General features: G+C 72.2%; 50 protein-coding genes (1 of these 50 running past the window's edge). 19 read left to right on the top strand and 31 right to left on the bottom strand.

Annotation, left to right across the window (positions count from 1 at the left end; all coding sequences use genetic code 11):
• Window positions 1-160: 160 nt before the first annotated feature.
• Window positions 161-901 (bottom strand): D-Ala-D-Ala carboxypeptidase family metallohydrolase, encoded by a 741-nt coding sequence (locus ABEB03_RS29505; protein ID WP_345655888.1) that lies wholly within the window; start codon window positions 899-901, stop codon window positions 161-163.
• A gap of 51 nt (window positions 902-952) precedes the next feature.
• Window positions 953-1369: a hypothetical protein gene (locus tag ABEB03_RS29510; protein ID WP_345655890.1), complete on the bottom strand. Its 417-nt coding sequence runs from the start codon at window positions 1367-1369 to the stop codon at window positions 953-955.
• Window positions 1370-1705: 336 nt separating this feature from the next.
• Between ABEB03_RS29510 and ABEB03_RS29515 the strand changes: the two genes are divergently transcribed.
• Window positions 1706-2776, top strand: a complete 1071-nt coding sequence (locus ABEB03_RS29515; protein WP_425589321.1) for a helix-turn-helix domain-containing protein — start codon at window positions 1706-1708, stop codon at window positions 2774-2776.
• A 57-nt stretch (window positions 2777-2833) separates the two neighbouring features.
• On the opposite strand, the gene ABEB03_RS29520 is transcribed toward ABEB03_RS29515, so the two are convergent.
• Window positions 2834-3793, bottom strand: coding sequence for a GlxA family transcriptional regulator (locus tag ABEB03_RS29520; RefSeq protein ID WP_345655894.1), 960 nt, complete (start codon window positions 3791-3793; stop codon window positions 2834-2836).
• Window positions 3794-3980: 187 nt separating this feature from the next.
• Between ABEB03_RS29520 and ABEB03_RS29525 the strand changes: the two genes are divergently transcribed.
• Together ABEB03_RS29525 and ABEB03_RS29530 are read left to right on the top strand one after the other, a co-directional pair.
• A complete protein-coding gene (locus ABEB03_RS29525) occupies window positions 3981-4280 on the top strand; it encodes a putative quinol monooxygenase (RefSeq protein ID WP_345655896.1) in 300 nt (99 codons plus the stop codon).
• 64 nt (window positions 4281-4344) lie between these two features.
• On the top strand, window positions 4345-4902 hold the full coding sequence (locus tag ABEB03_RS29530) for a PaaI family thioesterase (protein WP_345655898.1): 558 nt from the start codon (window positions 4345-4347) through the stop codon (window positions 4900-4902).
• Window positions 4903-5091: 189 nt separating this feature from the next.
• On the opposite strand, the gene ABEB03_RS29535 is transcribed toward ABEB03_RS29530, so the two are convergent.
• Window positions 5092-5673: a TetR/AcrR family transcriptional regulator gene (locus ABEB03_RS29535; protein WP_345655900.1), complete on the bottom strand. Its 582-nt coding sequence runs from the start codon at window positions 5671-5673 to the stop codon at window positions 5092-5094.
• Window positions 5674-5791: 118 nt separating this feature from the next.
• On the opposite strand from ABEB03_RS29535, the gene ABEB03_RS29540 reads away from it, so the two are divergent.
• Window positions 5792-6829, top strand: a complete 1038-nt coding sequence (locus tag ABEB03_RS29540; RefSeq protein WP_345655902.1) for an aldo/keto reductase — start codon at window positions 5792-5794, stop codon at window positions 6827-6829.
• A 122-nt stretch (window positions 6830-6951) separates the two neighbouring features.
• On the opposite strand, the gene ABEB03_RS29545 is transcribed toward ABEB03_RS29540, so the two are convergent.
• A complete protein-coding gene (locus ABEB03_RS29545) occupies window positions 6952-9735 on the bottom strand; it encodes a heavy metal translocating P-type ATPase (RefSeq protein ID WP_345655904.1) in 2784 nt (927 codons plus the stop codon).
• Window positions 9736-9940: 205 nt separating this feature from the next.
• Here ABEB03_RS29545 and ABEB03_RS29550 point away from each other — a divergent pair, with 205 nt between their 5' ends.
• From ABEB03_RS29550 to ABEB03_RS29560, 3 genes are all read left to right on the top strand, one after another.
• Entirely contained in the window at window positions 9941-10198 is a 258-nt protein-coding gene (locus ABEB03_RS29550; protein ID WP_345655906.1) for an SHOCT domain-containing protein, read from the top strand.
• Window positions 10199-10520: 322 nt separating this feature from the next.
• Complete coding sequence (locus ABEB03_RS29555) at window positions 10521-10694, top strand: hypothetical protein (protein WP_345655908.1); 174 nt, start codon at window positions 10521-10523, stop codon at window positions 10692-10694.
• Between the two features lie 480 nt (window positions 10695-11174).
• The gene (locus tag ABEB03_RS29560; protein WP_345655910.1) at window positions 11175-11678 is read left to right on the top strand and encodes a CAP domain-containing protein; all 504 of its coding nucleotides are present in this window, start codon (window positions 11175-11177) and stop codon (window positions 11676-11678) included.
• Window positions 11679-11806: 128 nt separating this feature from the next.
• Here the strand turns inward: ABEB03_RS29560 and ABEB03_RS29565 are convergent, their stop codons facing one another.
• The 5 genes from ABEB03_RS29565 to ABEB03_RS29585 all read right to left on the bottom strand — a co-directional run bounded on the left by ABEB03_RS29565 (window position 11807) and on the right by ABEB03_RS29585 (window position 18496).
• Entirely contained in the window at window positions 11807-12073 is a 267-nt protein-coding gene (locus tag ABEB03_RS29565; RefSeq protein WP_345655912.1) for a hypothetical protein, read from the bottom strand.
• Between the two features lie 449 nt (window positions 12074-12522).
• The gene (locus ABEB03_RS29570; protein ID WP_345655914.1) at window positions 12523-13326 is read right to left on the bottom strand and encodes an NAD-dependent epimerase/dehydratase family protein; all 804 of its coding nucleotides are present in this window, start codon (window positions 13324-13326) and stop codon (window positions 12523-12525) included.
• Window positions 13327-13434: 108 nt separating this feature from the next.
• Window positions 13435-14883: an MFS transporter gene (locus ABEB03_RS29575; RefSeq protein WP_345655916.1), complete on the bottom strand. Its 1449-nt coding sequence runs from the start codon at window positions 14881-14883 to the stop codon at window positions 13435-13437.
• Between the two features lie 132 nt (window positions 14884-15015).
• The gene (locus tag ABEB03_RS29580) at window positions 15016-16611 is read right to left on the bottom strand and encodes an alpha-L-fucosidase (RefSeq protein ID WP_345655918.1); all 1596 of its coding nucleotides are present in this window, start codon (window positions 16609-16611) and stop codon (window positions 15016-15018) included.
• Between the two features lie 19 nt (window positions 16612-16630).
• Window positions 16631-18496: a family 20 glycosylhydrolase gene (locus ABEB03_RS29585; protein WP_345655920.1), complete on the bottom strand. Its 1866-nt coding sequence runs from the start codon at window positions 18494-18496 to the stop codon at window positions 16631-16633.
• Window positions 18497-18777: 281 nt separating this feature from the next.
• Between ABEB03_RS29585 and ABEB03_RS29590 the strand changes: the two genes are divergently transcribed.
• The 3 genes from ABEB03_RS29590 to ABEB03_RS29600 are packed head-to-tail and all read left to right on the top strand — an operon-like array spanning window position 18778 to window position 23343.
• The gene (locus ABEB03_RS29590) at window positions 18778-19155 is read left to right on the top strand and encodes a hypothetical protein (protein WP_345655922.1); all 378 of its coding nucleotides are present in this window, start codon (window positions 18778-18780) and stop codon (window positions 19153-19155) included.
• A 4-nt stretch (window positions 19156-19159) separates the two neighbouring features.
• Window positions 19160-21928, top strand: a complete 2769-nt coding sequence (locus tag ABEB03_RS29595; RefSeq protein WP_345655924.1) for a VWA domain-containing protein — start codon at window positions 19160-19162, stop codon at window positions 21926-21928.
• Between the two features lie 47 nt (window positions 21929-21975).
• Window positions 21976-23343 (top strand): extracellular solute-binding protein, encoded by a 1368-nt coding sequence (locus ABEB03_RS29600; RefSeq protein ID WP_425589322.1) that lies wholly within the window; start codon window positions 21976-21978, stop codon window positions 23341-23343.
• 452 nt (window positions 23344-23795) lie between these two features.
• Here the strand turns inward: ABEB03_RS29600 and ABEB03_RS29605 are convergent, their stop codons facing one another.
• Complete coding sequence (locus tag ABEB03_RS29605; protein ID WP_345655928.1) at window positions 23796-24440, bottom strand: histidine phosphatase family protein; 645 nt, start codon at window positions 24438-24440, stop codon at window positions 23796-23798.
• 59 nt (window positions 24441-24499) lie between these two features.
• Window positions 24500-25723 carry a DUF418 domain-containing protein gene (locus ABEB03_RS29610; protein ID WP_345655930.1) on the bottom strand — a complete coding sequence of 408 codons (1224 nt, stop codon included), beginning with the start codon at window positions 25721-25723 and terminating at the stop codon, window positions 24500-24502.
• A gap of 173 nt (window positions 25724-25896) precedes the next feature.
• Between ABEB03_RS29610 and ABEB03_RS29615 the strand changes: the two genes are divergently transcribed.
• From ABEB03_RS29615 to ABEB03_RS29630, 4 genes are all read left to right on the top strand, one after another.
• Window positions 25897-26550 (top strand): response regulator transcription factor, encoded by a 654-nt coding sequence (locus ABEB03_RS29615; RefSeq protein ID WP_345655932.1) that lies wholly within the window; start codon window positions 25897-25899, stop codon window positions 26548-26550.
• Window positions 26547-27650, top strand: coding sequence for a sensor histidine kinase (locus ABEB03_RS29620; protein WP_345655934.1), 1104 nt, complete (start codon window positions 26547-26549; stop codon window positions 27648-27650). Before ABEB03_RS29615 ends, ABEB03_RS29620 begins: the two co-directional genes overlap by 4 nt.
• 152 nt (window positions 27651-27802) lie before the next feature.
• A complete protein-coding gene (locus ABEB03_RS29625) occupies window positions 27803-28441 on the top strand; it encodes a winged helix-turn-helix domain-containing protein (RefSeq protein ID WP_345655936.1) in 639 nt (212 codons plus the stop codon).
• Between the two features lie 10 nt (window positions 28442-28451).
• Window positions 28452-29741: an MFS transporter gene (locus ABEB03_RS29630; protein WP_345655938.1), complete on the top strand. Its 1290-nt coding sequence runs from the start codon at window positions 28452-28454 to the stop codon at window positions 29739-29741.
• Window positions 29742-29780: 39 nt separating this feature from the next.
• On the opposite strand, the gene ABEB03_RS29635 is transcribed toward ABEB03_RS29630, so the two are convergent.
• Window positions 29781-30623, bottom strand: coding sequence for a hypothetical protein (locus tag ABEB03_RS29635; RefSeq protein ID WP_345655940.1), 843 nt, complete (start codon window positions 30621-30623; stop codon window positions 29781-29783).
• Window positions 30624-30912: 289 nt separating this feature from the next.
• On the opposite strand from ABEB03_RS29635, the gene ABEB03_RS29640 reads away from it, so the two are divergent.
• Window positions 30913-31386: a carboxymuconolactone decarboxylase family protein gene (locus ABEB03_RS29640; RefSeq protein ID WP_345655942.1), complete on the top strand. Its 474-nt coding sequence runs from the start codon at window positions 30913-30915 to the stop codon at window positions 31384-31386.
• A gap of 126 nt (window positions 31387-31512) precedes the next feature.
• On the opposite strand, the gene ABEB03_RS29645 is transcribed toward ABEB03_RS29640, so the two are convergent.
• The 4 genes from ABEB03_RS29645 to ABEB03_RS29660 all read right to left on the bottom strand — a co-directional run bounded on the left by ABEB03_RS29645 (window position 31513) and on the right by ABEB03_RS29660 (window position 35832).
• Entirely contained in the window at window positions 31513-32055 is a 543-nt protein-coding gene (locus tag ABEB03_RS29645; RefSeq protein ID WP_345655944.1) for a hypothetical protein, read from the bottom strand.
• 126 nt (window positions 32056-32181) lie between these two features.
• Complete coding sequence (locus tag ABEB03_RS29650) at window positions 32182-33459, bottom strand: LmeA family phospholipid-binding protein (protein ID WP_425589320.1); 1278 nt, start codon at window positions 33457-33459, stop codon at window positions 32182-32184.
• A gap of 178 nt (window positions 33460-33637) precedes the next feature.
• Window positions 33638-35236 carry a glycerol-3-phosphate dehydrogenase/oxidase gene (locus ABEB03_RS29655; RefSeq protein ID WP_345655948.1) on the bottom strand — a complete coding sequence of 533 codons (1599 nt, stop codon included), beginning with the start codon at window positions 35234-35236 and terminating at the stop codon, window positions 33638-33640.
• Window positions 35233-35832, bottom strand: a complete 600-nt coding sequence (locus ABEB03_RS29660; protein ID WP_345655950.1) for a TetR/AcrR family transcriptional regulator — start codon at window positions 35830-35832, stop codon at window positions 35233-35235. The genes ABEB03_RS29655 and ABEB03_RS29660 overlap by 4 nt, the downstream gene beginning before the upstream one ends.
• 75 nt (window positions 35833-35907) lie before the next feature.
• Here ABEB03_RS29660 and ABEB03_RS29665 point away from each other — a divergent pair, with 75 nt between their 5' ends.
• Both ABEB03_RS29665 and ABEB03_RS29670 read left to right on the top strand, forming a co-directional pair.
• The gene (locus tag ABEB03_RS29665; protein WP_345655952.1) at window positions 35908-37500 is read left to right on the top strand and encodes an FAD-binding oxidoreductase; all 1593 of its coding nucleotides are present in this window, start codon (window positions 35908-35910) and stop codon (window positions 37498-37500) included.
• Between the two features lie 81 nt (window positions 37501-37581).
• Window positions 37582-38463 carry a diacylglycerol kinase family protein gene (locus ABEB03_RS29670; RefSeq protein WP_345655953.1) on the top strand — a complete coding sequence of 294 codons (882 nt, stop codon included), beginning with the start codon at window positions 37582-37584 and terminating at the stop codon, window positions 38461-38463.
• Window positions 38464-38491: 28 nt separating this feature from the next.
• Here the strand turns inward: ABEB03_RS29670 and ABEB03_RS29675 are convergent, their stop codons facing one another.
• The 7 genes from ABEB03_RS29675 to ABEB03_RS29705 form a co-directional block, all read right to left on the bottom strand.
• Window positions 38492-39433, bottom strand: a complete 942-nt coding sequence (locus tag ABEB03_RS29675; protein WP_345656011.1) for a L,D-transpeptidase — start codon at window positions 39431-39433, stop codon at window positions 38492-38494.
• A 261-nt stretch (window positions 39434-39694) separates the two neighbouring features.
• Window positions 39695-40954 (bottom strand): MFS transporter, encoded by a 1260-nt coding sequence (locus tag ABEB03_RS29680; protein WP_345655954.1) that lies wholly within the window; start codon window positions 40952-40954, stop codon window positions 39695-39697.
• Window positions 40951-41550 carry an ArsR/SmtB family transcription factor gene (locus ABEB03_RS29685; RefSeq protein WP_345655956.1) on the bottom strand — a complete coding sequence of 200 codons (600 nt, stop codon included), beginning with the start codon at window positions 41548-41550 and terminating at the stop codon, window positions 40951-40953. Before ABEB03_RS29685 ends, ABEB03_RS29680 begins: the two co-directional genes overlap by 4 nt.
• Before the next feature lie 223 nt (window positions 41551-41773).
• A complete protein-coding gene (locus ABEB03_RS29690; protein WP_345655958.1) occupies window positions 41774-42697 on the bottom strand; it encodes an RNA polymerase sigma-70 factor in 924 nt (307 codons plus the stop codon).
• Window positions 42694-43632 carry an NAD-dependent epimerase/dehydratase family protein gene (locus tag ABEB03_RS29695; protein WP_345656012.1) on the bottom strand — a complete coding sequence of 313 codons (939 nt, stop codon included), beginning with the start codon at window positions 43630-43632 and terminating at the stop codon, window positions 42694-42696. Before ABEB03_RS29695 ends, ABEB03_RS29690 begins: the two co-directional genes overlap by 4 nt.
• Window positions 43633-43774: 142 nt before the next feature.
• Window positions 43775-44455, bottom strand: a complete 681-nt coding sequence (locus ABEB03_RS29700; RefSeq protein WP_345655960.1) for an alpha/beta fold hydrolase — start codon at window positions 44453-44455, stop codon at window positions 43775-43777.
• A gap of 131 nt (window positions 44456-44586) precedes the next feature.
• A complete protein-coding gene (locus ABEB03_RS29705; RefSeq protein ID WP_345655962.1) occupies window positions 44587-45048 on the bottom strand; it encodes an Lrp/AsnC family transcriptional regulator in 462 nt (153 codons plus the stop codon).
• A gap of 76 nt (window positions 45049-45124) precedes the next feature.
• Here ABEB03_RS29705 and ABEB03_RS29710 point away from each other — a divergent pair, with 76 nt between their 5' ends.
• Window positions 45125-46054 (top strand): SMP-30/gluconolactonase/LRE family protein, encoded by a 930-nt coding sequence (locus tag ABEB03_RS29710; protein ID WP_345655964.1) that lies wholly within the window; start codon window positions 45125-45127, stop codon window positions 46052-46054.
• Window positions 46055-46140: 86 nt separating this feature from the next.
• On the opposite strand, the gene ABEB03_RS29715 is transcribed toward ABEB03_RS29710, so the two are convergent.
• The 7 genes from ABEB03_RS29715 to ABEB03_RS29745 form a co-directional block, all read right to left on the bottom strand.
• Window positions 46141-47103 (bottom strand): hypothetical protein, encoded by a 963-nt coding sequence (locus ABEB03_RS29715; RefSeq protein ID WP_345655966.1) that lies wholly within the window; start codon window positions 47101-47103, stop codon window positions 46141-46143.
• Between the two features lies 1 nt (window position 47104).
• Window positions 47105-47713, bottom strand: a complete 609-nt coding sequence (locus tag ABEB03_RS29720; RefSeq protein ID WP_345655968.1) for a TetR family transcriptional regulator — start codon at window positions 47711-47713, stop codon at window positions 47105-47107.
• A 159-nt stretch (window positions 47714-47872) separates the two neighbouring features.
• Entirely contained in the window at window positions 47873-48778 is a 906-nt protein-coding gene (locus ABEB03_RS29725; protein WP_345655970.1) for a glycoside hydrolase family 16 protein, read from the bottom strand.
• A gap of 285 nt (window positions 48779-49063) precedes the next feature.
• Window positions 49064-50455: a type III PLP-dependent enzyme domain-containing protein gene (locus tag ABEB03_RS29730; RefSeq protein ID WP_345655972.1), complete on the bottom strand. Its 1392-nt coding sequence runs from the start codon at window positions 50453-50455 to the stop codon at window positions 49064-49066.
• A 192-nt stretch (window positions 50456-50647) separates the two neighbouring features.
• Window positions 50648-52339 carry a PucR family transcriptional regulator gene (locus ABEB03_RS29735; protein ID WP_345655974.1) on the bottom strand — a complete coding sequence of 564 codons (1692 nt, stop codon included), beginning with the start codon at window positions 52337-52339 and terminating at the stop codon, window positions 50648-50650.
• Window positions 52340-52407: 68 nt separating this feature from the next.
• Complete coding sequence (locus tag ABEB03_RS29740) at window positions 52408-54777, bottom strand: glycoside hydrolase family 65 protein (protein WP_345655976.1); 2370 nt, start codon at window positions 54775-54777, stop codon at window positions 52408-52410.
• 129 nt (window positions 54778-54906) lie between these two features.
• On the bottom strand, window positions 54907-55782 hold the full coding sequence (locus ABEB03_RS29745) for a universal stress protein (RefSeq protein WP_345656013.1): 876 nt from the start codon (window positions 55780-55782) through the stop codon (window positions 54907-54909).
• Window positions 55783-56336: 554 nt separating this feature from the next.
• Here ABEB03_RS29745 and ABEB03_RS29750 point away from each other — a divergent pair.
• Window positions 56337-56528 carry the start of a CBS domain-containing protein gene (locus ABEB03_RS29750; RefSeq protein ID WP_345655978.1) on the top strand. The gene runs 486 nt beyond the window's last position, so only the first 192 of its 678 coding nucleotides appear in the window; it begins with the start codon at window positions 56337-56339; its stop codon lies off the right edge, out of view.

Raw genomic sequence — 56528 nt, forward strand, 5'->3', positions numbered from 1 at the left:
CGCCGGGTTGTCCGGTCCCGGGCGGTCCGCCGGGTTGTCCGGTCCCGGGCGGTCCGCCGGGTTGTCCGGTCCCGGGCGGTCCGGTCCCGGGCGGTCCGGTCCCGGGTGTCCGCCCGGCGAGCCGCCCTGCCGACGGTCGGGCGCTCGTGTCGACGGGCTGTCAGATGGTGCCGCTCTCCCACCACCAGGCGCGGCCGAGGTCCGCGCGGCTGTCGACGTGCTGGTGGTCGACGGTGTACCGCTCCAGACCGGAGAATCCGCAGGTCTCCGCCTTCTGGTACACCGTGCGGTTGCTGACGCCGGGGACGGTGAGGTCGGCCGCGGTGCCGTAGAGGTGCATGCTGTCGCTGGCCCCGCCGATCTCGGCGTTGTGCGCGATGCTGCGGAAGCCCGAGTTGACGGTGATGGCGGTGTTGCCGAGCTTCTTGCGCAGGGCTTCCAGCTTGTACATGGCCCGGCGGGCGTTCTCCTTGACGGCCGCCGCGCTCACCTTGCCGCCGTCGAAGTTGCCGCTCGAACGGTCGGTGAACTCGCTCCAGTTGAAGTGCGCCGTCGAACCGTCCGACTGCTCGAGGGCGTTGAGCTGCGCCTGGGTCGCGGGGCCGGCGCTGCCGTCGACCGACAGGCCGTAGGCCGCCTGGAATCTGCGGACCGCGGCGGCCGTGCCCGGGCCGAAGTCGCCGTCGATACTCACCCGCGACTGGGAGGCCGAGTCCGCGGCCCAGCCGGCGACCCGTATCTGAAGCTCCGTCACATCGGCTCCTGTCGCGCCCTGGTTCATGGTGCGCGTCCAGTTGTAGGCGCGGGCGGTGCCCGAGAGGAGCACGGGGCCGGCGAACGCGCCGACCGTCGCGGCGAGGGTTCCGCGCAGGATCGCGCGGCGGTTCGGGATGAAGGTCATGGTGACTCCCTGTGAGGCGTGGGCGGGTGGGGCGCTCAGGCTGGTCGGTCGTCAGTAGGCGAGCTGGAACGGCACGACCTGGGCGTCGGTGTCGTAGGCGTGCACGCGCAGTCTGAAGTGCGTGCCGTCCTTGACGTCGGTGGCGACGGTCGCCCACTGGGGGCCGAACGTCGAGTACGTGTCGTCGTGGTTGCACAGCGAGGTGTGGTCCACGAAGACGATGCAGGCGTCCAGGAAGCCGGTGGCCGAGCTGCTGAGCTTGATGTTGATGTCGGCGCACCGCGAACTGGTCGTGTAGGTGCCGAACTCCACCGCGGTGGCCGAGTAGTGGTACGTGAGCGACTTGGCGCCGCCGTAGCAGGACGTGGCGGCCGTTTCGGACTGTGCGAGGGCGGGCGCGGTGGCGGCACCGGTGAGGAGCGCGGTCACGGCCGCGAGGACGGCCGTCGTTCGCCGGGTGCGGGTCATCTGAACTCTCCGATCGCTGAAGCGGGCAGAGCGGGAGCCCGCGCACCGGTCCAGCGGTCCCGGTGGGTCTCGGCAGGCGATCCGGACGCGCGCGACGGCGCCTGCCAGGTCCACACCGAGGAGGTCTTCGCCATCGGGTTCCTTCCGCGTTCGCAGGCGTGCGGACGGTGCGGGGATGCGCGGGGAAGGTCGCTGCGCGGTGCCTCGCACGGCGCCTGGGAGCCGGGGTGCTGCGGGGATCGGTGCGGCGGAGCGAGTTCATGCTCCGGTGTACGCCGCCTTCTGTCATGCTCATTCGAACAGGGTGAAATGTCGCAGGTGGAAAGGGTGTTGGCCGTGCTGCGCTTCCACTTTTCGGCCGAGGATCTGGCCAGGACGCGGGTCGCCGCCGCTCCGCACCCGCTGTGGGAGATCGCCTCGAGCCTTCACCGCTTCCAGACCCCGGCAGGCCGCTGGGCGTACGCGCATTGGTACCGCACGGCACGTGCGCGGCTCCGCGAGGCGGGGCTCCAAGGCGTGGTGCGGCAGGTCCTCCTGCCCCTCTTCCCGCGCACGTCGTACTGGCCCGACTTCCTCACACCGCTGGAAGGGGTGGCCGGGCTGGAGGCCGGACTGGAGGCGATCCTGGCCACACCCGCGGACCGGGTGGCGGCGGAACTCGCCACCCTCGCCCGGATCGGGAGGGTGCCGGCCCCGCTCGGCCGGCTGACGGAGAAGGAGGCCCGGGCGGAGCTGGTGGGCATCCTCCGCGCCTACCACCGGACCGTCATCGAACCCTACGACGAGTGGGTGCACGAGAGCGTGCACACCGAACGGGTCCGGCTGGCCCGGCATCTGCTCGACGGAGGTACCGAGGGTCTGCTCGAAGGGCTCGGGCCGGCGGTCCGTTGGCGGCACCCACGCCTGGAGATCGGCACGTACCCGACGGAACACGACATCCGGCTGGAGGGCCGCGGACTGCTGCTCATACCCTCCTACTTCTGCTGGAAGGGGCCGGTCTCCCTCGCCGATCCGCGATTACCCCCCGTTCTCGTCCACTCGCTGCACCACGAGGTGCCCCCCGGGTCGGCCCGCACGGGCGCGGACGCCGCCGGTTCGCCGTCCCTGGAGCTCCTGTTGGGCCGGGCGCGGGCCGCCGTCCTGCGGGCCACGGCAGCCGGTGCCACCACCACGGAGGCCGCCCGGTTGGCCGGAGTCACCCCGGCCACCGCGACGCACCACACCACGGCGCTGCGCGATGCCGGCCTGATCACCAGCCACCGTCACGGCAACACCGTCATCCACACGCTGACACTGCTGGGAGCGACGATGGTGAGCAGGAACGTGCGGCACGCCCCGTCGGGGATCGGACAGGGACTCCTGCCCGGGGCCGACATCTTCACCGACCGGCCCGTCCAGGGCGCATGACCCCTTCGTACGGGGTGAGTTCAAGAGCCTCGGGCCGGTGCCGTGCGCACACGGCATTCAGCGGGTACGCAGGCCCGCGGTGGTGGCGCCCGTGCGGTCGCGCAGCAGCGAGCGCAAGGTGGTGGCGTGCTCGTAGCCGACCTTGCGGGCGATGGTCTCCAGGGACAGGTCCGTGGTCCGCAGCAGATGCGTGGCCTGTTCGACGCGCAGGTCCTGGACGAAGCGCACCGGCGTGGTGTTGAGGACACGGCGGACGGTGCGCTGCAGCGTGCGCTCGCTGACGCCGAGCGCGTGCGCCGCCTGCGAGAGGCTGTCGGGCGCGTCGAGGTGCAGGCGCGCCCAGCGCTCGAACGCCGCGATCAGGGGGTCGCTCTGGGCCAGCGCGCTGGGGATGGTGTACGCGGACTGGGAGGGCCGTTCGTCGACGACGAGGTAGCGGGCGACGAGGTCGGCGAGGGCCGGGCTGGCCATCCGTACGAGGGCGAGGGCGAGGTCGACGTGCCCGAAGGCGGCGCCCGCCGTGGTCACCCCCTGCGACGTGGTCACCATGCTGGTCTCGTCGAGATCGACCGCCGGGTAACGGCCCCGGAAGACGGGCGCCAGCCACCAAGTGGTCGTCGCCCGGCGGCCGTCGAGGACGCCGGACTCGGCGAGCAGGAAGGTGCCGGTGCAGGCCGAGGCGACGGGGGTTCCCCCGTCCCGGCACTCGGCGACCAGTGTCCGCACCCCCGCGAGGTCGGGGCCGGCGACCCGGTCGAGGAGAGCCTCGGGCCGGCGCTCCGCGAGTGCGGGCACGACGAGCAGATCCGTGGTGGCCGCGACGGAAGCGGGCTCGGGGGTGACGAGGTGTCCGGCGCCGGTGCGTACCTGTGCGCTGAAGCCGACCGTCGTGACGTTCCAGGCCGGCGGGGGCTGGGGCAGTTCGCCGCGCATCGCGTTGGCCGCGTCGAGGACGTCCAGCGCCGCGCTGAGTCCCGAGTCGAACACACCGTCGTACACGAGTACCGCGACATCCATGTCGGGAACGCTATCAGACGTGTCGTTTCCGACACTGGGGCCGGGCGGTTCACCGGCCTAGCGTGAACGACGTCCCCGATCACCGGGGCATGCGACCGCGCCGACCGCCTCCCGCAGCGGAGTGCCGGGCGATCGCGCCATGGGTGCCCGAAAGGGGCACCGAACCGAACAGAGGGAGCCCACCGTCATGAACAACATCGGCCTGCTGGCCCGCATCGAGGCCAAGCCCGACTACGCCGACCAGGTCGCCCGGATGCTGACCGACGCCGTGCAGCTCGCCGAGGAGGAGAAGCGGACGGTCACCTGGTTCGCCTTCCGGGAGGACGTCACCACGTTCGGCGTCTTCGACACCTTCGACAACGACGAGGACCGTACGGAGCATCTGCGTGGTCGGATCGCCGCCGCGCTCATGGGGGCCGCGGAGACCATGCTCGCCTCGGCTCCCGACATCCGGCCGGTCGACCTGCTCGCGGTCAAGCTGCCCTGAGCGGCTCCGTCCCGCAGCACACCCTCCACGTACACCGGTCCGAAGCACAGGAGATCCACCAGTCATGACATCGACGACCTCCGCCCCGGCGACGGGCGCCGGCGCCCCGCCCGGGACGGGCCCCGGCGTCCGCTCGCGCACCCACACCTGGGAGCCGCCCACCAGCTACGCCGACGGAGCCGGCCGTTCGGGCCTGGAGGTGCTCCGGCTGTGCGTCGAGGGTCGCTTCCCGCAGGCACCGATCTGCGGGACGCTCGGCTTCCGGCTCGTGGCGGCCGAGCACGGCCGGGCCGTCTTCGAGGGCGAGCCCGCCGAGCACCTGCTCAATCCCATGGGCACCGTGCACGGCGGCTTCCTCGCCACGCTCCTCGACTCGGCCCTCGGCAGCGCGGTGATGTCGACGCTCGCCGCGGGGCGCGCCTACACCACGATCCAGCTCGGCGTGAACATGGTGCGCCCCGTCCTCGCGGACACCCCGACCCTGCGTTGCGAGGGCACCGTGATCCACGCGGGCCGCACCACCGCCACCGCGGAGGCCAGGGTCGTCGGGACCACCGACGGGAAGCTGTACGCCCACGCCACGACCACCTGCGCGGTGTTCGCGCTGCCCGGGACGGACTGAGCCGCAAGGGCGGGCCCGACGGCTTCGTTCCGCAGTGGTCCGCCCCGGGACCGTCCAAGAGCCCGCGTACACGGTCGTGGTGAACGTCGGAGGTGCCGCACACCGGCGCGACCGACCGGTCGGCGCCTCCCCGCCCGCCAGGCGGGGAGGCGCCGCAGTCGCTCCCTGGGCAGGCTCCGCCTTCGCTTCCTAGGCAGGCGCCCCGTCGCCCGCCGGGCGCAGGCCGTCGAGCGCGGCCCGCAGGATCGGCTCGACGTAGTCGGGATCGCCGTGAATCGCGGCGATGGCGATGACCATGTCGCACATCTGCTCGAGGGTGAGGTCCTCGCGGATCTCGCGCGCCTCCTGCGCGGCGGCCAGGAGCGGCCGGCCGGCGGCCAGTACCCGGGCACGGTTCTCGCTGAAGACGGGGTCGTCGCCGTCCGTCTGCGCCAGGAGTTCGGAGGCGATGTCGTGCTTGCTGATGAAGAAGGCGAAGAACCGGTGCAGCCAGGCCGCGAACGTCGCCCCCGGTGTCGCGCCGTCGACGGTCCCCGCGGCCTCGCAGACGGCGTCGACCTCGTCGACGTAGAGGGCTTCCAGAAGCTCTCGGCGGCCGGGGAAATTGCGGTAGAGGGTCGCCATGCCGACCCCGGCGCGCCGCGAGACCTCGGCCATCGACACCTGGGCGCCGGGTTCGGCGAACGCGGCGCGCGCGGCGGCGAGGATCTTGTCGCGGTTGCGCTCGGCGTCGGCACGCCTGGGCGGTGCGGTCGGCTGGTCCGGGGTCATCGCTTCCCTAAGTGGATAGGTTATCCGGTACGCTGAACGGACAGGCTGTCCACTTCTGCGTGGGGCCTGATTCTACCTACCTGCCGCGACCGGTTCGCGGCGACCGGAGGAGCCCTCCATGGACTACCGACCCCTCGGACGCACCGGCGTCTCCGTCAGCCGACTGTGCCTCGGCGCGATGATGTTCGGCGCCTTCGGCAACTCCGATCACGACGACTCCGTCAAGATCATCCACCGTGCCCTGGACGCGGGGATCAACTTCATCGACACCGCCGATGTCTACTCGGGCGGCGAGTCGGAGCAGATCGTGGGCAAGGCGCTCACCGGCTCGCTCCGCGACGACGTCGTACTCGCCACCAAGGCGGGCCTGCCGTCCGGTGACGACCCCAACCGGCGCGGGACGTCACGGCGGTGGATCACCAAGGCGGTGGACGACTCACTGCGCCGCCTCGGGACCGACTGGATCGACCTCTACCAGGTCCACCGCCTCGACCCGGCCGTCGACATCGACGAGACGCTGGGCGTCCTGTCCGATCTGGTGCACGCCGGGAAGATCCGGATGTTCGGCGCGTCGACGGCCGCCGCCTCCGAGATCGTCGAGGCGCACTGGACCGCCGAGCGGCGCGGCCGCGAACGGCTCCGCACCGAGCAGCCGCCGTACTCGCTCCTGACCCGCGCCGTCGAGTACGACGTGCTGCCGACCTGCCGGCGGTATGGAATGGGCGTGCTGACCTACAGCCCGCTGGCCGGCGGCTGGCTGACCGGCCGTTACCGCAAGGGCCGGGACGTCGCGGGTCCGGGCTCGGTCGCCCGGCAGCAGCGATTCCCCGGCGCCTACGACGCCACGTCCCCGGCGAACGCGGCCAAGCTCGACGCCGCCGACGCGCTCGGGGCGCTCGCTGACGAGGCGGGGATGACGCTCGTGCAGATGGCGATCGCGTTCGTCACCCGCCACCCGGCGGTCACCTCCGCGATCGTGGGCCCGCGCACCATGGACCACCTCGACTCCTATCTGACGGCCGACGGCGTCGACCTGTCCGATGACGTGCTCGACCGCATCGACGAGATCGTGCCGCCGGGCCACACGGTCAACATCGCCGACAACATGTGGAACACCAGCACACGCACGCTGGACGCCGCGTTCCGCCGCCGGTAGCGGGTAGCCGGGCGCCGGTCCGCCACCAGTTGCCGCCGGGGAGGCCGGGCGCCGGTCCGCTCGCCGGTCCGCCACCGGCTGCCGCCGGGGGCCGGGCGCCGGTCCGCTCGGCCGAGCGGTGGTCAGCGGGGGCCGCTCTCCTTGCGCGCGTGGCCGGCGGCCGGCGCGGTGTACCGGCCAGGCTCCGCGTCGAAGGCGGCGGCGCAGTGGGCTGAGCAGAAGTAGTAGGTGCCCTGCTCGGTCCGCCGGTGTGCGGCGGCGGTCGCCGCGGCCGTTCGCATGCCGCACACCGGGTCCGCGACCGTGCCGTCGCCGTCGCCCTGGGCTTCGGGGTGGCCGTGTGAACTGTCGTCCGGGGCCCGGTCGGCCGCGGACTCGACCTGGGGCTGTGCACGCGCGGGCCGGGCGGTCGGCAAGGAAGGTGGGTGCCAGCGGCGCAGCCTGGAGGCGTTGGTGACGACCGACAGCGAACTCAGCGCCATGGCCGCGGCGGCGATGATCGGACTGAGGCGGATGCCCCACAACGGATACAGGACGCCCGCGGCGAGCGGGATGCCGACGGCGTTGTAGAGCAGGGCGAAGAACAGGTTCTGCCGGATGTTGCGCATCGTCGCCCGCGACAGCCGGATCGCCGTGACGACCCCACCGAGCGAACCGGAGATCAGGGTGATGTCGGCGGCCTCGATGGCGACGTCGGTTCCGGTGCCGATGGCCAGGCCGACATCGGCGGCGGCCAGGGCGGGGGCGTCGTTGATGCCGTCGCCGACCATGCCGACGGTGCGGCCCTCCGCCTGGAGGCGGCGGATCTCGTCGGCCTTGTGCTCGGGCAGCACCTCGGCCAGCACCCGGGCGACGCCGACCTGCGCGGCGATGGCGGCGGCGGTACGGGCGTTGTCCCCGGTGAGCATCACGACGTCGATGCCGAGATCGCGCAGGGCTGCGACGGCCGCGGCGGAGTCCTCCTTGACGGTGTCGGCGACGGCGAGCACGCCGGCGGGACGTCCGTCGACCGCGACGAGGACGGGGGTCTTGCCCTCGCCGGACAGGGCTTCCGCCACGGGGGTCAGCCCCGTGGTGTCGATGCCGACGTCACCGAGCAGCCGGGCGGTCCCCACCAGGACCGGATGCCCGTCGACGGTGGCCTGCACGCCCTTGCCGGTGACCGAGTCGAAGCCCGTCGCCGCGGGCGGGCGAAGGCCACGGTCGCGGACGCCCGCGACGATCGCCTGCGCCAGCGGGTGTTCACTGTCGGCCTCGGCCCCGGCCACCAGCCGGAGCAGCCGCGTCTCGTCGACACCACCGAGGGGGTGGACGTCGGTCAGGACGGGTGTGCCCGCGGTCACCGTGCCGGTCTTGTCGAGCACGACGGTGTCCAGCTTGTGCGCGGTCTCCAGGGCTTCGGCGGAGCGGATCAGAATGCCCGCCCGGGCTCCCTTGCCGGTCCCGACCATCACCGACAGCGGGGTGGCCAGACCCAGCGCGCACGGGCAGGCGATGATCAGGACGGCGACCGCGGAGACCAGCGCCAGGGTCAGCGCGGGAGACGGGCCCAGCGTGAACCACACGGCGAAGGTGGCGATCGCGACGGCGATGACCGCGGGCACGAAGTACGCCGAGACGGCGTCGGCCAGCCGCTGGATGGGCGCCTTGGACGCCTGTGCCTGCTGCACGAGGCGGACGATCCGGGCGAGCATCGTGTCGGCTCCGACCTTGGCGGCCCGTACTCGCAGGGACCCGGTGCCGTTGACGGTCGCGCCGATGACCGTGTCCCCGGCGCGTTTGGTCGCCGGCATCGGCTCACCGGTGACCATGGACTCGTCGACCCCGGAGGAGCCGGAGAGGACCTCGGCGTCGACGGGGATCTTCTCCCCGGGCCTGATGACCAGTCGGTCTCCGACCACGACGTCCTCGACGGGGATCTCGCTCTCGGTTCCGTCCCGCACGACGCGAGCGGTCCTGGCCTGCAGGCCCAGCAGGGCACGGATGGCCTCTCCGGTGCCCGCCTTCGCCCGCGCCTCCAGGAGCCGTCCCAGCAGGATCAGGGTCAGGATGACGCCGACGGCCTCGTAGTAGACCTCGCGCACCTCTTCGGGCAGCAGGCCCGGGGCGAGGGTGACGATCAAGCTGTAGCCGAAGGCGGCGCTCGTGCCGAGGGTGATGAGCGAGTTCATGTCGGCAGCGCGGTGGCGCAGGGTCAGCCAGCCCGTCACATGGACCGGCCAGCCGGTGTAGAACATCACCGGCGCGATCAGCGCCAGCTGGAACCAGTGGTTCAGCATCCAGCCGGGCACCCAGTCCGCGCCGAACAGTTCGTGCGCCATCACCGCGAACAGCACCGGGGCGGTGAGCACCGCGCCGACCGCCACCCGGCGTGTGAGGTCCTTGATCTCGGCGCGACGCTCGGCGGCGTCGGCGGCCTCCGTCTCGGCCGCCGTCCGTTCGACGCCCTGCGACGGTCCGCCGGACGCGCGGACGTCAGGCGCCGTCGTGGTGGTGCCGTCGCCGTCGGGAGCCGGCCGCACCGGGCCTTCCGCGGGCTCGACCAGCAGCGTGCCCTGGATCATGTTCATGCCGCAGGTGAACCCGAAAGCGCCGGGCCGGTCGGGGTTCAGCCGCACGGTGGTCCGCATATGGGCGGGCAGCCCCGCGCCGATCCTCAGATCCGGGAAGACGACACGGGCGGTGCACTCCCCCGCCTCCTGCCGGTCGAAGACCATCTCGACCGGTGTGCCCTGGCGGACTTTTATCAGGTCGGGGCTGTAGCCGCCCCGCACCGTCACCTCGACCCGCTGCACCCCGTCCTCCAGCCGGGCGGCACCGGCGCGGCGCGGTCCGAAGAAGTACCGGGCCAGCGCGCCGATCAGCACGGCCGAGGCCACGACGACGGCGACATCGAGGGCACCCATGGGCTGCTCGCCTCCCTGGTCCGCTTGTCTTCCAGCCTGCGCCCGGTCGTCCGCGGCCGCCAGGGGCACTGTGGCCCACCCGTCCTGGACCGTCCGGCCCCGGACATCCGCGGCGGACAGCGGGACGATGCAGGTGAAGGCAGAAGTCCGCCGGGCGCCCGTCCGCACGCGGCCACCCGACGACGCCGAAGGCAGGTGAAGGGTGATGTTGTTCTGGTACGACCACGGGGGCTGGGGCTGGTTCGCGATGTCGGTCGGGATGGTCCTCTTCTGGGCGCTGATCATCGCGGTCGCCGTACTGCTCTTCCGGGCCCTCGACCGGCCCCGCGAGCACACCCGCACGCCGGCCGCACCCCCGGCCGAGGACATCCTCCGGGAACGGCTGGCCCGCGGGGAGATCGACGAGGACGAGTACCGGCGCCGCCTGAGCGCCCTGCGCGCCGGGCCGCTCGCCAAACCCTGACGCCCACCGGCCGTACGGTCGCGGGCACACGCTCACGGTTGCAGCCCGCCCGCACGGTCGGGGACGGCGCTCGCCCGGCTTCGCCCGCACGACCGCGGGTGCGGCCCGGTCGCCCGGCCCCGGCGCCTGCCGGGGAAGCCCCGCCGAGCGGGGCTACGCCCTGCGGCATCCGGCCGACGGTCCGCGACTCGCCCTGCGCCTGGATCCGTCGCGGGCCAAGGCCGCGGCGGGCTTCGACCACTTCGCCATCGGCGTCCCGGACAACGCCGCCGACGAGGCACTGGCGGAGGACCTGACCGCCCTCGGCGACACCCACGCCGGTGTGCACTTCGCCGCCATCGGCTGGATCCTGCCGCAGCTGCACGACCCCGACGGGCACGAGATCCGCTTCTGCACCACGCACCATCACAGCCGTCCGGGCGCCGGCCCGCTCAGGGCCGAAGACCCCGTGGAGAGCGCCGCGCGACGCGAACGCGCGAGTGAGGGACGCGCGTGACGTCACGTCGCCTCATCGGCCGACCACCGAAGTCGCCGCCACGGCAGCCGGATCCGCTGTCCGAGCCGACGCCGGGCCCACGATCGTGACCCAGCGGTGAGGCCCAAGTCCCCCAAGACGGGGGCGTCTTGGAGTCGGGCCGCTCGGCACGGCTCGACGACCGGTGCCCGGACGGCGCGCGCGGGACCGGCGCCGCCACGAGACACGTAGAACTCGCCGGAGCAGACTGCCTGTTGGGAGCGACGCCAAGGGCGGAGCCGCCGGTGGCTCCGGTCGCCGTGGCGACACCCTCGTCCTACGCTGGTGGCACGGAGGACCGCCATCCGGCAGACAGGACCGCTTCGTCCCCCGCCGACGGCCCCCTGCCGACACACGCACCGGCGGGGCGGCGCTCCTTCCCCTTCCGTGGTTCTCCTCCGCTCCTTCCCCACCACCAGCAGCCTTTCCTCGCTGCAGTTTCCGTGTGACCAGGGAGTCGCGATGAAGAGCTCCACTCGCATACACCGTCGTGCCACGGCTGTCGTCGCAGCGGCGCTGATGGCAACAGGCACCTTTCTGACGACGAACGCCTCGGCGGCCGTCTCCGACATCAGTGCCTCCGATCAGGAGGCCATCGTCGCCGAGACCAACAGCGTCCGTCAGGCTGCCGGTCAGGCGCCTCTGGCCTGGGACGACTCCCTCGCCAAGGACGCTCAGGCCTGGGCCGACAACCCGGCGTCCACCGCCGGCGGAGGGCTGCACCACGACTCGATCGACAACGCCGCCGAGAACATGTCGAGCGCCGGGCCCGGTCAGGCGACAGGGCAATGGGCGTCCGAGAAGAGCGCCTACGACGCCGATTCCGACCACGACCCCAACAGCCAGGGCTACATGACGAAGTGGGGTCACTACTACAACATGATCCAGAGCGGGTACACGAAGATCGGCTGCGGTACGAAGAGCGACGTTCCGACCGGGTCGGTCACCGTCTGCCGGTACTCGTGAAGCCACTCCTCATGGGCGCGGGTACGGACGCGCGCAGCGCTCCGGGGCCTGGCGACAGCAACAGGCCCCGGTCACTGCGGACTCCGACGCCTGCGCGGGTCACTGCGGAGCCCGGTCGCAGACCCCGGTCATCGCGGAGCCTGGCGGCACGCCTCGGTCGCGACGGCGTTCGACACGCCCGCCTGTGCGAGGTCGCTGACGCAGCGGGTCTGGTCGCCCACCAGGCCCACGTAACACGCCATCCGGACGTCGTCCGTGACCTCGGTCCCCTGGTTCTGGACGTGGTCCTGGCAGGCCGCGATGTCCGCGTGGGCGGCCGGAGCGGCCATGACGACGCCACCCAGGGCGAGGGCCAGGCCGGCGAGGACGCTGGGAATGGTTGCCGAGCGACGCATGAGGATGCACCTGCTCTCCGGTGTCGGGTCGTACGGTCCCGGTTGCACGGAACCGTGTGCGGGGGCGGCGGCGAGCAACAGCCCGAAAGACGCGCTTCCCTCGGGGTGAGCACCGCGCCCGAGCGAGCACCGCTCCGAGGGTGCGTGCCGCGCCGAGGTGAGCACCGCGCTCCCCGGCCGGGCGGCGATGTGCCGTGCCCGGCGAGCGGGTGGTGTGTTTCCTCCGCGACCGATCGGCTCGGTTCCGACCACCCTCGCTCCTACGACGCTAGAACACTCCCGGAGCGCCCGCACTCCCGGAAGGCACCTGGCTCCCGGCGCTCGTTGAGGTGATCACCGTGTGCGGCGGACGGGCGGGCCCGGCGGGCCCTCGGACCCGCCGGGTGGCCGATCGCATGGCTGCGCCCCCGGACGGATCGGAACGTGGTGCCCCGGCGGGCGGCTCGGCGTCAGGGGCGGATGTGTTCGAGGGTGAACTCGGGCGAGGCGTAGGGGCCGGCCTGGGGTGCGGCGGGGTCGGCCGGGAGGTCGGCTCCGGGGATGTCCCCGGCGTGGAGCTCGGCGTCGTCGACGGGGGTGTAGTCGAGCACGGACGGTTCCGGGAGCTCCCAGAAACGGCGGGTGTTGGCGGAGACGGCGTACACCGTGGCGAAGCGCGTGGAACGGGGCGCGGTCAGCGCGGCCCGGACATAGCCCACGGCGTCGCGCGGGCTCAGCCAGGTCGCCAGGTGCCGCGGTTCGACGGGCACCGGCTCGAAGCTCCCGATGCGCAGACAGATCACGGACAGTCCGAACTTGTCGGAGTACAGCCGCCCCAGAGCCTCGACCGCGGCTTTGCTGACCCCGTAGAGACCGTCCGCGCGGATCGGCTCCTGCGGGCCGGTGAGGTGTCCGGCCGGGTAGAAGCCGGTCACGCGGTTGCTGCCGGCCAGGACGACCCGCTCGATGCCGTGCCGTCGCGCCGCCTCCAGCACGTGGTGGGTGCCGAGCACGTTCGCTTCGAGCAGGTCCGCGAGGGGTGCCTCGTCCGGCACACCTCCCAGGTGGAGCACGCTGTCGGCCCCGGCGAGCGCCGCCTCGACGGCCGGCGCGTCCCGCAGGTCCACCGTGTGCACGTCCTCGTTCGCGGTCTGCGGCCGCAGCGGTACGCGGTCGAGCAGGATCAGCCGCGACGCATCGTGCCGCAGTGCTTCCCGGACCGCGGAGCCGATGGTCCCTGCCGCGCCGGTCACCGCTACCGTTCCCAGACCCATTGCTCCCCCGGAGAGTCGACGATCCGTGCATCATCGCTGCTCCGGAACGACGCATCAAAGGGTTTGGGACCGGTGTGGGAGGCCGAGAGCGTTCAACGCCGGGGAAAACTAGCGCACCTGCGGAGTCGTGCCGACGTCGCCGTCCGCGGGTTGTCCGGCACGGGCCTCGCCGTGGGAGCGGACGAGCGGCACGAGCAGCGCGGCACCCATCAGGGCCAGCGCCGCGGCCGCCCGCAGCACCACCTCGATCGCCGGACCGTCGGACGCCGCCCGCGCCGCCGATCCGCTGACCACTTCGAGGACGGTCGCCGCCACCGCCACGGCCACCGCGCCCCACAGGACCAGCGACGTCAGCACCAGCCCCGACGCCGCCGCCAGCCGCCCGGCGGACACGTACGACTGCGTCGCCACGTTGGTCAGCGCCCAGCCGAGCCCGAGGCCGACCCCGACCACCGCGAACACGACCGTGTACAGCGCCAGGGGATCCGCCCAGGTCAGCGCGAACAGTCCGGTCCCGCTCAGCAGCAGCCCTGTGGCCATCAGCGCCTCCGGACGCCAACGGCGTGCCAGGTGCCCCGACCAGTAACTGGCCGACCCCGCGCCCGCCGACAGCGCCAGGAAGACGAGTCCCGAGCCGAACGGCGACAGCCCGCGCGCCTGCTGCAGATACAGGGCCGAAAGCACTGCCACCAGGCAGTACACGACGTTCGACACGGTTCCGGCCATCGTCACCGTCATGAACGGTCCGTTGCGCAGCAGGGAGAGGTCGAGCAGCGGTTCCGCCGTACGGCGCTCCACGACCACGAACAGCCACAGCAGTGCCGCCCCGGCAACGAAGCACGTCACCGTCGCCGCCGATCCCCAGCCCCAGTGCGCTCCCTGGTCGACCGCCAGCATGAAGGCGGTCAGCCCGACGGCCAGCGCGAGCGCTCCGGGCAGATCCAGACCCCGTACGGCTTCCTCGTCGCGCGATTCGGCCACGCAGCGCAGCATGAGCAGCACCGCGGCGGCGCAGATCGGCACGTTCAACAGAAACACCGCACGCCAGCTCACGTGCTCGGCGAACGCCCCGCCGACGAAGGGACCCAGCGCGGTGCCGATGGCGCTGAAGGCGAGCACCATGCCCACGGCCCGGCCCTGCCGGTCGTCACGGAAGTGCGAGGTGACCACCGCCACCGCGACGGGGAAGATCAGCGCCGCCGTCGCTCCCTGCACCACGCGTCCCGCCGTCAGCCACGCCACGTTCTGCGCGGCGCTGCACACCACCGACACCAGGGCGAAGCCCGTCAGTCCCAGGACGATGACCCGTCTTCGGCCGTGCACGTCGGCCGCCCTCCCGCCGACGATCATCAGTGCGCCGAGGGTCAGCATGTAGCCGCTCACCAGCCACTGGAGGTCGGTGGTCGGCGTCCGGAAGTCGCGGGCGATGACCGGCAGCATCAGGTTGAGCGCGAACCAGTCCATCTGCACCAGCAGCATCGACATCGAGGCGGCGGCGATGACCGCACGGTCCCGGCCCGAGAACAGCCCCGGTGTGCGGTCTGCGGATCCGCTCACGACGACCAACCCCTGCCACGAACCCCTCTCTTCTCAGCGTGAGTCCGTTCACGGGACCCTGCAACCGACGCCTCCGGGCCGAGCGCCCGGGCCGACGTTGCCGGTTGCAGGGCCGCCGTCCTCGTGCGTCGGTCAGACGTCGGACCGGTAGAGGCGGAACGCGGCGATGTGCGCGGTCGCGCGGGACGCCGTCACGCGCACGCGCCAGCGTCGCGCGCGCACGGGGGCCGGCAGGAGCAGGATCCGGCTCGCGCCGACCGCACCCGCCTCGGTCACCTGCCTCCATCCGTCGCCGTCGTGGGCCTCGATCACGAAGTGCTCGATCTGCTGGCCGTGCCGGACGTCCTCCGCGAGCCTGATGCGGTCGACCTCCCGCTCCTTGCCGAGGTCCACGGTGAAGACCCCTCGCCCGGTGGTGGTCCGGGCGCCGCGGGCGAGATCCTCGGGCAGCTCGCGGTCGATCCGCTCACGGAACTGCCTCAGCCGCGTCACGTCGGCGGCCGGCAGCAACCCCTGGGTGTCCGGAGGGATGTTGAGCAGGAGCACCGAGTTGCGGCCCACCGACCGGAAGTAGATGTCCGTCAACTGATCCACGCTCTTGGGCTGTTGGTCCGCGTGGTAGAACCAGCCGTCGCGGATGGACACATCGCACTCGGCCGGCCACCACTGGAGGTGATCGGCGACCGGACGGGCGGCGACGAGTGCGTCCCGGCTGCCCATGTCCGCGGCGTCGTAGGACAGGGCGTAGTCCGTGCGTCCGTAGTCCTTCTCCGCGACGGGCACGACACTCCACTCGTCCTCGCGGGCGAGGCCGCCCTCGTTGCCCACCCAGCGGACGTCCGGCCCCGACACGGCGATGGAGGCGTCGGGGGCGAGCGCCCGCACCAGCGCGTACCAGCTGTCCCAGTCGTACTTCTCCACCTTGTCCGGCGGAATGCGTCCCTGGGCTCCGTCGAACCACACCTCGTCGACAGGTCCGTACTCGGTGAGCACCTCGTAGAGCTGGTTGAGCATGTGGGCGCCGTAGTCGGTGGCGTCCAGGGTGTACGTCGTCGTCGGTGTGCGGTCGTCGCCTTCGACGAGTTCCGGGACGGTGCGTCCGGAGCGTGCGCTGCCGTTGGCGTACACGCCGTGCAGGTACTGGTTCTCGTCCGCGGGTGAGATGTACACGCCGACCTTGATGCCGTGCCGTCGCATGGAGTCGGCGAACGCGCGCAGCACGTCGCCCTGTCCGCCGAGCCAGCTGCTGGACGCCACGGTGTGGCGGGAGTAGCGGGAAGGGTAGAGGACGAAGCCGTCGTGGTGCTTGACGGTGAGGATGGCCAGCCGGAAGCCGCCGTCGCGCAGGGAGCGGGCCCACTGGTCGGTGTCGAGGCCGACGGGCTGGAAGACGTCGGGGTCCTCGTCGCCCGTGCCCCATTCGAGGCCGGTGAAGGTGTTCACGCCGAAGTGCAGAAAGGCGGTGCGCTCCAGGTTCTGCCAGGCGATCTGCCGGGCGGTGGGGCGGACCCGGGATGCCTTGCGGACCAGGTCGGCCTCGGTGTCGTCGGGGCTGACGGGGATGCGGTACCCGGGGGATTCCGAGATGCCGGCCGCGGCGGGGTCCGCTCCGCCGGACGCGGCCGGGGTGAGGTCCGTGCCGCCGGGGGCGGCCAGGGCGGGCGCGGCACCGCCGGAGGCGGCCACCGCGGCGGCTGCGGTGACGAAGAGGCGTCGGGAGACGGCCATGCGGGTGGGGCTCCTCACGTCAGGATGCGGTCAATGTCCAGGTGGTGGGCTGCTGTTGGTCGGGCGGGTACTGGAGGAGCCGGCCCTCGCCGGTGACGTGCACCGTCATGCGGGTGATCGCGTTCAGCAGCCGGTAGCCGCCGGGGGCGGGGTCCAGTTCCCAGCGCTGGAGCGTGCTCCTGGGGTCGCAGGCCGATCCGGTCACGGGCGTACCGGGCTCCAGCGGCACGTTCAGCGTGAGCTTTCCGCCCGTCACCTCCAGGCAGGTGCCGTCGGACGCGGACTTCAGGGTCACGTAGCCGTCGGCGGTCCGCCCGATCTCGAGGTCGACGACGGTGGCCCCGGCGCGGAAGGTGTAGGTCCCGTCGGCGACCGGCACCCGGGTCGGGTCACGCCATCCCGGTGCGTGTCCCACGGCCGTCCCGCGTGCGGTGAATTCGGCGTACGTGGGGTCGGGGTGCGCCGCGCCCCAGGTGGCCTGGGCGATGTGCCGCAGCGCGGGGACCATGGCGCCGGCGACCTCGTTCTCGGTCTCCCCGCGGCCGTTGTCGGGCCAGAGGCTGATCTTCGCGCCGGTGACGCCCGCGGCGGACGTGAGCTTTTCGCCCTCGAAGCTGCGGGGGTCCCAACTCTGTTCGTACAGCGCCTTCGTGTTCGTGTGGAAGCCACCGCGCACGAGGTAGAGGGAGTAGGCGGCGTTCATCAGCGGGTGGCCCTCGGCGATGAGCCGGCTCGGCTTGGTGGCCACGTCGAGCCAGTGCTCGACCGTGGTGCCCGCCGCGACCGGTACGGTGTTGGCGCCGGTGAGTCCGTCGTTCCAGATGCGCAGCTTCTTGCCCTTGGCCGCAGCGTAGGCGTGGACGCGGTTGACGAAGTCGATGAAGGCGTCCTGGGGCGTGGCGTCAGCGCCGTACCGCGCCCGCGCGTAGGCGAGGATCTGGGGATACTTGGCGAAGTCGGAGCCGAGCATGTACTCGTCGGCGCCCATGTGCCAGGAGTCGGATGTGAACACCTGCGCGTACTCGTCGATGAGGCTGCGGTAGTACGCGAAGGCCTCGGGCTTCGTGATGTCGAGGCGGGCGGGCTGTCGGTTGCCGTCGGAGTCGGTCAGCTGGAGATCGGGCCGGTCGGCGATCCACGGGTCCATGTGACCGGGCGAGTTGATCTCGGGGATGATGTCGACGTGATACTTCTCGCCGAGGGCGACGAGGTTCCGGATCTCGTCCTTGGTGTAGTAGCCCCAGGTGTTGGCCTCGGGGTGGGCGTCGCTCTTGACCTTGAGTTCGAGCAGGAGCTGGTTGAGCTTGTGGTACGCCATGTCGCGTACGAGGTTCTCCAGCCACCGCGTCGAGATGTGCACGTAGCAGGCGCAGACGCCGACGCCGCGCTCCCGGTAGCGCGGGACATCCACCGTGTGGCCGGCGGGAACGCGGTCGCCCTGGGCCAGGAACTGGAGCACGGTGCGGGTGCCGTAGAAGGCTCCCGTACCGGTGGCGCCGGTCACCGACAGGCGCTGTCCGGCCCGCAGTTCGTATCCTTCGGCGCCGAGCGTGGCCTCGGCCGCCGGGTCGACACCGATCTCGATGTCGCCGGTGCGCGCGCCCGCGCGCACCACGGGGACCGTGCCGTGGCCGGCGGCGCGCAGATCGCCGGCCAGCGTGCGGGCGGCGTCCAGCGCGGCCCGGTCCCTGGCGACGATGCGGGTGGCGTGGCCGAAGGCGTAACTGCCGTGCGCGGGTGTCCAGTCGGCGAGGGCGGGGACCGTCGGCGGGGGCGACGGGGCCGACTCCTGTGCCTGGGCGGCCGGTTGGGGCACCGTGAGCAGCAGCATCGCCGCGGCGGCGGTGCCGAGCAGTCGAGACCAACGTCTTGGAAACGTACGCATGAACAGCTCCCATTCATCGGAGGTCTGATCTTCAAGTCGCCCTCCGCGGGCTGTCAACGGGACCTCTCTGCTGGTGATTTACTGGAGAGGTCGGATGACCAGTGTCTCTGCTCATAGGTCCGGACCACGCGCGGCACGAAAGTCCAAGAAGTGCCCGACGATTGTCCAAGCCCGTCACTCGCGGCGCACCGGCGGCGCATCACCCTCGATCGCCGGGCAGCCGGACGCGGCGGCTCCGTTGTCCTCCCTCGATGTCGAAGTGCGTGCCATGATGATGAGTTATGACTGAGGGGGATGGAGTGGTGACCCGTGCGATCCGCGTCCGGCTGGACGGGACCGCGAGCCAGAGCGACATCGGCGCTCTGAAGAAGTGGCTGGAGCGGGAGAAACCCCTGGAGGAACTGGTCAGAAGCGGGGAACTGCGGATCCAGGAGAGCGCCGGCAGCGACCAGCAGGGTACGGACGAACAGGGCACCCCGATGGGCGCCGCGATCGAGATCCTCATGCTGCTGTCCGGGGCGGCCGCCCAGTCCATGTTCGACACCGTGTTCAAGCAGGTGGGCAGGGGCGTCAAGGCCTGGTACGAGAACCGCCGTTCCGTGGAGAGCGGCGATCCGCCCGACTACGACGTCGATCCGGTGCATCTCGACGAGAGGTAGGCCGGTGCCCCGCTTCGAGCCGCGTGGCGAGGTGAACCGGGCGCTGCTGGTCGGTGTGTCCGCGTACGACTCCACTCGGCCGAACGACCCGCACGGAGTGCCGGGCGATCTCGCCGCCGTGGCGCACAACGTCTCCCTGCTGGAGGAGACGTTGTCGCACGGCGGTGTCTTCCGGAAGGGAGAGGTCGTCGTCTCCCGGTCGCCGTACCTGGACGCCTTCAGCGAGTCGCTGCGCATCGCCGCCGACGAGGCCGAAGGGCTGCTCCTCTTCTATTTCGCCGGTCACGGGGCCGTGCCCAGCGCGGGCGACGAGCTGTGGCTGCAGATGCGCAACGCGCGCGTCGTGCCGGGCAGCCGGGCCGTGTTCCCGGGGGCCGACCCCTTCTCCAGCGTGCTGACCGTGCTCGCCACGAGCCGGGCCCGGCATGTGGTCGTCGTCCTCGACTGCTGCAACGCGGGCAATGCCGCCCAGGTGTGCGAGGCGCTCGCCGACAAGCGCCGCTTCTCGGTGCTGATGAGCGTGCAGGCCAACAACCGGATCGACGCGGGGGACGACGCCACGCCCACCCCGTTCACGGCACGGCTGGTGCGTCTTCTGGAAGAAGGCATCGACGGGCAGGGCAACGACGTCGGGTTCCGGGACCTGTCGCAGGCGCTCACCGCCCAGATGTCCGCCGACCACACGACTCTTCGCAACGAACAGTGGGAGCCGCAGCGGTGGGGCGACACGGACGTCCTGCTGTCGCGCCCGTCCGCCGTGGCTCCGTCCGGGATCCCGGCGACCTTCCCGGGCCGTCCGCCGCCTCCCGAGCACCCGCCGCCGTCCCTGGAGCCACCGGACGACACCGTGAAGGGAACCGCCGAGTCCCTCGGCGAGCAGGAGCAGCCGTCCCACTCGCACGCGCCGGGGCGGCCTTCGACGCCCTCGCAGGCGCGCCCCGGGGATCCGGCGAGGCCCGCCGAACCGCCGTGGTGGCGGCGCCTGTTGCCCCGTCTGCGGTCCTGGGGCCCGGCCGGGCCGTCCGCCGCCGGCCGGACGCTGCGCCTGCTGCGGAGCAGGCCCCGCCGCACGGCGCTGGTCATGACCGTCCTCGTCGGCGCGGGCCTCGGCGGCTATCTCGCCTCCGCCGGTTCCGGCCCCGACCAGTCGTCCTGCGGGCCGCCCCTCGAACTGCGACTGCTCACCGACCCGGACATCGAGTCCACCGTCCGTACGACCGCCGACGCCTATCTGACGTCCCCGGCGAACACCACGTCGGACGGTTGCCGCCGCAGCGGCATCACGGTGTACAGCGCCGGCGCCACGGACGCCGTGACGGGGTTCCGCGACCAGTCCGACCCGTGGCAGCGCCCCGTCAGCGACGACCTCGACCCGCAGCGCGACATCGGGCCGCAGCCCGACATCTGGATCCCCGCGTCGTCGGCGAGCGTGGCCCGGGCGCAGCCGGTCGAGCCGCCGCGCACCTACCTGACGCTGGAGTCGCACGGCCCCTTCGCGTACTCCCCGATGGTGCTGGCCGTGCCGCAGAACATCGCCGAGGACTCGGTGGACGACCGGACCGGGGGTTCGCTCTCCGTGCTCAGGAAGAAGCTCGTCCAACGGCAGGAGGACGCCAACGTGCGGCGCACGGACCCGGAGTTCACGGACTCGGCGTTGCTGGCGACCGTCGGCCTGTACGGTCCGCAGGCGGACGGCGTCAGCCGCGCGGAGGGAAGCGTGGCGCAGCCGGGGCCGCCCTCGCACACGGGCTCCGACCTGCTGTGCACGCTGCCCGACGACCGTGCCGTCGACGACCGCACGGCAGCGCTCGTGCCCGAGTTCCTCATGATCAGCGGGGTCGGCTGCGACCGGCCGACGCGCAGTCGGCGGATGGCCGAGTACCCCACGGACGTACCGGCGTTGGACCCCACGTTCGTCCGCGTCCGCTGGGAGGACGCGGACCGTGACAAGGCGGCCCGTGACGAGGCCGTCGACCGCTTCCGCGGCTGGCTCACGCAGGGCGGCGGTCACGGCGGGAAGCCCGGCGGCGGTCTGGACGTCTTCGGCCACGACGGCTTCCGCGCGGTCTCCGGCGCCCACGACTTCCTCGCCGCCCCCGACACGGAGGCGGGGACGCTCGCGCACCCCGGAGCGCTTCCGGCCCCCGCCGCCGCCGACGCGATGACGACGGCCCTGCAGCGCTACCGGAACGCCAACGGCCCCGGCCGGGTCCTCTTCCTGCTGGACAGCTCGGGTTCCATGGGAGGCCTGTGGGAGGGGCCGGGCGGCGCCCCCGGCATCCTGAAGCAGTCGCTCGGCGGCCTCGGCGACCGGGACGAGTACGGCGTATGGGCGGTGGCCTCGCACGGCGACAGCCCCTCCCGCGTGCTGCTGCCCTTCCACCGCCACCGTCGGTCGGACGCCGAGCGGACCATCGACCGCACGGCGGCCGTCCAGGACACCGAGACCGACCCGTACGCGGCGCTCACGGCCGCCCTCGACCACATGGCCGGGCGGGGCAAGGACGACGACCGGCCCCAGCTGATCGTGTACGTCACCGACGACGAGGACAACAACCACCTCACCGGCGGAAAGCTGGACAGGCTCGTCGAGTCGGCCGGGGACAAGGGAGTTCCGGTGGTCATAGCGGCCCTCGACAGCGGCGGCTGCGACCGGGGCAAGCCGGACGCCCGCGTCTCGGACGCGAGCGGCGGCCGCTGTCTGGACACCAAGACCGACCTCGTGGCGGGCCTGCGCGACGAAGTGGCGCGCACCGGGACGGGGGACGAGTGAGGCCATCACGGACACCGGCGGCGAGGTGGGTGCTCGCCGCTCTGCTCATGGCCTGCACCGCCTGCACCGGCGGAGGCACGGCCGCGCCGTCCGGCACCACGGTCGCTCCCGGCGGCTCCGGCGACATAGTCGTCGCCAGCGGCCGGGACGTGACCGGCAAGGGCGGCATCCGCCAGCAGCTCGTCGACGCGTGGAACGCGCGACAGGACCGGCTGCACACGGGCCGCCACGCCCGCCTGGTGGAACTCCCGGGCTCCGCGGACCAGCAGCGCAGCCAGCTCCTGGGCGCGCTCCAGTCCGACAGCGCTCAGTACGACGTGATCAACCTCGACGTCACATGGGTGCCGGAGTTCGCCGACGCGGGGCTGATCCGCACGCTGCCCGGGACCATGGTCGACGGGGACGTCATCAAGTCCGTGGCCCGGACGGCGCGGTGGGACGGCAAGGTCTACGCGATGCCGTTCAACAGCGACGTCGGGCTGCTCTACTACCGCCGCGACTATCTGGAGAAGGCCGGCGTGCAGAACACCGACCTGAGCGAGGGGCTCGACTGGACACAGCTGAAGGCGCTGATCGGCACGGTCGACGAGAAGCGGGGCAAGGACCGGCCGAGCGCCTACGAGAAGGGCTGGACCTCGCAGTTCGGCGCGTACGAGGGCCGCACGGTCAACGGTGTCGAGGCGTTCGCGTCCGCCCCGGACGACGTCACCCTCACCGACGAGGACGGGCGGTACACCGCCTCCGTGGAGGACCTGGAGAAGGGGCTGGCGGAACTGCGCACCCGCACCCAGGGCCCGTACCTGCTCAAGGACGCCCTCCACTCCGACGAGGCCGAGTCGCTCACCGACTTCGCCGACGGGCGGACCACGTTCCTGCGCCACTGGCCGTACGCCTATCGCACCCTCCACCAGTCGCTGAGCACGAAGCAGCTCGGGGTGGCCCCGCTGCCCGGCACCGCGGTGCTCGGCGGACAGAACCTCGCGGTCACGCACTCGTCCGGGCAGGTGGACGCGGCACGCGATCTGATCGGGTTCCTGACGGGCCCGGAGAGCGAACGCTGTCTGCTCGACGCGGGTTTCGCCGCCACGCGGAAGTCCGCGTACCAGGACGGTGACGTGACGTGCCGCTCCGCGCGGCCCTGGGGAGCCGCGACCGCCGGCCCCTCGCCCTCGTCGTCGGCCGAGAGCACCGACCGGATGCCGCGCGACGCCGACGGACGGCCCGCGTACGCCCGCACCATCCTTCTCCCGGGCCTCGCGCGGGCCGTGTCGCGTCCGCGCACCCCGCTCTACGGCGCCTTCACCCAGACCTTCACGACCGCGCTCGGCAAGCTCCTCAGCGACGACCCGCCGAGCGACGGCGACCTGGCCGCGGAACTGGACAAGGCTCTCCGGGGCGTCCTGCCGGACGGCTGACCGCGCCGGGCCGCGGGCGATGTCGGCCGTACCCTGCGCGGCGGAGGCGTCCGCTCCGGCCGTCGTGGCCCCGGCACGGGAACCGCGGGCCGAGGACCACGAGCGGCCGCGTCCAAGCAGGTGGCGTACGCGGCCACGGCGAACCCCGGCGGGCACGACCGGCGTTGTGCACCGTGCTCAGCCATGCACCTTCAGAGAGGACATCCCATGCGCCGCACCACGCTGTTCGCCGTCTGCGCTCTCATCGCCGCCGCAGCCACCGGGTTCTTCACCACCAGCGCCATCCGCAGCCGCTGACGCCGAGGCGTCCACCGCAGCCGCCCCACCGAGGCACGGAGGCGTCATCCGCAGCCGCCCCCCCTGGGCGCGGAGACGCCGTCCGCGGCAACCCTCGGGTGCCGACGTGCGGAACCCGGTCGGCCGCTCTCCGACCGGGTTCGTGCGGAGGCTCGTCACATGCCGCTGTGTGCGGCCCTGACGAGTTCGGGAACGCGCGGGCCCGGGGGTGCCTCGGGCGGAACGAGCCAGCGGCCGGAGCGTCCGAGGATGACGCAGCCGGGGTGGACGCGCCAGTGACCGTCACGTCTCGTCAGCGTGACCGCGGACAGCGGCGGCAGGTCGAAGTGCCAGAAGGCTCGCATCGGAGCCGACAGGGCGTGGACCAGGGCGGCCCGCACGACGGACGACTCGGTGACGGCCACCGCCTGTCCCGGGTGGGGTGGCAGGCCGCTCAGCCAGTTCCCGGTCCGACGGCAGATCTGCCGTATGGACTCGCCGCCGTGCGGGGCGGCATCCGGGTCCGTGAACCACACGGAGTACCGGTAGGGGTCCTTGGCCGCCACGTCGGCCATGGAGTAGCCGTCCCAGGCGCCGTGGTCGAAGTCGCGCAGCGCGGGCTCCGGGGTCGCCTCCAGGCCCAGTGCGTCGGCGGTGTGCGCGCAGCGGGCCGAGGGCCCCCGGACAGCCAGTGAGTACGCGGGAGACGCCGGTGTGGCGCTGCCCGCCCCGCGCAGGGCGGTCAGGCAGGGGGACTGGCCGCTCAGGGCCCGGGTCGCGTCCCCGTCAGTCGCACACACGAATGTCAGGCTGACCGTCATGGGGCTGTCCTCCTTGATCGGCCCGGCATGGCGCCGGACGGCGTGGACCCGCGCACGGGCTAGTGGATCAGGCGCGCGGGTGTGGTGGCGGCGTAGAGCATGTACTCCAGGGGTCCTCGCCGGAAGCGTCGGGTCCAGGCCACGGCCAGCAGCATGGCGACTGCGATGAAGCCGAGGAGGACCGGCAGGGCAGCGGCGTCCGGCATGTCGTCGGTGCCCAGGGTCTTGATGGCGATGATGTGGCCGACGTAGACGGTCAGGGAGACGGAGCCGACCGCGACGAACGGCGTGGCCACCCGCCGCACACCGGCGTACTCGGCGGCCATGAGGCAGGTGGCGAGCACGCACAGGGCGACGCCCGTGTTGCCGAGGATCGACCAGGTGGTCTGGCTGTGCGGCGCGCCCACCAGAAGCCAGGCGGGAGCACCGGTCGTGGGGTCGCCGACCGCGTCGGACCACCAGGCCGAGGCGGCCGGTCCGCCGTCGGTGGCCGCGCTCACAGCGGCCTGCGCGCCCGGCACGAGGTGCAGGGCCAGCCACGATCCTCCGTAGCCGACGACGGCGAGTGCTGCGCCGAACCGGGCCGTCCTGGCGAGTACGCGGGGCCGGGTGAGGTCGACCTTGGCCAGGGCCATGCCGGCCAGGATGAACGGGAGCCACGTCAGGACCGGGTACTCGCCGGTGACGAAGAGTTCCAGGAACCCGTCCGTGTCGGTGAGGCGGGCCAGCGGATCGGCCGCCACGACCGTGTCGGCCCAGCTGCCGCCGTCGACCGCGATGCGCAGCAGGAACAGAACCTGCGGCATGACCAGCGCCGCCGCCGCGGCCAGCACGGCCAGGGTGGCGGGTCGCAGCCGGTGCAGCGGAAGGACGAGGATGAAGAGGAGCCCGTAACTGGCGAGGATCACGTCGACCGACGTGTCCATGGCGGTGAGTACGTAGCCCACGGCCATCAGCACGGCGGCCCGGATCAGCACCCGTCCCACGGCCTGCCGGCCCGGTCGCCCGGTCCGCGGCTGCGGGCGGCCCGTGATCAGGACCAGGGTGAACCCCGCGAGGAGGGCGAACAGCGCGGACGACCGGCCGTGGGAGACCTCCATCGCCCACCCCAGCGGGCCACCCACCGAAGGGTCCGGTCCCACATGGGCGGCGAACATGCCGAAGATCGCCAGACCGCGAGCCAGGTCCAGGCCGATCAGGCGTCCCGTGGACGGGGTGCCGAAGGGGGAGCCCTCCGTGAGCGGCGCCGTGTACGGGACGGCTTCGGATACGCCATGCCTCATGCGTTCCACAGTTCGTGACCGCGTGGGCGAAAACCATCCGGCAGGTGTCCGCAACCACCCCGCCGAGTGGCTGGCCCGGCCCTGTCCGCCGACCGTCCGGCGCGGGGCGCCGGGCGGAGCGTCCCCGGCCGTGGTACGAATCGGACAGTGGTCCGGCGGCGAGTGGAGCACAGGTGATCCGGGTACTGGTGGTCGACGACGAAGCCCTGATCCGGACGGGCTTCCAGCGGATTCTCGACGCCGCGAGCGGTATCGAGGTCGTCGCGGCGGTACCCGGTGGCGACGCGATCCGCACGGCCGAGGAGGTACGGCCCGACGTCGTACTGCTCGACATCCGGATGCCGGACGTGGACGGCCTGACCGTCCTGGCCGCGCTGCGCCGGCAGCCGGATCCTCCGGTGGTGGCCATGCTCACCACCTTCGACATGGACGAGTACGTGGAAGCGGCCCTCCGCTCGGGCGCCGCCGGATTCCTGCTCAAGGACACCGACCCCGAGGAGCTGCCGTTCCTGGTGCGAACGCTGGCCGACGGCGGCACCGTCCTGTCGTCGAAGGTCACCAGGGCCGTCGTGGACGGCTACCTGGAGGCCGCCTCCCCCGGCGCCGCGACCCACTGCCTCGACCGGCTCACGGACCGCGAGCGCGACGTGCTCGTACTCGTCGCCGAGGGGCTCTCCAACGCCGACATCGCCGGACGCATGCACTTGAGCACGGGCACGGTGAAGGACCATGTGAGCGCGATCCTCACCAAGCTGGAGGTGGGCGGCCGGGTGCAGGCGGCCCTGCTCGCCCAGCAGGCCGGCCTCCTGAAGAAGGAACGGGAATGAACTCCCGCCGCTGGCACGGCCCCCTGGCGGACGCCGCGCTCGTCGCTGTGTCACTGCTCGACGTCTGGGCGCATTTCGACAGCACCGAGCCGCTGCGCATGGCGTGCGCCCTGGTCGCGGCCTTCTCGCTGCTGCTGCGGCGCCGGTGGCCGTTCTTCACGTTCCTGCTCACGATGCCGGCGGTCCTGTTCTCCGACGCGGTCTTCTCCGCGCTGGCCGCGCTGTACACGCTCTCCTCGCACAGCCGGCGCCGTGTCCTGCTGGCCATGTGCGCGGTGGCGTTCACCATCAGCGACCTGACCTCGTGGCCGAACCCGCACCTGGATCTGTCGGAGCCGTCGACGCTGGTCACTTTCGGCTACACCGGCGGCACCGCGGGTGCGGCGGTGTTCCTCGGCCAGCTCGTCCAGACCCGGCGCGACCTCTCGCTGCGGATCGCCGAGATCTCCGAGGCACGCGACCACGAGCGGATGCTCACCGACCAGACCGTGCTGGCCCGGGAACGGGCCCAGCTCGCCCGGGAGATGCATGACGTCGTCTCGCACCAGGTCAGCCTGATCGCGGTACGGGCCGGAGCGCTCCAGGTCGGCGCGCGGGACGCCGAGGCGAGGGAGGCCGCGATCACCATCCGACGGCTGAGCGTCCAGACCCTGGACGAACTGCGCCACATGGTCAGCGTCCTGCGCGCCTCCGGGGGCCGCCCGACGGAGCTGACACCGCAGCCTTCGCTGGCCGATCTGCGGCAGCTGGTCGACAACAGCGGCATCGAGGCCGAGCTGCACATGGACCTGCCCGAGGGCCTTTCGCCGCCCGTGCAGCGCGCCATCTACCGCACGGTCCAGGAGGCGCTGACGAACGTCCGCAAGCACGCCCCGGGCGCCGACGCGACCGTGCGCATGGGTACCGAGGGGGGCGCCGTGCAGGTCACGGTCACCAACTCGGCGCCGACCCGTCCCGCCCTCCCCCTGCCCAGCGCGCACTACGGCCTGATCGGCCTGAACCAGCGCGCCGCGCTCCTCGGCGGCGTGGTCACCTCCGGCCCGACACCCGACGGCGGCTACGAACTCAGCCTGCGGCTTCCGGCGAACAGTGCGGTGTGACGAGGTGCGTGATCGCCCCGACCTCCGTGCGCCACACGCACAGAGCCGTGGCACCGGTGCGGATCCACGGCGTGCGACGGTTCCCTCATCACGCAACAAGTCTTTCGCAATACTTCTTTCGAAAGAGTTGTTTCCCGTCTAGAGTCCCGTGCATGAGCGATGCAGACCGTGAGCAGGCACCGGCGGCGGACCCCGGCGCCTCGTACTCCGCTCCCCCGAAGGTCACGGACGCGCGAGCGCTGCGCGCACTGGCACACCCGACACGTGTCGCCCTGCTGGAGGCGGTGGCGGTCGGCGGCCCCCTCACCGCCACCGAAGCGGCGCGGATCGTCGGCGGCAGCGTCCCGAACGTCTCCTACCACCTGCGGACGCTGGCGAAGTACGGGTACGTCGTCGAGGCGGAGGGCGGGAGCGGCCGGGAGCGGCCGTGGAAACTCGGCAACACCGGCATACGGTTCGACACCGACGCTCCGGACCCGACCGTGAGCCATGCCGCGCACGCCCTCGGCGAGGTGCTGCTCGACCGCTGGCTGAGCCGGATGCGCCACTACGAGAGCCACCGCGAGCAGTACCCCGCCGACGTGCGCGCCGTCAGTGACAGCAGCCAGTTCGTCGTCTTCGGCACGGCGGCCGAAATCCAGGAGGCACAGGCCGGGATCACGGACATCCTGATGCGGTTCGCGGACCGCCTCACCGATCCGGCTCAGCGCCCCGAGGGATCGACCCCCTTCGAAATGCTGGTCTTCACGCATCCCTTCGAGACCCTCGCCCCCGCCGATCCGGAAGCGTGACGGCGACGACATGGGCGAATTGCTGACGACACCGCGCATGCGTCTGTACTTCCTCGGCAACAGCCTCAGCCAGATCGGCGACCACGCGCTCTGGCTGGCCGCCGGAATCTGGGTCAAGGAGCTGACGGGCTCGACCTCGATGGCGGGGCTGTGCCTCTTCTTCCTCAGCGCGGGGACTCTGCTGTCACCGCTGACAGGGCTGCTCGTCGACCGGGTCCGCCGCAAGCCCCTCATCCTGGTCACCAACTCGGTGACCGGCCTGCTGGTGCTGTCGCTCACCCTGGTCCACCGCGCCGACCAGGTCTGGATGATCTACGCCGTCATGTTCCTCTACGGCCTTTCCGGCACGATCTCCGGATCGGCCACGGCCGCGCTGCTGCCGATGATGGTGCCCAAGGAGCTGCTGGGCCGGGCGAACGGGATCTCCCAGGCGCTGTTGCAGGGCCAGCGCCTGATCGCTCCGGCGCTCGGCGTGGGGCTGCTCGCCCTGTACGGCGGCAGCGCCGTGGCGCTCCTGGACGCGGCCTCGTTCGCGGTCGGCGTGGCCTGCTGGGCCCTCATCGATGTCGACGAGGACAGGCCCTCCCCCTCCGGGACGCACTGGCCGCGGGAGACCGCTGCCGGCTTCGCGTTTCTCGTCAGGACACCCGTCCTGCGCCAACTGACCGTCACGTTGACCGCGGGGATCTTCGTCATGGGCTTCTTCGAGACGCTGGGGATCGCGATCGTCACCACGGGGCTGCACCACTCACCGTCCTGGGCCGGCGTCATCGTCACGGCCATGGGAATCACCGGCGTCATCGGGGGACTCTCGGCCGGAGTCCTCGTCGAACGCCTCGGCCCGGGCCGGCTCACCGCCGCGGGACTCGCCGTCACCGGCGTGTGCGCACTGGTCCTGGCCGTACCCGACGACGCCGTGGTCATCGCCGGCTCCGGGCTGCTGGGACTCGGCCTGCCGTTCGTCACCGTCGGCGCCATCACCGCGATGCAGCTCAACACCCCGAACGAACTGATGGGCAGGGTCGCGGGAGTCGACAACTTCCTCGTCAGCGGCGGGCAATCGCTGGGCATCGCCACCGGAGCCGCACTGATGTCCGTGCTCCCTTACCGCGACCTGTGTTACCTCGTCGCCGGCGTGCTCGCCCTCGCCACGCTCTACCTGACCACGCGACCCGAACAGCGCCACGGCGCGGTGACGGCCGCCCGGACCGCGAGCACGGGTGGAGCAACCGTCACCACCGGTGGTACGACCGTCTCACGCCGCCTGGTCCCGCTCCCCCTGCGGAGACGCAGACCGTGACCGCGCGCTCCGCATCCAGCCGCCGATCGCCGTCCCGGCTCACGGGCGTTCGCACAGCTGGAGGAAGCCGCCGACGGAGAAGCACAAGGCTCCGCCGAAGGTGCCCCAGTTGGCGATGTCGGCGTTGATCAGGCTGCCGGTGGCGGGGCGGGTGTAGGCGGCGAGCGCCGAGATCATGAAGAGGACGGAGCCGAGCTGGTTCACGGCGACGATCCACCAGCCGAGACTGCGGCGGCGGAAGCACATCCGGCCGTGGCAGATCTCGGCGAAGGCGAGGTGACCGGAGACCAGGAAGAGGACGCAGCCGATCACGTCCGGGGTCCAGATCAGCCGGTTCACCTGCTGCACGCTCAGCCCCTGGAGGAAGGAGTCCAGCAGGTTGACGCCGAACACCAGCGTGCCGGCGAAGAGGACGAACGTGCTCAGCCAGTCGACCCGGCCCGGTTCGTAACTCCACCAGCGCCAGCCGTGGGTGACGAGTCGTCCTTCGCCGCCGGGCACGTGGCGGGGAGCGTTGATCACCTGGAGCAGGGAGACGTAGCCGCCGGTGTTGAAGAAGAGTCCGCCGGCGAAGTAGATCGAGGCGCAGGTGGTGGCGTCTCCGGAGCCGACCTGGGCGACACCGGCACCGGCCGCGAAGAGGGCGCCGCCGATGACGAAGGCGACAGCGGCGGTGGCGTTGAGCCTGCGCAGACGGCGGAGCCCGATCTCGTCGGCGCTGGTGTGCCGGCTCGTGGGTGCGCCGGGCGGGCGCACGGCCATGACGCCCCGCCGTCGCGCGAGCCGCGACTCCCACACGGCGGTGCCGCCGCCGGGAAGGTGCCAGGTGAGCCGGGTGGTGAACGGTCCCGCGCCCTCGGCGCGTTGCTCGGGTTGTCCCACGGGCCGAGCGTAGATCGCCTCCGATGCCGCCCCGCCTGCGAAACGCCGCCGAGGTCCACCGGGCGGCGTCGCCTTCTCCGGACCCCCGGCAGACCCCCGGCAGCAGAAGACCCGCTTCGCGCGGCCGACGCGTGTACCGCGACGGCCGTTCCCGTCCGCCGCGGTCGTGGAGCGGCCCTGGCAGAACCGGCGTCCGCGTGGGGAGACGGGCGTCACACACACCGATGTCACATCTCGCGGAGTCGGCCCGTCATAGAGGCGTATCGCCCACCACGGCAAGGAGTGCACCATGGAAGCCCGTCTGAACCTCTTCGACAGCCCGCTCGCCGCCAAGGCCCTGAAGCACTTCACCTCGGCAGGCAAGGTGATCGCGGACTCGACGCTGCCTGCCTCGACCCAGGAACTGGTGAAGCTCCGCGCCAGCCAGATCAACGGCTGCAGCTTCTGCACCGACATGCACACCAAGGACGCCGCCCACGCCGGTGAGACCTCGGTGCGCCTCGGCCTGGTCGCGGCCTGGCGGGAGGCCACCGTGTTCACCGATGCGGAGCGTGCGGCCCTGGAGCTGGCGGAGCAGGGCACCCGCATCGCGGACGCGGCCGGCGGGGTCACGGACGATGCCTGGGCGAATGCCGCCAAGTACTACGACGAGGAGCAGCTCGTCGCCCTGGTGTCGATCATCGCCGTCATCAACGCCTTCAACCGCCTGAACGTGATGGTCCAGCAGCCCGCCGGCGACTACCAGCCCGGGATGTTCGGCTGACACCACCGTCGTCACGAGTGGAGTCGGCGAGCCCGGTCCGCGTCATGGGTCGGGCTCGCCGCCCGTCAGGTGACGCATACGGGAGGCGGGCTCCGCAGCCGGACTCCGGGGCAGCACCCGGCCGGGTCAACGGTGCAGGCCACCACGCTTGGAGAGCCGGGACCGGTCGGCGGGACCGGCCGCCTCGGTCCACGGACGCACGGCGCCGACGAGGTCGGCGGCTCCGCGCGCTTCGGGCCGAGCGCGGTAGGCGGCTCGTGTCCGAAGCCGGTGGCCGAGGCCGATCACCGCATACGTGCCGACCGCGGCAGGGACGAGAACGCCGGCGATCCAGGTCGTGCGCCGGAGTGTGTCCGTCCAGGACAGTGCGGACTCCGCACCGTGGGGCAGGCCCATGAGAATCATCGAGGCCAGCAGTGAGAGGGCGGCCGACACCAGCACGGCGGCAGCGAGGCAGGCGGTCCAACCGGGGACGCGACGACGGCCTCTCGCCGGCCACGCGAAGGCGAGAGCGTGTGTGGGGACCACGCCGGCGACGCTCGTGAGGAACGCCAGCGTCAGCACGGACAGTACGTCACCGTCGTATCCGCCTGTCAGCCGCAGCACACCGAGTACCAGTGCGGTGAGAACGACTCCCCACCACCACGCCCGTGTGAGATCCCGGTCCATGCCGCCCCCGCTCCCTCGTGGCTCTGTGGGGGCATTGTCGTTCACGGCGGGCGGCGGACAACAGGGCCGTGTCCCGGCCCTGTTGCACCCGGTCGGAGTTCCTTCGCCTCGGGATCTCCGGACGGCTCAGTGGCCGACCAGCAGTCCCGTCCCCGTGACGTCGGCGCGGATTCCGTCCTTCTCCACCGCCACGTCGAGCAGGCGCACGTCCCCCGATCGCGGCTTCGGCAGCTGGAAGGAGAAGGAGAAGCGGTCGGCGATCTCGGGGCGGGTGAGCCGCGTCAGCGCGGTCAGCAGGGACGGGTCGAGGCCGACCCGCTTGAGGAGTCCGGGGTGGGCCAGTGCCACGTCGACCAGGTTGAGGCTCATCAGGTCGTGGACGAAGCGGGGCGCGCCGGTCAGCCGGTGGAGCTTGTCGTCGTCGCGCAGTGCGGCCTGCACGAGGGAGTCGGGCACCCCGAGGCGGTGCACGATCGCGGGAACGGAGAGGAAGGCCCGGATCTTCTCGCTCTCGCGGGTGAGCCGGCGCGCGGAGGCGGGCGTCAGATGGAGCCCTTCCGAAGCGCGGGTGCCGGGCCGGTAGGTGGCCAGGTGACCGATGTCGAGCCGCATGCCGTCGACGGACAGGGCGATGCCCCGGTCGCCCTCGCGCCGTATGTGTGCGTCGGCCCGTACCCGCAGATCGTGTCCGGCGACGGGGAGCGCGCCGCGGGCCAGGACACGGTCGGCCCCGTTCGAGGAGAACGACACCTGGGAGGCGCCGAGTTCACGGTTCATGTCGGCGAACGACAGCTGTACCCGGCCGCGCAGTTGCCGCACGAGCGCGCCGCGTATCGAGGTGGGGCCGTCGCCGTCGATGCGTACGTCGCGCGCGGTGGCGGTGATCCGGGTCAGCGTGACCCTGCGGGCGGCCACGTCGGGGACGGTGACGCTGACCGAATCGAGTCGCTGAGCGGCGAGTTGGGTGAGGAAGGGGAAGCCGCCGATGCTGACTTCGGGGGCCGCGGCGAGGTCCAGCTGGTCCTTGAGCTTCTGCGAGGCCTTGTGCTCGGCGTAGAGGGCGGCCCAGCGATCGGCGAGTGTGACCAGGCAGGTCGCGGTGAGGAGCCAGACGGCGCACTTGAAGACGGTGGGCAGTCCGGTGGCGCGGTTGCGACGGCGGCTGCCCCGCCGGTGGTTGGGCGGCGACCAGGGTTCCTCGTCGTCGGACGGCTCTCCTTCCGACCGGTCGCGCGCGGTCCGCAGGCCGTCGTGCGGTGGGTCCGCCAGGGCCGCCAGTTCGTCATAGGGATTGCGGACGGGGGGAACCTCGGGGGGCGGCATCCCGTCTGACGGGACGCGGTGTTCACCGGGCGCCGGTGAACGGCCGGAGCGATGCGTGTCTATGTGGTGGGGGGTACGCATCAGCAAATTTGATCATATAGCGGCGCCAGAAGTGCAAGTCCTCGCTGAAATAAGGCCTGAAACAGGTGAGTTGACGGTCACACTCACAGGACCGTGCGGCTCGTCCCCAGGGGCGCGGACGGCCCGGCACCGGTCGGTGCGCATCGCCGCCCGCGTCCGTGGCGTGGCATACGGGGCGTCAGGCCGGCTGGGTGGTGGCCGTGTCGAGCGCTTCCCGGGCCGCGGCCGAGGCCGCCGTGCGGTCCTGCGGCACGAGGCCGATCCGGGTGCGCCGGTCGAGGAGGTCGTCCTCGTCCAGGGCGCCCTCGTGCAGCGCGGCCCACAGCAGGGCGGCGCGCGTGACGGGGTGGCCGGGCAACACGGGATCGTTCAGGTGGGGGTCGCGTGCGGCGAGGGCGTGGACGGCGGGGGCCTCGGTGCCGTAGCGCCGGATCAGGTGGCCGGGTGCGGGCAGCGCGCCGAGCCGGTCGGGGGCGGCGGCTCCGACCAGCGGCAGGGACGCGGTGGTCGAGGCACCGGCGCGGAGGCGGCGGGCCTCGACGGCGGTGTCGACGGCGTCCTGCGCCATGCGCCGGTAGGTGGTGAGCTTGCCGCCGACCACGGTGATCACGCCCTCGCCCGAGGTCAGGACCGCGTGCCGGCGTGAGATGTCGGAGGTGCGGGTCTCCTCCCCCGACCGCGTCGGCTCGGCGTCCAGCAGGGGGCGCAGTCCCGCGAAGGCGCCGACGACGTCGTGGCGCCGCACGGGGACGTCCAGCGCGGAGCCCAGGACGTCCAGCAGGAAACCGATGTCCGACTCGGGCACTTCGGGCACGTCCGGGATGTCCCCGTCGACGGGTTCGTCGGTGAGGCCGACGTAGACGCGTCCGTCGCCCTGGGGCAGGACGAGGACGAACCGGTTGGTCTCTCCGGGGATCGGTATGTGCAGGCCGGCCGGCAGAGGGCCGAACAGGTCGGCGCGCAGGACCAGATGAGTGCCGCGCGAGGGGCGGATCCGGATGCCGTCGACGAGGTCGCCCGCCCATACGCCGGAGGCGTTGATGACGGCTCTGGCCCTGATCTCGCCCTGTTCTCCGGTGAGTTCGTCGCGGACGCGGGCGCCGCTCCCTCCGGCTTCCAGCACCCTGGCCCTGGTGAGGATCTTCGCGCCGTGCGCGGCGGCGGTGCGGGCGAGGGCGGTGACGAGGCGGGCGTCGTCGGTCACCCGGCCGTCCCAGGACAGGAGGCCGCCGCGCAAGCCGTCCGGGCGTACCGAGGGCGCCAGGTGCCGGGCCTCGACCGCGGACAGGCGACGCGGTGCGGGCAGGGTGGCGCGTGAGGTGCGGGCCGCCAGCCGCAGGGTGTCGCCCGCCCGGAAGCCGGCCCAGGCCAGGGATGCCTGACCGCGTGACACGAGCGGCGTCAGGGGCAGTACGAAGGGCTGGGCGCGCACCAGGTGCGGGGCGGTGCGCTCCATCAGGACACCGCGTTCGACCGCGCTCTCGTGGGCGACGTCGAGTTGCGCGGAGGCCAGATAGCGCAGCCCGCCGTGGATGAGCTTGGAGCTCCAGCGCGAGGTGCCGAAGGCGAGGTCGTGCGCGTCGACCGCGACGACGCTGAGGCCGCGCGCGGCGGCGTCCAGGGCGACCCCGGCGCCGGTGGCGCCGAGTCCGACGACCAGTACGTCCACGATGTCGCCGTTCACGGCCTCGGCCAGTTCGCGGCGGCGGCGGGCGGCGTTGAGCGACGAACCGGGGGCCGGGGCGGTCGAGGGGGACGCACTGCTTGTGGGGCTCATGGCGTGAGGGTCCTCTCCAGAAGGGTGCGCAGTTCGTCGAGGAAGGCGGTGCCGGTCAGTTCGGGGTCGTCCTCGTCGGTCATGGTCCGCAGGGACAAGGTGAAGGACTGCACGACGAGCAGCACCGAGCGGGCCTGCCGCGTCACCGGGACGTGCCGCACCGATCCGTCGGCATGGCCTTCGCGCAGGGCTTCGGCGAGGAGGTCCAGGAGAGCGTCCTGGCTGGCTCCGCGGCGGTCCAGTACGTAGGGCAGCAGCAGTTCGGGGTCGACGTCGATGATCTTGCGGAAGAGCGGGTGGTCACGGAAGGCGGCCACTCCGGTCACCAGGCCGTCCACGATCAGCCCGCGCATCTCCCGGTCCGGTCGGCGCTGCGGCATGGCCTCGGTGGCCACGTCGATCCACTCACGGGTCATCAGATCGCCGACGAGCGAGCGTACGTCGGGCCAGCGACGGTAGAGCGTCATGCGCGAGACGCCGGCGCGGCGGGCCACGTCGGTCAGGGTGGTGCGCCGGACTCCGACGGCCAGCACGCAGTCGCGCACGGCGTCGAGAACGGGATCGCTGTCCGAGTGGTTGTGACGAATAGGCGTCATGTGTAACAGTGTAACGCCCTGAGCGGCCGTGCGGGAGACGGCACGTCGCGAACCGACCGATGAGGACAACCGTTCATGGACATGCTGTGGAGTGGCTGGGGCGACCCCGCCAAGGCAGCCCCGCTGCCCGACTCGGTGACCGGACTGCTGCGGGACCTGCTCGGCGTCAAGCCGCGGGACACCGACGCACGCGCTCTCGACGAGATCTCCGTCCCGGAGTCCTCGCTGGACCCCGCCACGTCGAAGGCGCTGGCGGACGCCGTCGGCGGCGAGGCCCACGTGCGCACCGACGCGGAGAGCCGGATCAGGCACACCCGCGGCAAGTCCACGCCCGATCTGCTGCGGATCCGCGCCGGAGACGTCGAGGACGCCCCCGCCGCCGTGGTCCTGCCCGCCTCCCACGACGACGTCGTCGCCGTCCTGCGGGTGTGCGCCGAACACGGCCTCGCGGTCGTCCCGTTCGGCGGCGGCACCTCCGTCGTCGGCGGCCTGGCCCCCGAGCGGCGCTCCTTCGTCGCGCTCGACCTGCGCCGTATGAACGGCCTGCTCGACATCGACCCCGTCTCGCGCACCGCGACACTGCAACCGGGGCTGCGCGCACCCGACGCCGAGGCTCTCCTCGCCGAGTACGGGTTCACGCTCGGGCACTTCCCCCAGTCCTACGAGTGGGCCACCATCGGCGGGTTCGCCGCGGCCCGCTCCAGCGGACAGGCCTCCGCCGGATACGGCCGCTTCGACGAGATGGTCCTCGGCCTGACCCTCGCCACGCCCGAGGGCACCCTCGACGTCGGCCGGGCGCCGCGCTCGGCGGCCGGCCCCGACCTCCGCCAGCTGATCCTCGGCTCCGAGGGCGCCTTCGGGGTGATCACCGCCGTCACGGTCCGGGTCCGCCCGGTGCCGCACACCCGCGTCTACGAAGGCTGGCGCTTCGCCTCGTTCGAAGAAGGCGCCACCGCCCTGCGCCGCCTCGCCCAGGACGGTCCGCGCCCCACGGTGCTGCGGCTGTCCGACGAGACCGAGACCTTCGTCGGACTCGCCCAGCCCGACGCCATCGGTGCGGCCGAGGTCCCGTCGAGCGCCGGCTGCATGGCGATCGCCGGGTACGAGGGGACCGAGGAGGACACGACGTACCGCCGTGAACGCGCCGCAGAGGTCCTGCGCGCCGCCGGAGGCACCTACCTGGGCGCCGAGCCGGGCGAACGCTGGGCCCACGGCCGCTACTCGGCGCCGTACCTGCGGGACTCCCTGCTCGACGCCGGCGCCTTCGCCGAGACGCTGGAGACCGCGACGTTCTGGTCCCGGATCCCGGAGCTGTACGCGGCCGTCCGCACCGCACTGACCGAGACCCTCACCGCCGCGGGCACCCCTCCCCTGGTCATGTGCCACATCTCGCACGTCTACGAGAACGGCGCCTCGCTGTACTTCACCGTGGTCTCCGCGCAAGGCGACGACGCCGTGGCCCACTGGGAGCCGGCCAAGCGGGCCGCGAACGAGGCCGTGCTGAACGCGGGCGGCACGATCACCCACCACCACGGCGTGGGCACCGACCACCGCGACTGGTACGTCCGCGAGGCCGGGCCGCTCGGCGTCGAGGCCCTGCGTGCCGTCAAACGGCGGCTCGACCCCGACGGCCTCCTCAGCCCCGGGATCCTGCTGCCCGTCGACTGACCGGGTCCCAGCGCCGTTCGCTCACCGAAGCTCCGCCCGTCCCCCGCTCCGATCCACCCGTCACCGTCCGGAGGCACACCGATGCGACAGTTCACCGCCGTCGTCAATCCCACAGCGGGCGGCTCCACCGGGGCGGCGGCGCTGCTCCAGGTCGCCCGACTGCTGCGGGAGGCCGGAGCCGGGCTGGAGACCGAGTACAGCCGCAGCCTGTCGCACGCCCAGGACCTCGCACGCCGCGCCGGGGAACAGGGACGCGTCGTGCTCGCCGTGGGCGGTGACGGGATGGCGGGCGGCATCGGGGGCGCCCTCAGCGGAACGGGCACCGTCCTGGGCCTGGTGCCCGCCGGCCGCGGCAACGACTTCGCCCGCGCGCTCCGACTGCCCCCCGGCGCCGCGGACCTGGCACGCGTCCTGCTCGAGAACGAACCACGTCAGGTCGACACGATCGAGGTGGAGTCGGCCGTGCACCCGCGCACCGTGGTCCTGGGCAGCGTGTACGCGGGCGTCGACGCGCTCGCCAACCGGCACGCCAACCAGGCGCGCGTACTGCGCGGGGCCGCCTCCTACTACGCCGGCGGTCTGCGCGCGGTCACGAGCTGGCGTCCGGCGTCCTACCGGGTCACCGTCGACGGAGAGGAACACCTCCACCGCGGCTACACCGTCGTGGCCGCCAACTCCGCCTACTACGGCTCCGGGCGCATCATCGCCCCGGCCGCCCGGGTGGACGACGGCGTGCTGGACGTCGTCATGATCCGGGAGGCCCCGCGCCGGCTGTTCTTCGCCCTGATGAACGAGCTCAAGACCGGCAGCCACATCGACCGGCCCGAGGTGGAGATCCTGACGGGCCGGGAGATCCGCATCGAGGCCGACCGGCCGGTGCCCTACGGGGCCGACGGCGAGGTCGAGGCCGTCCTCCCCGTCACCGCACGGGTGCGGCCGGGCGATCTGGCCGTACTGGCCTGACCGCCACGCCGTCCGTGATCCGTCGGGCTCAGCCCGCCTGGACGGGGCCTGCCGCGCTCCCCGCCAGCCACTGCTCCCAGCTCAGGTTGAACGAGGCGTAGCCGTTGTCCGCCGGGGCCTTGGCGCGCGGTGAGCCGGTGACCGTGATCGGGTCGCCCTGCTTGACCTGCCCGTAGAACCACTTGGCGTCGGACATGGACAGGTGGACGCAGCCGTGCGATCCCCGGGCGCTGCCGCTGCCCGGATTGGGGTCGCCGGTGGAGTAGTGGACGTACGTGCCGGACTGGGTGAGGTGGACGTCCCAGGGAAGGGTCAGGTCGTAGTAGTCCGGGCTGCCCTTGGTGCAGCTGATGCCGACGCTGCACGAGGTCATGTGGACCTTCTTCTGCTTGTCGATCACCGCCATGGTGCCGTTCCACGTGGGGTATTGGGTGCTGCCCGCGTTGATCGACAGGGTGCGGACGGGCTTGCCGTTCTTCGTGACCTTCATGGTGTGACCGGTGGCGGAGACGTCCGCCCGGACGTCGTCACCGACGGTGAAGTCGTGCACGTAGGAGTGCGTGCCGTAGCGGCCGTTGCCGTTGGTGACGCCCTTCAGGTCGGCGTCGATCCGCACCTTGGTGCCCGCGGCCCAGTAGGACTTGGGCCGCCAGTCGGCGCGCCGGTCACCGAACCAGTGCCAGGCACCCGTCATCGGCTGGGAGGAGGTCACCTTCATGTGCTTCTCGATGTCGGCCCGCGCCTTCTGGGCCACCGGGTTGGTGAAGATCACCGAGATCGGCATCGCGACGCCGACCGTGGAGCCGGTCTGCGGTGTGATCGTCTCCAGCAGCATCGGCGGCCCGGCGGGCTTCGACGGGGACGGACTCGCGGTGGCGGTGGGCTTCCCGGACGTGCCCTTGCCGCCACCGGAACTGGCCTTCGGCTTGCCCCCGCCACAGGCACTGGTGCCCGCCAGCACTCCGGCCATGACGAGTGCCACCGCTATACCGCTACGTCGCTTCACGCTTACCCCGGCTCGTGATCGTACCGACCTCAACGTTCTGTTGGACAGTGAGCGCTTGCCCGCGGTTGCAGCTCCGAATGCAAAGCACGATTCAAGAATTGGCCCGAGAGGAGAACGGACGTCGGGACCGCACCCCCGAGCAAGGTCCGCCACGCACCGGCGGCGCCTTCACGTCGCCGGTGCGGCCGGCCTCGGACCCGGTCCGACGGCACGAGCGGCTCGGGCCTACGCCTGCGCCGCCGCGGCGTTCACTCGCCGTGCGTCCATTCCGCGCCACACCGGGAACATGCCCGACACGAGCGTGGTGAGGAGGTACGCCAGTCCCACGGTGGCCAGCACAGGCATCAGGCCCACCGCTGTCGCTCCCGCACCGGCGAGCAGCCCGCCGAGCGGCACTCCGGCGAAGGCCAGCGAGCTGCCGACGCCCTGTGCGCGCCCGAGGAGTTCGGGAGGGATGCGCTCGAAGAGGACCGCTCCCAGCACCGGGTTGAGGAACCCGGCACCGAAGCCCCCCACCGCGAACACCGCGAGCACGGCCCAGATGGGGGCGTCCACGGCGAGGATCAGGAACTTCGGCGCCCCGCCGATCAGGAAGCCCGCCAAGAAGACGCGGCGCCGCGGCAATCGGTGCGCGACGGACGCCGCGACAAGACTTCCGCCGACCGCGGTGGCGCTGCCGACCCCGATCAGCAGGCCCAGCATGCCGGCGCCGCTGCCCGAGTCCCTGGCCCAGACCGGCAGCAGTACGCCCAAGGCGGCGTCCAGGAAGTTGGTGACGGCCAGCATCAGCATGACGGCCGGCAGCAGCCGGTCGCTCCGCAGCAGCGTGAACGCCTCGCCGAGACTGCGCAGATAGCCGGGGCGCCGGCGGCCCGCCGGTGCCGGTCCCCCGAGCTCCCCGGGCAGGGCGAGGGCGACCAGTGCCGAACCGGCCAGGAATGCCGCCGCGTTGGCCACAAGACCGGCCATCGGCCCGAAGAGCAGCACCAGTGCGCCGCCGGCCGCCGGGCCCAGCGTGCCGGACAGCCGTTCCATCACCCCGATCCAGCCCGTGCCGCGCTCCAGAACCACTCCGGTGAGCTCGGCGGCCTGCGGAACCATGACCTCCTTCGCGAGGTCGCCCGGGCCGCGAGCGGCTCCCACCACGGCCACCAGGACCAGCAGCGGTGCGTAGGACAGCAGGCTCAGCGCGTGCAGCAGGGGGACGAGGACCACGGCGGAGGCACTGGCCAGGTCCGCCGTCCACGAGATCCGGCGCGGGCCGAGCCGGTCGATCCACGGTCCGCTCAGCGCCTTCGACGCCACGTACGGTGCCGTCTCGCAGAACGTGACCACGCCGGTCTGCGCGGCACTGCCCGTGGTGACGAGGACGAACCAGGGCAGGACAACGGCCGCCACCCTTGTGCCGGTGAGGGACACGGCGACCGCGGCGACCAGTCCGCCGAGCGGTGACGGGCGTCGGCGGACCGGGCGCGGCGGCCTCACGGCTTCGACTCCCGCACGGGCAGCACATAGGCCATCACCACGACCGGCTCCGCACCGTCAGCAGCCCGCACACCGTCCGCGGCCTGCGCGCCGTCCCGCCGCTGATAGCGCTCCACGACCTCCGCCAGCTCCTGGCGCAGCCGCTGCGCCTCGGAAGCCGTCAACGCCAGCCCCCAGTCGCTGATGTCGAGGCTCGCCTGCCACTCCGCCGGCAACGTCGACAGGGTGGACAGGGCCTGCTGGACGCGCAGTTGGTGCGAGTTCACCACGGACTGGAGATAGGCCAGGGTGGCCTCGGGTTCTTGCCGAGCCAGCTCCAGGTCATCGAAGACCGTCCGGTCGTACACCGAACGCCACCAGCGCTCCCGCGCGTTGCCCCGCTCCGTGTCCTCCGCCACGAGCCCGGCCTCGGCCAGTCGGCGCAGGTGGTAGCTGGCGGATCCGGAGTTGATCCCCATCTCCCCCGCCATCCGGGTGGCGGTGGACGTCCCGTCCCTGCGCAGCAGGGTGAGTATGTGCACCCGGTCGGGATGCGCCAGCGCTCGCAGACTCTTGGCGTCCAGGGTGATGTGGTCGGGGTTTCGGTCCTGGGTCATGAGGCCACGTTAGATTGCGAAGAACTGTTTGCGAAGAGTTCTTCGCGAAGAAGTCGCTGCGAACGTCCGCCGCAGGCAGATGAGTTGAGGCCCGCGGCGACGTCCGGCGAGACCTGCTTCCGGTGGAGCAGGGCCGGTCCGTGGAGGTCGGGCGCCTGCCTGCGTGCAGCAGGGCCTGACCCGGCCAAGGCCGGGGTCGCCTGTGGGCAGGCGCCCGTCACGTTCAGTCCGTGGGCAGGCGGGCCTCCTTCGCCTCTCGGACGACGGCCCAGGCGTCCGCGACCGGGCCCACGTGCCCGAGCTTGTCCGGGTTGATGACGGAGCGGATCGTCTGGATCCGTCCGTCGAGCACGTCGAGCGCCAGGGTGTTGAGGACGTTGCCGTCCCGGTCGCGGAAGACCGCGCCCGGCTGGCCGTTCACCTCGTGGTCCTCGACCGAGCCGCCGATCCGGATGAACGGCCCGGCGATCGCGGCGAGCATCCGGGACACGTTCCCGGCGCCGGCGATGGCCCGGCCCCATTGGGGTGCCTTGCCGCCGCTGTCGCCGATCATCCGGACGTCGGCGGCGAGGAGCTCGCGCAGCCCGTCCACGTCCCCTTCCCTGAAGGCCTCGAAGAAGCGCCCGGCGAGTTCCTCGCGCTCCCTGCGGTCCGCCTCGAACCGGGGCCGGCCCGCCTCCATGTGGCGGCGCGCCCGCACGCCGAGCTGGCGGCACGCCGCCTCCGAGCGGCCCACGGCGGACGCGATCTCGGGGTAGCCGAACCCGAACACCTCGCGCAGGACGAAGACGGCGCGCTCCAGCGGGGTCAGCCGTTCGAGCAGCAGCAGGGCGGCCATCGACAGGGAGTCGGCCAGTTCCGCGGAACGCTCCGGGTCCTCGTAGGGGTCGGCCAGCAGTGGCTCCGGGAACCAGGGCCCGACGTACTCCTCGCGCCTGAGGCGGGCCGATCGCAGCACGTCGATCGACAGCCGGGTGATGACCGCCGAGAGGTAGGCCCTGGTCGACAGGGGCCGTGCCGAGGAGCCCTCGTAGCGCAGCCAGGTCTCCTGGACCGCGTCCTCGGCCTCGCTGACGCTGCCGAGTATCCGGTAGGCGATCGAGAACAGCAGTGGCCGCAGCTCTTCGAACTCCTCGGTCCGCGTCATGCCAGCACCTCCTCGAAGCCCCGCCGCCACGACGGGTGGCGCAGTTCCCAGCCGAGTTCCCGTTTGGCCTTGGCGTTGGAGAAGCCGCGGCCTTCGGTCATCATCGCCACGGCCACGTCGCCGGCCAGCAGTCGGGCCAGCCACTTGGGGACCCGCATCGGGGGCTTGGCGCCCGCGCACCGCGCGAGGTGGGGCAGCCACTCGGCGGCCGGTGCCGGTTCGTCGTCGACGATGTTGAACACTCCCTTCGCCCGCTGTTCCACGGCCAGCACGGTGGCGCGCGCCGCGTCGTCGAGATGCACCCATGAGCTGTGCCCGGCGCCCCCTCCGACGAGCGGGAACTGCCGCTTGCGGACCAGCTCGACCTGGTCGTCGATGGCGCCCGGCCCGTAGAACGCGCCGTAGCGCAGTACCGCACCCCCGGCCTCGACGACCGCCTCCTCCACGTGCGCGACCGCCGCGAGTCCCGGCTGCGCGACCGTCCCCTCGTGCGGGTCCAGCGGATCCTCCTCGGTCTTCACCCAGCCGCCCTCGCGGATGCCGTTCCAGCCGGCGTAGCCCTGTGCGACGAAGCCGGACACGCCGGCCGCCTCGGCGGCGGCCAGCAGGTGGTCCGTCCCCTCGGTGCGCAGCCGGCTGGTGGTGGCGAACCAGCGGTCCATGTGCTTGAGGTCGGGCTTCCCGGCGTGCGCCATGGAGATGGCGGTCATCTGGTGCACGATCGTCTCCGGCCGCGCCTTGGCCACCGCCTCGCCGACCGACATCGCGTCGAGCCCGTCCATCACCACCCCGTCGGCGCCGAGCCGCTCCAGCACCCCCGATTTGGCCGTGCTCGTCGTCGTGGCCGTCACCTGATGGCCGCCGGCGACGAGTTGCGCCACCAGCCGCCGGCCCAGGACCCCGGTCCCACCCGCCACGAACACCCTCACACCCATCACCTTCCCGATCACGGATACCGCCGTCACCCCTGTGGACGAGACAGGCCCGGACGTCTGTGACATGCGTGAGCGGTGATCCGACTGCCCGGGGACGACGACGACGCGGCGGCACCGCGTCGCCCCGGGGCGGGAGGGACGGTCATGCCGAGGCGAGCAGGAGCCGCGCCAGCGCGTCCGGCGCGGTCACCATCGCGTCGTGCCCGCTCTGCAGCTCGGCGACCGCCCAGCCGAACTCGACGGCGACATCGCGGAACGGCATCCTCGACGGCGTACAGACGATGGCGCGGCAGGGCACCGCGTCGACACGGCCGGTGAGTTGCGCGGCTTCGGTGAACGTGAGCCGAGGCTGCGGCGTCAGCAGGGACCTCAGCCGGGCCACCTGATCGGGAGCCGTGACTCCCACGGACTCCGGGGGCGGCACGGCCAGCACATCCCCGTCGGCCAGCGCGGCCACCCAGGCACGGAACCTCTCGGACGCGCGGTCGAGCAGGGACTCGCCGCTGCTGCCCGCCCAGGCGTCGAGCATGATCAGCTCTTCCACGCGGTCCGGCACACGGTCGGCCGCCTGCCGGACGACGAAGCCCGCGTAGCTGTGTCCGACCAGCTTCACGTCCCGCAGGTCTTCACCTTCGAGCACGCTCCGAACGTCCTCCGCGTGCGTGGCGAGGCCCGTGTCGGGGCTCCGCAGGTGTGCGCGCTCCCCGAGACCGGTCAGGGTCGGCGTGTGCACCGTGTGTCCGGCCGAGCGGAGGAGGTCCGCGACGTCCTGCCAGCACCAGCCGCCGTGCCAGGCTCCGTGGACCAGGACGTAGGTGGCCATCGCGTTCTCTCCGTTCGTGAGGTGCGCGCGGGGCGCGGTGTCGGGTTCGGGGCGCTCGGTGCGACGGCCCGGTGGGGCGCTCGGTGCGGGTGCTTCGGGCCGCCTCGGATGCCTTGGCCCGAGCGGCCGGCTCAGGCCGCACCGCCCGTCGTTCCGCCCGGCGGCCGCTCGAAGAACGTCTCCAGGACGATCGTCGCCTGGGTGCCGCTCACACCGTCGATCGCGTACAACCGCCGTAGCACGTCCTGCAGTTCCTCCGTGGTCGACGTGCGCACCTTGACCAGTACCGACGCGCTGCCCGCGATGACGTGCGCCTCCTGGATCTCGGGCAGCGCCGCGAACGCCGCCGCGGACTCCCCCATCCAGGACTTCGAGTCGACCATGACGAAGGCCAGTACGCCCCGGCCCACGGCGGCCGGATCGACGTCGATCGTGGTCCTGCGGATCACGCCGCGCTCGCGCAGCTTGCGGACGCGCTCGTGCGCCGCGGCCGGCGACAGCCCGACCGCCTGGCCCAGCGCCGCGTAGGACTGTGTGGCGTCCTCCTGGAGCAGGCCGAGCAGCTCACGGTCGATGTCATCTACACGCTTCATAGGTGAGCCGTAATCCATCTGGTAGAGGTGGTGTCGCGACGATTCAGATTCAGTTCGAGCTTACAGGGGTGGAATCATGTCCGGTCAGCCTTCGAATTCTGTGTATGAGATTCTGGACGAGCGCTTCTTCACGGGACGCTGCGCCTTCGGCGACGACCGGCTGGAGACGCTGTACGACGACTGCCGGTGGGCCGAAGGGCCGGTGTACCTCCCCGCCTGGCGGCAGTTGATCTGGAGCGACATCCCCAACGACCGGATGCTGCGCTGGGACGAGCAGACGGGGACCATCGGCACCTTCCGCTCCCCCGCCGGCCACAGCAACGGCAACACCCTCGACCGCGAAGGCAGGCTGATCAGCTGCGAGCAGGGAAATCGCCGCGTCACCCGCACCGAGCACGACGGCACCGTCACCGTGCTGGCCGAGCGGTTCGAGGGCAAGCGGCTGAACAGCCCCAACGACGCCGTGGTGCACTCCGACGGCACCATCTGGTTCTCCGACCCCGACTTCGGGATCACCTCCGACTACGAAGGACACCAGGCGGAGAGCGAGATCGGCGCCTGTCACGTCTACCGCGTCGACCCTTCCGACGGCCACGTCACCCTGGCCGCAGACGGTTTCGGGGGACCCAACGGCCTGGTCCTCTCCCTCGACGAGCAGCAGCTCTACGTCTCCGACACCCGCGCGGGTCACATCCGGGTCTTCGACGTACGGGACGACGGCTCCCTCTCGGACGGCAAGGTCTTCGCCGAAGCCACCGACGGCGACAGCCGGTTCGACAACATCCGCTTCGACAACCAGGGCCGTCTGTGGGCCGCCGCCATGAACGGCGGAGTGCACTGCTACGACCCCGACGGCACACTGATCGGCCGCCTGCGCGTCCCCGAGGCCGTCTCCAACATCGCCTTCGGCGGCAGGAAGAACAACCGGATGTTCATCACCGCCACGACATCCTTGTACTCCCTGGTGATGTCGGTGACGGGCGCGCCCCGCATGCGCCGACGCTGACGCCACGTCGCCGGTCACGCCACCGCTCGTCCGCACCTGTCGGACAGCCAGGGGGCTGGCCCACACCGCTCCATGAGCGCTCCGGGTCAGTGCGACTCGGAGCGCCCGTGCGGGAGTTGGTGTCGGGCGGCCATGGCGTGGAAGACCTTCTTCGGTTCCCAGCGGGTGTCGTCGAGCATACGCACGACGCCGTAGGAGGCGATGTCGCGGGCACGGGGCTTGTCGTAGTTGGCGAACGAGAACCACAGCGCGGTGTCCACGCCCTCGTCCTCGAAGACGTCGAGCAGTTCGGTGAGGTAGCGCACCTGCTCGTCCTCGTCGGGGACCGCTCCCCGCGGCGGCTGCCAGGCCATGCCGCCGAGGTCACCCGCGCCGAGGTAGGCGCAGGTGCCGTACTCGGTGACGGCGAGCGGCTTGCCGTGGGCGAGGGACTCCCGCAGGTGGGCGCGGAAGGTGTCGGCGTTCCCGGCGGACCGGTAGGCGTCGATGCCCACAAGGTCGAACGGCTCCCAGTCGACCGGCTCCCAGGGGCCCGAGGCATAGGTGATCCTGCCGCCGAAGTGCGCACGGACCGTCGCCGCGGCTCGGGCGAGGAAGGCGTTGAGTCTTTCGGGGACCGCGTCGAGGGACAGCCACCACTGCATGTCGGCGGTGGCCATGGCGTGCAGGCGGTCGAGATGGGTCTCGCCCGGAAGGAAGCCGTGGGCGAAGGCGCTGAGCTCGCAGCCGGTGACGAACACGACCTGCGCGCCGTCCTGGCGCAGCGCCTCGGCGCGCCGCGCGCAGTCGGCGAGGAACGCCAGGACGTCCTCGGGGGAAAGATCCACGGGGAACGGCGAGAACCACACTTCGAGCCCGGCGTCCGCCGCGTGCCGGGCGGCGATGCCCAGCCGGTCGGCGTCCCGGCCGGAGACACGCACGGCGTCGCAGTGCAGCTCACCCGCGATCACCGCCATCTCGCGGCGGACCGCCTCGGACTCGAAGGTCTTCCGGGTGAACCGGTCTCCCGGGAACGTCCCGGTGTCGTAGTTGATGCCGCGTGCGCGCACGTCAGGGGCCTTTCACATGGTCGAGTCCGTGTTCCAGCAGGTCGAAGGCCAGCTCGACGTCCTGGGCCAGAGCACGGCCGGTGGCCTCGGGGGACGCGCCGCCCAGCAGTCGCCGGAAGTACGCCTCCTGGAGGGTGAGCAGGGACGCCGCGATCTGGGCCGCCATGAGCGCCGCCGCCGTGTCGCCGTACTCGTCGGCCAGGACCTGGGCCAGCGCCTGGCGCTGCCGGTACAGCAGTCCGTTCGCCGCGTTCTGCAGTGCGGCGCTCTCCTGGACGACGCGCACGCGGGCGATCAGCGCTTCCATGTCCGATTCCGGAATGCGTCCGGCGGCGAGCGCGCGGTGATGGGCGCGCAGCGCCTCCAGGAACGTCTGGCCGGCCGGCCGACGGGCGACGATCCCTGCCAGGTCGTCGCCGCCCACGCCGTGCAGGGCGAGCGCTTCCTTGGTCGGGAAGTACGCGAAGAGCGTCGCCTTGGCCACGTCCGCGGCCTCGGCGATCTCGTTGACCGTCACGGCGTCGAATCCGCGCTCGATGAACAGCCGCATCGCCACCGCGGCGATGCGTTGCCTGGTCTGTTCCTTCTTGCGCTCACGAAGCCCTGTCACACGACGACAATAACAATACCCGGTTCAAAAACAAACCGGGTCTGGATTTCTCGGACGCACCGCTGCGTGCCTCGCACCTGTCGGACGGCAAGGCGAGGAGAGGTCACGGTGTTCCCGCCCGGGCCGGTCGGCAGGGCGCTCCGGCCGAGGAGGCACCGGTCACTTCCATCCGTACGCGTACGCGGCGACCCAGGTGACGTCGAGCTCCGCGCTGCTGCCGGGGGCCGCGCCCGGCCCTTCCAGCGCGCTCTCGTTCTGGAGCACCCAGGACAGCGGACGGTCCGGCACGTTCCTGGTGTCGTGTCCGGTCTGCCGGCCGTCGACGAAGAAGCGGACGTGCCCGGGGGTCCATTCCGTCGACACGGTGTGCCACTCGGTCCAGTCGTCGCCGCTGGGGTAGTAGCCCTGCTCGCCCCCGCCACACGGGTGGTGGAAGGCGGTGATGGTGCCGGTCCACTCGCCTTCGGGATGGTCCATCTCGCAGCCGCCGCCGTAGTGCAGCCAGGCGGACTTGTACCCCGGCGCGAGTCTGGTCACCTTGATGCGCGCGCTGTACTTGCCGTACGCCATCTGCATCACGGCTCGTGGCACGACGGCCGCAGCGTGCACCGGGCCACCGTCTTCGGGGCGCCACATCCTGATGCGCATCCTCCCGTCACCGTTCTCCGCGCGGCCGACACTCACGGTGTCCTCGGGGTGATAGACACCGACGACGTCGCGACCCCGTTCGTTGGCGGTGTCGCGCCAACCGGTCGGATACGCCCACCAGTTGTCCCGGTAGGTCCCGCTCAGCCCCCCGCAGTACGCGGCGGAGGTGTCGACGCGGTGGTCGCAGTCGCTGAACCCTCCGAGGGGCACGTCGTCGCCGTTGAAGTCCTCGGCGAGGACCTGCCAGAACGGCCCGCAGTCACCACGGGGCAGTTCGGTGCCCGTGGCGCGGCAGGCGTCGGCCGGGCGGGGCGCACCGTCGGCCCTGGGCACCACGAGAAGCGCGGCCAGCAGCAGGAGGCCGAACGAGACGAACAGGATGCGCGGGCGACGGTTCGGTGCGGCGTGTGAACCCATCGGAGGACTCCCGGAGCCGTGTGGGGCGGTACGTGCCACGCGACTGAGCATCCTCCCCGCGCGGCACGACCGACGCCACCCCCGGAACGGACCCCGCTGCCCCCGGACTTGAGGGACGGCCCCTCAGACGGTGAGCGGCACGCGGTGCAGTACGCGGCCGGGCCGCGCGTCGGTCGTGCCACCCTCGCGCAGGACGCACGCGCCCGCCACCAGCACGTCGCGCACGCCGCTCGCGTACTGCCAGGGATCCGCGAACGTCGCACGGTCGGCGACCTGGCGCCGAGGTCAGCGAGAAGTGGCCCGGGGGGCGAGGGCGAGGAGGCGCTCGGCGTGGCGCGCCCCGCTCTCCGCCGCGATCTCGTCGAGCGTCTGCGCGTCGCGGACGGGGGCGAACCGTACGTCCGCTCCGTCGACGATGTAGCCGTGCACGGCGGGTCGGGGCAGGCTGTTGTAGGCCCAGGGGGTGGAGAAGTAGTACGCGCCCGTGTCGTACAGGACGACGAGGTCGTCCTCGTCCAGGGCGGGAAGTTCACGGCTCTCCGCCACGACGTCCCCGGCGAAGCAGCAGGGCCCCGCGACGTCCTGGGCCACGGACTCTCCCGTCTTGGGCCGCCCCTGCGCGTCGAACGCGCCGACCCGCAGCGGCCAGGAGCCGGGCATCAGGACGGTCCGGGTCGCGGTCTGCGCGCCCGCGTGGGTCACGGCGATACGGCGGCCCCCCGACTGCTTGGTGTACTCGACGCGGGCGGCGATGAACCCGTTCTTGGCCAGCAGCGACCGGCCGAACTCGGTGACCAGCGCGTAGCGTCCCCCGAACAGGCCGGGCACCGCGGACCGCAGGGCGCGCGTGTAGTCGTCGAACGTCGGACGCACCTCGTCGTCGGCGAAGTTGACCGGCAGGCCGCCGCCGATGTCCAGGCTGGTGATCTGCTGCCGGCCCAGCGTCGCGTTGATCTCCTCCGCCAGGCGGTACGTCTCGCCGATCCCCTCGGCGATCAGTTCCAGCGGGCAGCCCTGCGAGCCGACGTGCGCGTGCAGCCGGGTCAGCCAGGGATGCCGGGCGAAGGCCCGGACCACGCCGTCGCGCCCTCCCGCGTCGCGCAGGGCGACCCCGAACTTGGAGGTGGCCGTCGCGGTGCTCATCGCGCCGATGGCGCCGCCGCCGACCTGGGGGTTGACGCGCAGACCGATGACGGACGCGCAGCCGGCGGGCCGCAGCGCCTCGATGCGGTCGAGTTCGTCGAGGTTGTCGGCGTTGAGGGAGACGCCCAGGCAGAGCGCCTCGGCGATCTCCTCGCGGGTCTTGGCGGGCGAATCGAGGACGATGCGGTCCGGCGCGAACCCGGCGTCCCGGGCCAGCCGCAGCTCTCCGGGGCTCGCCACTTCGCAGCCCATGCCCTGGTCCGCGAGCAGCCGCAGAACCGGTACGAGGGAGGAGGCCTTGGCGGCGAAGGTGTGCAGCACCTCGGGCACGGTGTCGAAGGCGCTGTGCAGGGCGGCCACCGACGCGCGGATGCCGTCCGTGTCGAGGAAGCCGGCGACGGGCCGGGCCGCGCCGATGAGTCCTCGCTCGACCGCGTGGCGCAGGACGGTGCCGGCGTGCTCGGCGGAGCGCGGGGCGGCGGCGGTGGGCTGTGCGGACGGATGGTCCGGACGGACGTCGCTGTTCAGGGTCACGGGGGGGCCTTCGTCACGGTGGAGGGGGGTGACAAGAGCGTGGCCCCCGGGGCCCGTCGCAGTCTTCGTGGTCCCGTACAAAGGATCGCGGATTGTTCGTCCACGCCTCCGAAAACGGCGCCGCAGCCCGTCACCGCTTCCGGGGCCTGGCGTCACCGGCGTCGCGAGGCAGGCGGGAATCGTCGGCGGGCTCTAGGTCTCCGGGCCCCCTTCGGTCTCGGCCAGGCGCAGCGCGAGCGTGACGACGAGCCGGGTGTCGGGGTCGTCGAGGTCGATGCCGAAGCGCTCCCGGACCCGGCGCAGCCGGTAGCGCAGGGTGTTGGGGTGCAGGACGAGGTGACGGGCCGCTCGGGACATGTCGCCGGCCGCGTCGAGATAGGCGCGCAGCGAGCGCACCAGTTCGCCTCCGGCGGCGAGATCCGACGCCACCATGTCGTGGACGGGACCCCCGTCGCGTTCCCACAGGGGGCGTATCGCGTCGAGGACCCGCAGGACGGCCACCGTCTGCCCGACGTCGCCCGGCCCCGCGTGCCGTACCGGTGAGCGCAGCCCCGCTCCCCCGTCGGAGGCCGCGGCACGGTCGGCCGGGACGGCCCGGGCCTCGCGTGCGCGCAGGGCCCGGACGATCAGGAGGGCTTCCTCGTAGGACGCGGCGGCACCGGCCGGTGTGTCCGCCGGTGTTCCTGCGCCGACCCGGATGGCGGGGGCGTCCGGCATGGCGGCCGCAAGTGAGTCGAGTTCGCGGGCGAGGCCCAGGGCGTCGCGCGGGTCGCCGTCCGGGAGCGGCAGCAGGACGGTCAGGCGGTGGTTCTCGCGCCAGACGCGTGCCGTGGCGCGGTGGGCGACGGCCTGCAACGCGAGGGCCTGGAGGCTGCGTTCCGCGGCGGGGCCGACCGCGCGGTCCCGTTCGGCGACCACGACGGCACAGGGCACGTCGGGCGCGAGTTCCAGCGACCACATGTGGGAGCGCCGGTCGCCCTCGCCGAGCAGCAGGCCGCGCAGGGCGTGTTCCTGGCGCCGCCGGCCGGCGCTGCCCCGCAGCCGGTGCTGGAGCAGGTACGGCACGGCGACCTCCGAGGCACGGCGCAGCACGTCCGGCGCGTCCGGCGACAGCTGTCCCCCGTCGGCCGCCGCCCACATCGAACCGAGGACCTCACCGCCGCTGCGGATGGCGACGACCAGGCGTTCGGGGTCGGTGCGGTCGGCGGGGCGGTGGATGACGTCGCGTGAGGTCCACAGGGCGCGCAGCAGTCCGCTGCGGCGCAGTTCGGCGACCCGCCAGTCGGGGACCCTGCCGCCCAGGATCGTCGACTGCCGCAGTCCGTCCGCGTCGGCGCTGGTCGCCGAGTGCGCGACGACCCTGAACTGGGTGTCCTCCACCGTGATCGAGGCACGGCAGTAGCGGGCGACGACCGAGGCGAGTACGGCGAGGCCGCCACCCGCGGCGGCCTGGGCCAGGCGGTCCTCGCTGCCCACCGCGCCCAACGCCAGCGCGGACCGCACCAGTTCGAGGGTGTCTCCCCATTCCGCCCACTCGGCCCGGGTGAGCAGCGCGACCCCGCTCTCCCGCGCGGCGGTGAGGACCGTGTCGGGCAGGGCGTCCTCGCCTCCGCCGCGCAGGACGACCGCGACGGCGCCGCGCCGTGCGGCCTCCCGTACGGCGTCCGGGGCGGCGCCGGTGCCCGGCCGCACGCCTGTCGCGAGCACGATGTGGCAGTCGTACGGGCGCGGCGCGTCCTCCTCGCCGATGACGACACCGTGCACGGCCGTGTCCTGGCCGGACGGCGCGAGGACGAGGTGGAGAATGCCGTCCTCGTCGTGGGCGAGGACCTGCCGCAGGGTGGCGAACGGCGGCGTACCGTCGCCCGGCGCTGCTCCGGTCATGGCCGGCGGGTGCGGCGGCTGGTACCTGCGTGCATGGGCCAAGGATACGAGCAGGTGCGGTGGGGGGATCAGTCCGGCAGCACGAGGTGACAGCTCTCGCCCGGCTCGACGGAGACGGCGCGGTCCGGGAGCCGGATGTCGATGGGCGAACGGTCGGACGACGGGACCGCGATCTCGAGCCGCCCGCTCTCCAGACGCAGCCGCACGCCCCAGTGCCCGTGGTAGCGCAGGGAGATCCCGTAGGAGGACAGTTCGGGCAACGGCACCGGGTCGAGCCAGAGCGCGCCGGCGCGGGTCTCCAGTCCGGTCAGCCCGCGCTGAATCAGGTCGAGGGTGCCTGCCATGGCGCCCAGGTGGATTCCCTCACCCGTGGTGCCGCCCTGGACGTCGGCGATGTCTCCGCGCAGGGCCTCCTGACAGAACCACCATGCCTCCGCGCGCCGGGCGCGGGCCAGGATCCAGCCGTGCACCAGACCGCTGAGAGTGGATCCGTGACTGGTCCGGCGCAGATAGTACTCGACCGTACGCAGCCAGGTCGCCTCGTCCAGGTGGTGGCCCAACCGGCTGAAGAGCTCCTGGAGTTCGGAGGGCGAGAAGAGGTAGCCGAGCATCAGCACGTCGGCCTGTTTGGACGCCTGGTAGCGGTTGACTGTGTCGCCCTCCGCCTCCAGGATCCGGTCCAGCCGTCGGATGTCGTCGTACTTCTTGCGGTAGCCCTTCCAGTCGAGTTCGGCGAGATCGCCGTAGCCCTCGAACTGGCTGATGACGTCGTCGTGGAAGGGAACGTGCAGCGTGCGGGACACCTCCTCCCACTGCTCCAGCTCGGCGCCGTCCAGCCCGGTGCGCTCGGTGAGTTCACGGCGGCGCGGTTCGGGCAGCGCACGCAGCAGTTCGAGGGTCTTGGCCAGTACCCAGGCAGCGGTGACGTTGGTGTAGGCGTTGTCGTCGAGGCCCGGCCGCTCGGCGTCCGGGTAGGCGTCGTGGTACTCGTCGGGGCCCACCACGCCCTTGATGCGGTACCGGCCCAAGTGGTCGTCGTAGGTGGCCGAGTCGGTCCAGAAGCGGGCGATCTGCAACAGCATCTCGGCACCCTTGGTGTGCAGGAACTCGGCGTCCCCGCTGGCCTCGTGGTACTGCAGCACGTTGTAGGCCACCGCCGAGCCGACGTGCCACTGGAGTCGTGAGTTGTCCGGCAGCCAGCGGCCCGAGTGCGGGTTCAGATGCAGTTGCTGTGTCTCCTCCCGCCCGTCGCTGCCGCTCTGCCACGGGTAGAGGGCGCCGCGCCTGCCGATGGCACGGGCGGCGGCACGGGCGCGGTCGAGCCGCCGGTGGCGGTAGCGCAGCAGGGCTCTGGAGACCTCGGGGAAGTGGAGGTTGAGATAGGGCAGGACGAACAGCTCGTCCCAGAAGACATGGCCGCGGTACGCCTCGCCGTGCAGGCCTCTGGCGGGCACCCCGACGTCCAGGTCGGCCGTGTGCGGGGAGAGGGTCTGCAGCACGTGGAAGAGGTGCAGGCGCAGGATGCTGCCCGCCTCTCCCGGGACGTCGAGTTCGGCTCGGCGCCACATCTGGCTCCAGGCGATCCGGTGCGGCTCCAGCAGTTCGTCGAACCCGGGGGCGTCACGGACCCGGTCGACGGCGGCGTCCCACGGATCGCTGATCGCGGGATCGCGTGAGGTGTGCACGGCGACGGTCTTGTCGACTCCGACGGTGCGGCCGGGTGTCAGGTACAGACGCACCCGCTGGACCGCGCGCGGGAAGTCGTGGTGCTGCGTCACCGGAACGTGCGCGGTGAGCCGGGACGCCATGCCGATCCTGATGTCCGAGGTCCGGGTCCGGCAGCGCAACCAGACCGTGTCGGGACCGGCGGTGTCGGTGTGCACGTGCGTCAGGTGGCGGCCGTCGAGGTCCGCGTAGCGCGGCACTCCCGCGTTGGTGACACCCCCGTCGAGCGCGGCCTCGACCTCCAGTTCCCCGGCGAACTCCTCGGCCGTGAACTCGGTTCGCAGCGCGACCAGATGCGGGTCGGCCATGTGCACGAGACGCTGCTGCCGCACGTACAGGACACGGCCGTCGCCGAGGCCGTAGCGGGTGCGGCGTTCCAGCAGGCCGGAGGAGAGGCGCAGGATCAGACGGTGGTCCAGCACCGGTGCGGTCTCCGGTGTCAGCCAGTGCTGTCCGGGCAGCCGGAAGCGGAGCGGCAGCCAGTTCGGGAGATTGACGATGTCCTCGTTCTCGACCCGGCGGCCCGCGACGTCCGAGGTGAGCCGGTTGTAGCAGCCGGCGGCATAGGTGCCCGGGTAGTGCACGCCGTCCGCGGCGCACTCGGGCAGTGCGCCGCGGGTCGCGAGGTAGCCGTTGCCCAGTGTGCAGAGCGATTCCCTGAGACTCTCCTCGGCGGGGTCGAACCCTTCGTACTCCCACGTCCAGCCGGTCATCGCGCCGCTGCCCCGTGGGACGCGACCGTCGTGGCACGGCGCGGCGCGGAACCGATCACGTCGTGGGACCGGACGGCCATATCTGCTCCCCTCGTGGTCCGGCCCTTCGTGGACCGGCCCTTCAAACGATCACACCAGCTGCGGCACGATCGCCACCGGGCAGTACGCGTGGTGGAGCAGGGTGTGGCTCACCCGGCCGAGCTGGAGACCGAAGTGGCCCGCCCTCCGGCGGGCGCCGACGATCACCAGATCGGCGGCCGCCGAACGCCGCACGAGGATCCGGCGGGCCGGCCCTTCGGCGGTCACGCCGCGCACCCGTACGCCGGGGTGGTCGGCCACGGCGTCGTGCAGCAGGGCGTGGAGCAGGGCCGCGGCCCGCTCCTCGTAGAGGCGCCCGGGAGCTCCGTCCGGCTCGGGCGGTCCGGTGACCTCGTGCGCGGGGCGGCGCCAGGCCCGCACGACGTCGAGGACGCACCCGCGGGTCTCGGCCTCGCGGAAGGCGAACCGCACGGCCTCGCCACTGGTGACGGGATCCCCGGCACCGAGCAGGATCCGCTCGTGGCCGCCGGCCAGACCGGCGCTGTCGCCGCGGACCACGATCACCGGGCAGTGGGCACGGGCCGCCACGGCCAGCCCGACCGAACCGAGCAGCAGTCCTGGCAGCCCGCCCCGGCCACGCGATCCCGTGACCAACGCGGAGGCGTTGTTGCCCTCGCGCAGCAGGGTTTCCACCGCGTCCTCGGGGATCACATCGGTGAACACCTTCACGTCCGGGTCGCGTCGCTCGGCGCGCTCCGCCGCGGAGGCCACGATGTGCTCGGTCAGCACGCGCTCCGAAGGACGGTCCAGGCCACTCGACGGCAGGGCTCCCTCGTAGCGCTCCCAGAGCGAGGCGTGCACCAGTCGCAGCGACAGTCCGTGACGGGCGGCTTCGTCCACCGCCCAGTCGACCGCCTGGAGGCTCGAGTCCGAACCGTCGACGCCCACGACCAGGGGAAGTGTCATCATCGTCCCCACCGCCTTTCGTCGGACTGCCACGCCGGCAGTACGGGGCTTCAACTTCACCCTGCCGGCCACGGCCGTCCGGTACGAGGGGCACGTCGGCTCTCGTCGGGGACGTTCGGCCCAGGCGGGGAGCCCTGATGCCGGCCGGCCCTGGTGGCCGGGCCGATCCCGTGGTGTCCTGTAGGTGACGGGGAGGACCCGACCGAGACGCGGGGAAGCGGCCGACAGCCGTGCACCGCGCAATCAGGATCCGCGAGAAGCGGATGGCGTCCTTCCCGTCCTGTCATGACGTCGCCTTCTCGGCGGCGCCCTCCCGAGCACGGCCGCGCGGAGCCCCACCGGGGCCGAACGCCCCCGTGCCAGGTCCGAGCGGCCCGTGGCGGACGGCTCCGTCGGCGCCCACGCTGGAGTCGAGGACTCCACGGCGAGGACGGCCGAGGGACCGCCGCACCGGACCGGAACAGGTTCGCTCCTGGTCGGCACACCGGGCGCGCGGGACCGAAGAGTCGTCGGCCCTGCTGTCGACCGCACTTCGACCTTCCGAGGAGGAGATCATGCACGGCAGCCCGCACATCGTGAGCGACGTGATGACACCCACCGTCGTCGCGGTAGGCCGCGACGCGCCGTTCAAGGACATCGTCACGCTGATGGAGCAGTGGAAGGTCAGCGCCCTGCCCGTACTGGAGGGCGAGGGGCGCGTGGTCGGAGTCGTCTCCGAGGCCGATCTGCTGCCCAAGGAGGAGTTC

It is taken from the genome of Streptomyces siamensis, from assembly GCF_039543605.1.
Taxonomy (GTDB): Bacteria; Actinomycetota; Actinomycetes; order Streptomycetales; family Streptomycetaceae; genus Streptomyces; species Streptomyces siamensis.

Excerpts from the sequence above, each read along its gene's own strand:
- ABEB03_RS29505 (WP_345655888.1), bottom strand. The coding sequence starts at position 901 with ATGACCTTCATCCCGAACCGCCGCGCGATCCTGCGCGGAACCCTCGCC.
- ABEB03_RS29510 (WP_345655890.1), bottom strand. The coding sequence starts at position 1,369 with ATGACCCGCACCCGGCGAACGACGGCCGTCCTCGCGGCCGTGACCGCG.
- ABEB03_RS29520 (WP_345655894.1), bottom strand. The coding sequence starts at position 3,793 with ATGGATGTCGCGGTACTCGTGTACGACGGTGTGTTCGACTCGGGACTC.
- ABEB03_RS29525 (WP_345655896.1), top strand. The coding sequence starts at position 3,981 with ATGAACAACATCGGCCTGCTGGCCCGCATCGAGGCCAAGCCCGACTAC.
- ABEB03_RS29530 (WP_345655898.1), top strand. The coding sequence starts at position 4,345 with ATGACATCGACGACCTCCGCCCCGGCGACGGGCGCCGGCGCCCCGCCC.
- ABEB03_RS29535 (WP_345655900.1), bottom strand. The coding sequence starts at position 5,673 with ATGACCCCGGACCAGCCGACCGCACCGCCCAGGCGTGCCGACGCCGAG.
- ABEB03_RS29540 (WP_345655902.1), top strand. The coding sequence starts at position 5,792 with ATGGACTACCGACCCCTCGGACGCACCGGCGTCTCCGTCAGCCGACTG.
- ABEB03_RS29545 (WP_345655904.1), bottom strand. The coding sequence starts at position 9,735 with ATGGGTGCCCTCGATGTCGCCGTCGTCGTGGCCTCGGCCGTGCTGATC.
- ABEB03_RS29550 (WP_345655906.1), top strand. The coding sequence starts at position 9,941 with ATGTTGTTCTGGTACGACCACGGGGGCTGGGGCTGGTTCGCGATGTCG.
- ABEB03_RS29560 (WP_345655910.1), top strand. The coding sequence starts at position 11,175 with ATGAAGAGCTCCACTCGCATACACCGTCGTGCCACGGCTGTCGTCGCA.
- ABEB03_RS29565 (WP_345655912.1), bottom strand. The coding sequence starts at position 12,073 with ATGCGTCGCTCGGCAACCATTCCCAGCGTCCTCGCCGGCCTGGCCCTC.
- ABEB03_RS29570 (WP_345655914.1), bottom strand. The coding sequence starts at position 13,326 with ATGGGTCTGGGAACGGTAGCGGTGACCGGCGCGGCAGGGACCATCGGC.
- ABEB03_RS29580 (WP_345655918.1), bottom strand. The coding sequence starts at position 16,611 with ATGGCCGTCTCCCGACGCCTCTTCGTCACCGCAGCCGCCGCGGTGGCC.
- ABEB03_RS29585 (WP_345655920.1), bottom strand. The coding sequence starts at position 18,496 with ATGCGTACGTTTCCAAGACGTTGGTCTCGACTGCTCGGCACCGCCGCC.
- ABEB03_RS29590 (WP_345655922.1), top strand. The coding sequence starts at position 18,778 with ATGACTGAGGGGGATGGAGTGGTGACCCGTGCGATCCGCGTCCGGCTG.
- ABEB03_RS29600 (WP_425589322.1), top strand. The coding sequence starts at position 21,976 with ATGGCCTGCACCGCCTGCACCGGCGGAGGCACGGCCGCGCCGTCCGGC.
- ABEB03_RS29605 (WP_345655928.1), bottom strand. The coding sequence starts at position 24,440 with ATGACGGTCAGCCTGACATTCGTGTGTGCGACTGACGGGGACGCGACC.
- ABEB03_RS29610 (WP_345655930.1), bottom strand. The coding sequence starts at position 25,723 with ATGAGGCATGGCGTATCCGAAGCCGTCCCGTACACGGCGCCGCTCACG.
- ABEB03_RS29620 (WP_345655934.1), top strand. The coding sequence starts at position 26,547 with ATGAACTCCCGCCGCTGGCACGGCCCCCTGGCGGACGCCGCGCTCGTC.
- ABEB03_RS29625 (WP_345655936.1), top strand. The coding sequence starts at position 27,803 with ATGAGCGATGCAGACCGTGAGCAGGCACCGGCGGCGGACCCCGGCGCC.
- ABEB03_RS29630 (WP_345655938.1), top strand. The coding sequence starts at position 28,452 with ATGGGCGAATTGCTGACGACACCGCGCATGCGTCTGTACTTCCTCGGC.
- ABEB03_RS29640 (WP_345655942.1), top strand. The coding sequence starts at position 30,913 with ATGGAAGCCCGTCTGAACCTCTTCGACAGCCCGCTCGCCGCCAAGGCC.
- ABEB03_RS29645 (WP_345655944.1), bottom strand. The coding sequence starts at position 32,055 with ATGGACCGGGATCTCACACGGGCGTGGTGGTGGGGAGTCGTTCTCACC.
- ABEB03_RS29650 (WP_425589320.1), bottom strand. The coding sequence starts at position 33,459 with ATGCGTACCCCCCACCACATAGACACGCATCGCTCCGGCCGTTCACCG.
- ABEB03_RS29655 (WP_345655948.1), bottom strand. The coding sequence starts at position 35,236 with ATGAGCCCCACAAGCAGTGCGTCCCCCTCGACCGCCCCGGCCCCCGGT.
- ABEB03_RS29660 (WP_345655950.1), bottom strand. The coding sequence starts at position 35,832 with ATGACGCCTATTCGTCACAACCACTCGGACAGCGATCCCGTTCTCGAC.
- ABEB03_RS29665 (WP_345655952.1), top strand. The coding sequence starts at position 35,908 with ATGGACATGCTGTGGAGTGGCTGGGGCGACCCCGCCAAGGCAGCCCCG.
- ABEB03_RS29670 (WP_345655953.1), top strand. The coding sequence starts at position 37,582 with ATGCGACAGTTCACCGCCGTCGTCAATCCCACAGCGGGCGGCTCCACC.
- ABEB03_RS29675 (WP_345656011.1), bottom strand. The coding sequence starts at position 39,433 with ATGGCCGGAGTGCTGGCGGGCACCAGTGCCTGTGGCGGGGGCAAGCCG.
- ABEB03_RS29685 (WP_345655956.1), bottom strand. The coding sequence starts at position 41,550 with ATGACCCAGGACCGAAACCCCGACCACATCACCCTGGACGCCAAGAGT.
- ABEB03_RS29690 (WP_345655958.1), bottom strand. The coding sequence starts at position 42,697 with ATGACGCGGACCGAGGAGTTCGAAGAGCTGCGGCCACTGCTGTTCTCG.
- ABEB03_RS29695 (WP_345656012.1), bottom strand. The coding sequence starts at position 43,632 with ATGGGTGTGAGGGTGTTCGTGGCGGGTGGGACCGGGGTCCTGGGCCGG.
- ABEB03_RS29700 (WP_345655960.1), bottom strand. The coding sequence starts at position 44,455 with ATGGCCACCTACGTCCTGGTCCACGGAGCCTGGCACGGCGGCTGGTGC.
- ABEB03_RS29705 (WP_345655962.1), bottom strand. The coding sequence starts at position 45,048 with ATGAAGCGTGTAGATGACATCGACCGTGAGCTGCTCGGCCTGCTCCAG.
- ABEB03_RS29710 (WP_345655964.1), top strand. The coding sequence starts at position 45,125 with ATGTCCGGTCAGCCTTCGAATTCTGTGTATGAGATTCTGGACGAGCGC.
- ABEB03_RS29725 (WP_345655970.1), bottom strand. The coding sequence starts at position 48,778 with ATGGGTTCACACGCCGCACCGAACCGTCGCCCGCGCATCCTGTTCGTC.
- ABEB03_RS29735 (WP_345655974.1), bottom strand. The coding sequence starts at position 52,339 with ATGACCGGAGCAGCGCCGGGCGACGGTACGCCGCCGTTCGCCACCCTG.
- ABEB03_RS29740 (WP_345655976.1), bottom strand. The coding sequence starts at position 54,777 with ATGACCGGCTGGACGTGGGAGTACGAAGGGTTCGACCCCGCCGAGGAG.
- ABEB03_RS29745 (WP_345656013.1), bottom strand. The coding sequence starts at position 55,782 with ATGACACTTCCCCTGGTCGTGGGCGTCGACGGTTCGGACTCGAGCCTC.